The sequence below is a fragment of the Hydrogenophaga sp. genome, from assembly GCF_026125825.1.
Lineage (GTDB): Bacteria > Pseudomonadota > Gammaproteobacteria > Burkholderiales > Burkholderiaceae_C > Hydrogenophaga.
The window spans coordinates 1-42,347 of sequence record NZ_JAHCKK010000034.1 but is presented as its reverse complement, the minus strand read 5'-3'; the positions used below and the strand labels follow the sequence as shown (position 1 = coordinate 42,347).

Below are 42,347 nucleotides of genomic sequence, written 5' to 3'. Positions count from 1 at the left end.
CTGTTGCTGGTGACCAGCGGGCACGCCGGCAGCGGCGCGCTCTACCCCACGCTGCGCTACGACCCGATCAAGGCCTTTGCGCCGGTGATCAAGCTCGCCGCCACGCCGGTGGTGGTGGTGGCCCCGGCCGCCCAGCCCTGGAAGTCGCTCACCGAGTTGCTCGACGCCGCGCGCAAGGCGCCCGGCACGCTGAACTACGCGGCCGGCGGCGGCGGCGCGACCACCACCGCGCTGGCGGCCGAGTTCCTCAAGAAAGACACCGGCACCGACATGGTCCAGGTGCCCTACCGCGGCTCCGGCCCGGCGCTCACGGCGCTGCTCTCGGGCGAGGTGCAGGTCGGCTTCGAGATTCCGTCCAGTGCCCTGCCCCACATCCAGTCGGGCAAGCTGCGCGCGCTGGCGGTGACCACCCGCACCCGCAGCAGCGCGCTGCCGGATGTGCCCACCGTGATCGAACAAGGCATCCGCGACTTCGAGGTGATCGGCTGGTTCGGCGTGCTGGCGCCCGCAGGCACCCCTGCGGCCGTGATCGAGCGACTCAACCGCGAGCTCAACGCCGCGCTGCAGCAGCCCGATCTGCGCGAGCGCCTCAGCGGCCTGGGCCTGGAGTCCGGCGGCGGCACGCCCGCCGAGTTCCAGAAACTGATCGCAACGGACACGCAGCGCTACGGCGACGCCATCCGCCGCATGGGCATCAAGGTGGAATGAGCATGGCGGTGGCGGCAAGCGGTTGGAGCGCGGAAGTCGCCATCGTCGGCGGCGGTCTGGGTGGGGTCTCGGCGGCGCTGGCCGCACTGCGGCTGGGCCGGCGCGTGGTGCTGGTGGAGGCGCTGCAGTGGCTGGGCGGGCAACTCACGGCCCAGGCCGTGCCGCCCGACGAGTACCCCTGGATCGAATCGCTGCACGCCTCGCAGAGCTACGCGCAGCTGCGCCGCGCGATCCGCGAGCACTACCGCCTGCACCTGCCGCTGACCCCCGAGGCCCGGCGCGCGCTCTGCCTCAACCCGGGCCAGGGCAACGTGAGCACGCTCTGCCACGAGCCCTGGGTCGCCGCGAAGGTGATCGACGACCTGCTCGCGCCCTGGGCGCACGACGGCCAGTTGCGCATCCTGCGCCGCCACCGCGTGCTGCGCGCGCACGGCGAAGGCGACCGCCTGTTGGCACTGGAACTGCGCGATCTCGCCACCGGCCACGAGGCCGTGCTGCAGGCGCCGCTGTTCATCGACGCCACCGAAACCGGCGAGCTGCTGCAGCAGGCCGGCGTGGAGCACGTGCTGGGCGCCGAAGCGCAATCGGCCACACAGGAGCCGCACGCCCTGCCGCAGGCCGACCCCCTGGACCAGCAGGCCGTGACCTGGTGCTTCGCCATGGAGCACCGCCCGGGCGAACACCACGTGATCGACAAGCCCGAAGGGTACGACCGCTTCCGCACGCTGCAACTCGACTGCTGGCCCAACGCCCAATACAGCTGGACGCTGTCGGACTTCGTCACCCACCAGCCGCGCACCCGCGCGCTGTTCGCGGGCGACACCGACACGCCCGGCGTGTACGACCTCTGGCACGCGCGCCGCATCGCCTGGCGCGGCCACTTCCAGCCCGGTACCTACGAAAGCGACATCACGCTGGCCAACTGGCCGCAGATGGACTACTGGGAACAGCCGCTGATCGGTGTGTCCGATGCCGATGAACAGCACGCGCTGCGGCAAGCCAAGCTGTTCAGCCTGGGCTTCTTCTACTGGATGCAGACCGAGGCCCCGCGCCACGATGGGGGCGTGGGCTACCCGGGCCTGCGCCTGCGCGGCGACGTGCTGGGCACCGAAGACGGCATGGCCCAGCAGGTCTACTGGCGCGAGGGCCGTCGCATCCAGGCCGAGTTCACCGTGCTGGAGCAGCACATCGGCGTGGCCGCACGCCCGGGGCAGGACAGCGCAGAGCGCTTCTTCGACAGCGTGGGCATTGGCGCCTACCGCATCGACCTGCACCCCAGCACGCGCGGGCGCAACACGGTGGACATCGACGCGTACCCCTTCCAGATCCCGCTGGGCGCCCTGCTGCCGCAGCGGGTGGAGAACCTGCTGCCGGCCTGCAAGAACCTCGGCACCACGCGCGTGACCAACGGCGCCTACCGCGAGCACGCCACCGAGTGGAGCATCGGCGAAGCCGCCGGATCGCTCGCCGCCTTCGCGCTGCAGCGGGCCGAGCCGCCGCGCGCGGTGCGCGCCCAACCCGCGTTGCTGCAGGACTTCCAGCGGCTGCTGCAAGCGCAAGGCGTGCTGCTGGAGTGGCCGCGGTTTGGCGCACTCACCCCGCTGCTGCGCACCGGCTACCAGCACGCCGCCCGCACCTGAAGCGAAGCTCAGCCCGCTTCGGCCTCCATGGCCTGCAGCGGGCCCAGCGCTTCGCCGGGGTTGCCGTTGGCGGCGTAGCCGCCATCCACCGCCCACACGGCCGCGGTGATGAAGCCCGAAGCCGGCTCGGCCAGGAAGCCGATCACGCGCGCGATCTCTTGCGGCGTGGCCCAGCGGCCCACGGCCGAGCGCTCGGCGAACAGCGCATGGTCCAGCGTGCCCAGGCGCATCTTCTCGCGCAACACCTCGGTCAACACATAGCCGGGCGCCACCGCGTTGACCGTCACGCCATGGCGGCCGTTCTCCAGCGCCAGGCCGCGCGTGAGCCCCGCGATGGCGGCCTTGGCCGTGGAATAGGCGGTGCGCCGCTGCAGGCCCACCAGGCCAATCACCGACGACAGGTTGACGATGCGGCCGAAGCGCTGCGCGCGCATGCCCGGCAGCACGGCGGCGCACATCGCGGCCGCGCCGCCCACATGCACCGCCAGCATGCGCTGCAGGTCGCTGGCGGGCAGCGTGTGGTGGTCGGCCGACTCGCGCTGCATGATGCCGGCGTTGTTGACCAGCACGCCGATGGGCCCGAGCTCGGCCGCCACCCGCGCGCAGCCGGCCTGCACGGCCGACTCTTCGCTCACATCGGCCGCCACCGCCAGCGCGCGCACGCCGTGCGCGGCGGCGATCCCGGCGGCGGCTTCCAGGGGCGCCTGCAGATCGAACAGCGCCAGGTCGGCACCGCGCGAGGCCAGGTCTTCGGCGATCGCGCGGCCGATGCCGCGCCCCGCGCCAGTGACCACAGCCACGCGGCCGGCCAGGGTCTTCACAGCACCTTCCCGGGATTGAGGATGCCCTTGGGGTCCATCGCGTGCTTGAGCGTGCGCATCAGCGCCACCTGCTCGGGCGAGCGCGCATGGCCCAGCCAGCGGCGCTTGATGGTGCCGATGCCGTGCTCGGCCGACACGGTGCCGCCGTACTGCTGCACCAGGCTGTAGACCACCTCTTCCACCTCGTCCTTGGGCTGCACCTTGTCGCCGGCCCGGTAGGCCACGATGTGCACGTTGCCGTCGCCGATGTGGCCGTAGAACACGCTCTCCAGCCCCGGCACCTTGACGGCCAGCTCGGCCTTGCAGGCGCGCGCGTAGTCGTCCATGGCGGTCTGAGGCAGGCCGATGTCGAAGGCCAGGTGGCCCGGCCAGGTCTGGTGCAGCTCGCCACACGCGTCGCGCACGCCCCACAGCGCCTGCTCTTCGGCCAGTGACTGCGCCACCACCGCGTTGGGCACCACGCCCTCTTCCAGCAGCTTCTCCATCCACGACTCGAAGCGCGGCAGGTCGGTGGCCGGGTCGGTGCCGAGCGCTTCGATCAGCACGTAGGCACCGTAGCGCGTGTCGTCGCCGGCAAACGGGTTGCGCGCGCGCAGCTCGCCCACGGCGCGGTCCCAGTAGTCCGGCCACATCACCTCGAAGGCCGAGAGCAGCGGGCCCAGGCCCGAGCGCGCCGCGCCCAGCAGGCGCAGCACGGCGGCGTAGTCCTCGCAGGCGCACATGGCCACCACGGAGGAACCGGCCTTGGGGAACAGGCGCAGCACGATGCGGGTGATCACGCCCAGCGTGCCTTCGCTGCCGATGAACAGGTGCTTCAGGTCGAAGCCCGCGTTGTTCTTGATCATCTTGTTCAGGCTGTTGACCACCGTGCCATCGGCCAGGACGGCCTCGACACCCAGCACCATCTCGCGCGCCATGCCGTAGCGGATCACGCGGTTGCCCCCGGCGTTGGTGGACAGGTTGCCGCCGATGGCGCACGAGCCGCGCGCGCCCAGGTCCAGCGGGCAGAAGAAGCCCGCGGCCAGCGCGGCCTGCTGCACCGTCTCCAGCGGCGTGCCGGCGGCCACCGTCATGGTGGCGGCGGCGCTGTCGATCTCCTCGATGCCGACCAGGCGCTCCAGCGACAGCGCGATTTCCGCCGATCCCGCGCGGGCGCCGCCGCACAGGCCGGTCAGACCACCCTGCGGCACCACGCCGATGCCGTGGGCGTGGCAGATGCGCAGCGCCGTGGCCACGCCGGCCGTGTCGGCCGGGCGCACCACCGCCAGCGGCGTGGTGGGCGGCAGGCCGCTGTAGTCGTTGTGGTTGCGCACCGGCACGGCATCGCCCACCAGCACGGCCACGGGGCCGAGTTGGTCGAGCAGTTCCTGCAGGGCGGGATGGGAGACGGCAAGCGTGGTCATAGGCAATCGATGAAATGGAAAGGTGATCGGTCAGAAGGCCGCGGAACGGGCTTTGCCCGGCCGCTGGGTGCGCAGCGCGCAGGCTGGGGCTTGCATCTTCAAGCGCCGAAGCGGTCGTCCAGGCCCTTGTGGAAATCCAGGTCCACCAGCTCGGTGAATTCGGCGTAGCTCACCATGCCGCCGGCCGCGCCCAGGGGGGTGCCGGCGCGCCGGAGTTCGGCCAGCGCACCGGAGACGGCGCGCACGGCGGTGAACAGCGCGGTGACCGCGTAGAACACCACGGAGAAGCCCATGGCCTGCAGCTGCGCGGCAGTGAGCGCGGCGGCCGGCGTGCCGTCCACCAGCGAAACCACCTTGGGGCCTTCGACGGCGCGGGCCACGGCTTCCACTTCGGCCACGGTCTTGATGCCGTCGACGAACACCAGGTCCACCCCGGCGCCCTGGTACAGCCGGGCGCGGCGCACGGCCTCGTCGATGCCCGCGGCGGGCAGCGCGTCGGTGCGGCCGATGATGAGCAGTTCGCCGTCGCCGCGCGACTCGACCGCGCAGCGCAGGCGGCGCACGTTCTCCTCGGCGTCCATGAGGCGGATGCCGGCCATCTGGCCGCAGCGCTTGGGCGCCACCTGGTCTTCCAGGTGGATCGCGGCCACGCCCGCCTGCAGGTACTCGCGCACCGTGCGGTGGATGTTGGACGGGCCGCCGTAGCCGGTGTCGGCGTCGGCGATCACCGGGATGTCCACCGCGCGCACCATGTCGCGCGCGTGGCCGGTCATCTCGGTCTGGCTCAGCAGGCCGATGTCGGGCGTGCCCAGGCGGCTGGCGGTGGCGCCGAAGCCGGTCATGTACACGGCCGGGAATCCGGCCTTTTGCACCAGGCGGGCGGTGATGGCATCGGGCGCGCCGGGCGCCATGACGATCTCGCCTGATTGCAGCAGGCGGCGCAGTTGGGAAGCAGTGGTCATGTGGAAGCGGTGGGGTGGATGCGTTGCACCCGGGAAGACGTGGCGGGGGCGATGCGCCCGCTGTCGAGCGCGAGCCGGTAGGCGTCCACCGTGCGGTCGATGTGCACCCGCAGCAGTTCCTCCAGGCCGGCGAAGTCGCCCTGATCGACAAAGCCCACCACGGCGCGGTGCTCGGCCAGCGAGACCTCGCGCGCGTCGGCGAACTGGCGCGACATGGCCGTGCGCAGCGCCGCGATCTTGCCCGCGACCAGGTCGTAGGCGTCGTGCAGGTAGGAGTTGCCCGAGTGCAGGAACAGCGTGAGGTGGAAAGCCGAGTCGGCGTGGCCGTAGCGCACGTCGTCGTCGGCGTCGATGGCGGCCTGCATCTCGTCGATGCCGGCCTGCAAGGCGGCCACCACGCCGGCGCGGTCGTGCCGGTGGGCGCAGCGCGCGGCCTGCACTTCGAGCATCACGCGAAAGTCGCAGATGGCGCGCATGTCGGCCTCGGTGGGCTGGAAGACGAAGCTGCCGCGCTTGGGCCGGATCTCCACCAGGCCCGTGTTCTGCAGCAGCGTGAGCGCGTCGCGCACCGGTGTTCGGCTCACGCCGAATAGCGCGGCCAGCGTGTCCTCCGAGATCATTTCGCCCAACGCGAACTCGCCGTCGACGATCGCCTGCCGCAGGCGGCTGGCGACGATCTCCGTCAGGGACTTGGGCATCTCGAAGTCGAATTTGCGGGTCATGCGGGTTCCTGGTGTTGCAAAGTGCACGAACCTTAACTGAGCACCAGACCGCCGTCGATGTTGATCGACTGGCCTGTCATGTAGTCCGATGCCGGCGAAGCCAGGAACAGCGCCAGGCCCGCCACGTCCTGCGGTGTCTGTGCGCGGCCCATGGGCACGTTGGCCACGCGGCTGGCGAACACATCGCCCTCGCGGCCGTTGTTGAGCTGGGCCAGGTCGCGGTCCATGCGCGTCCACATGTCGGTGGCCACGATGCCGGGGCACAGCGCGTTGACCGTGATGTCCGGCGAGAGCGTGTAGGCCGCTGTCTGCGTGAGGCTGACCACGGCGGCCTTGCTCGCGCGGTAGGGGCCCTGGTACGGCGCCATCACGCCCGCGCCATAGCGCGCGGCAATGGATGCCATGGTGATGACCTTGCCGCGCGGGCGGCCCGGGGCCAGCGGCTCCTGCGCCTTCATGCGGCGCGCGGCGGCCTGCAGGCTGAGGAACGCGCCCTTGACGTTGACCGCCATGTGCAGGTCCCAGTCGGCGCCCTGCAGCTCCATGAAGGGTTTGACCTGCGCGACGCCCGCGTTGCACACCATCACGTCGAGCCGGCCGAAGGCGCGCACGGCGGCATCGACCATGCGCTCGCAGGCCGCCGCGTCCGTCACATCGGCGGCGGCGGCCTCGACCTCGAGGCCCTCGGCGCGCAGCGCATCGCGCGCGGCGGCGCAGGCGTCGGCGTTCACGTCCGACAGCAGCACGCGCGCACCGGCCTGCGCGAAATGCCGCGCCAGGCCCAGGCCAATGCCCTGGGCCGCGCCGGTGATGGCCACGACCAGGCCGGCGGGCGGCTGGGTCGCGATGGCGTTGGCGGCAGCGCTCACGGTCACTTCGCAGCGGCGCGGATGCGTTGCAGCTCGGCGTTCACGGCGGCCATCACGTCCTCACCGACCACCTTGGCCTGCGAGGCGTACACGTCTTTCACCTTGTCGCGCATGCGCTGCAGTTCGGCCGGCGAGACCTCGTTGACCTGCATGCCGTTCTTCTTGAGCTTGGCAATGACCTCGGCATCCGCCGCGCGGCCCACGCGGCGCGACTCTTCCTGTCCGGCCACGGCGCATTCCTGCATCACGGCCTGTTCCTGCGGCGAGAGGGTGTCGTACTTCTTCTTGGAAATCAGCACCGCCAGCGGGCTGTAGGCATGGCGCGTGAGCGAGAGGTACTTCTGCACCTCGTAGAACTTCATGTTCTCGATCAGTGCGATCGGGTTTTCCTGGCCGTCCACGGTGCGGGTCTCCAGGGCCGAATAGACCTCGGAGAAGGCCAGCGGCGTGGGGTTGCTGCCCAGGGCGCTGAAGGTGTCGAGGAACACCTTGTTCTGCATCACGCGCATCTTCACGCCCTGCAGGTCTTCCCACTTGGCCACGGCGCGCTTGGAGTTGGTCACGTTGCGAAAGCCATTCTCCCAGTAGGCCAGGTTCACCAGGCCGGCGGCCTCGTACTTGGGCGCGAAGGACTTGCCCACCGGGCCGTCGAGCAACTGGTCGGCCTCGCGTTCGTTGGTGAACAGGAACGGCAGGTCGAACACCGCAAGCTGCGGGATCGCGCCCACCAGGGGCGCGGTGGAGGTCAGCACCATGTCCAGCGAACCGGTGCGCACCTGCTGCGAGGCGGTGGTGTCGTTGCCCAGCGCGCCGTCGTAGTACGTGACCAGCTTGAGCTTGCCGCCGGACTTGTCGGCCGCGCACTGCGTCATCTTGGTGATGCCAAAGCTGATGGGGTGGCCCTTGGCCACGCCGGAGGACACGCGCAGCGAGCGCGCCTCGAATTGCGCGTGCGCGGGCAAGGTGACCGCGGCGGCGGCGATGGCGAGGGCGGCAAGGCGGAACATCATGGGAAAAGTCTCCTGGTTGGAATGGGGAAAGGAAAGGGACGCGGGCCGGCCGTCAGCCCGTGAGCCAGCGCAACGGCACCAGCACGATGGAGGGGAAGAGCACCAGCAGGAACAGCACGGCCACCTCGGCCAGCAGGAAGGGCATGATTCCCTTCATGAGCTCGCCCATGCTCAGCTTGGCGGTGCCGCAGACCACGTTGAGCACGATGCCCACCGGCGGCGTGATCAGGCCGATGGCGTTGTTCATGATGAACAGCACGCCGAAGTACACCGGGTCGATGCCGGCCTCGCGCACCAGCGGCATGAGCACCGGCGTGAGGATCAGCAGCGTGGGCGCGAAGTCCAGCGCGGTGCCCACGATCACCACCAGCAGCATCATGATCGCCATCAGCAGGATCGGGCTGTCCACGAAGGGCTGCAGCAGCTCGCTCACCTGCTGCGGGATGTCCGAAGCCGTGATCAGCCAGCCCGAGACCAGCGCGCAGGCGATCAGGAACACCACCACCGCCGTGGTCTTGGCCGCGCTCACGATCAGCGGATAGATCGCGTTCCACCTGAGCTCGCGGTAGACGAACATGCCGACCAGGAAGGCATACACCGCCGCCACCACGGCGGCTTCGGTCGGCGTGAACACGCCGAACTTCATGCCGCCCACGATACCCACCGGCATCACCAGCGCCCAGGTGCTGTTCACCGCCACCTTGGCGCGCTCGCGCATCGGCATGCGCGGCAGCACCGCCACATCGTCCTTGCGCGCCACGATCATCCAGGCCACCAGCAGCGAAGCGCCCATCAGCAGGCCCGGCACGATGGCGGCCATGAACAGCTTGCCGATGGACACGTTGGCCACCACGCCGAAGATGATCATGCCGATCGAGGGCGGCAGCACCGGTGCGATCACGCCACCGGCCGAGATCAGGCCGGCCGAGCGCGGGATGTTGTAGCCGGCCTGGCGCATCATCGGAATCAGCATGGTGGCCAGCGCGGCGGCATCGGCCGCGGCCGAGCCCGAGATGGCGGCCATGATGACCGCGGCCACGATGGCGACGATGCCCAAGCCGCCACGGATGTGCCCCACGAAGGCCAGCGCGAAATTCACGATGCGCTTGGAGATGCCGCCTGCGTTCATCAATTCGCCGGCCAGCATGAAGAAAGGAATCGCCAGCAGCGGGAAGCTGTCGGCGCCTTCGATGATCTTCTGCGACAGGATGGTGGTGTCCACCGAACCCTGCAGCAGCATCAGCGCCACCGCGCACACCAGCAGCGCGAACGCGATCGGCATGCCCAGCGCCATGGCGCCAAGCAGCGAGAAGACAAAGACGCCGGCGGTCATGCGCGCTCCCCGGCCGGTGGGGCGGCCACCTCTTCTTCGCTCTCGTGCACGGTGATCAGCTCGTCGTCGCTCAGCCGGCCCGTGGCCAGGCGCCAGAGCTTGTGCAGCGAGACCAGCGCGATGCCCACGCTGGTGAAGTAGCCCATGCCGAAGATCCAGATCATCGACATGCCGGTGACCTGCGCCATCGTGGTCGCATTCACCTCATGCTGGCGCCAGGTGCCCCAGAAGAACATCGCGCAGCACGCCAGGATCAGCAGCTCGCTGGCCACCAGGCAGGCGATCTTGCCGCCGCGCGGCAAGGCCTTGACCATCGAGTCCACCCCGATGTGCGAGCCCTCGTGCATCGTCACCACCGCGCCCACAAACACCAGCCAGATGAAGGCAAAGCGCGAGAGCTCTTCGGACATCACGATGCCCGAGTCGAAGCCGTAACGCAGCACCACATTGCCAAACACCATGGCGACCATGGCGATGAGGCAGAAGGCGAGGAAGGCTTCGAGCACGCGCACGACGGGCCCGCTTCGGTTCGAGGCCGCGCTCATGGCACCGCCAGAAAAAACACCGACCGCGCAGGGAGCGCGGAGCGGCCGGGAAGGCGGCAAGGCATGGCTGTCTCCGGAGAAAAACTGGGAATGCGCTTATTGTTGTATGTAAGGTACCGTACACATATAAGGGTAATCCCTAGACTCCGTCGCGCAGGTGACGCGCGGCGCGGCGCGCTCAGTACGACAGCTGCGCGCTCGCGCGCAAGGCCTCGGCCGTCGTCGTCGGCAGGCCAAAGAACGCCAGGTACGCCGGGATCTGCTCGAACAGCATGTCGGTGCCGATCTGCACCGGGCAGCCGCGGGCCCGTGCGGCCTGGAGCAGCGGCGTCATCTCGGCCTTCATCACCACCTCGCCCACCAGGGTGTGCGGCGAGAGCCGCTCCACATCGAGCGGCAGGGGGTCCCCCGCGTTCATGCCCAGCGGCGTGGCGTTGACCACGAGATCGAAGCCCTGCGGGTCCCTGTGGCCCACGCTCACGCGCAGCGCCGGGTGATGCTGGCGCAGGCGCTCGGCCAGGGCCTGGGCCGAGGCGGCATTCGCATCAAACAGCGCCAGCGTGGCCACGCCAGCGCCGGCCAGCGAGGCCGCGATGGCGCAGCCCACGCCGCCGCTGCCCACCACCAGCGCGCTCGCGCCGGCCAATGGCAGGCCCTTGCGCCGCACGCCGCGCACGAAGCCTTCGCCATCGAACATGTCGCCCACCAGGCGGCCGTCGCCGGTGCGCCTGACCGCGTTGCAGGCGCCGGCCACCTTCACCGCCACGCTGGCCTCGTCCAGCAGCGCCAGGGTGGCCACCTTGTGCGGCATGGTGATGAGCGCGCCGCGCAGGTTCTCCAGCGCGAACAGGCTGCGCATCAACGCCGCGAAGTGTTCGGGCCGGCAGCCCATGGGCATCACCAGGGCGTTGATGCCGGCCGACTCGAAATACGGGTTGTAGATCATCGGGGACTTGACCGTGTGGGTCGGGTGGCCGATGAGGGCGATCAGCTCGGTGCGACCATCGACGCGCACGCTCATTCGCCCACCAGCGAGCCTTGCGCAACCAGGCTGGCGCGCAGCGCCGCCGCGTCCACACGGCGCACGTCCGGCGCGCCCCCGGCCTGGCTGGCCATGGCCGCGGCGGTGCCAGCGGCCTGGCCGACCGCCATCGAAATCGTCATCACGCGGATCGCGGCCAGCGCCGCGTGCGTGGCCGAGATGCCCCGCCCCGCCACCAGCGCGTTGCACAGGCCGCTGGGGATCAGGCTGCGGTAGGGAATCTGGTAGGCGTGGTCCGCGCCCAGGCCCGAATAGATCAGCTCGCCACCGGCGGCGGGGTGGATGTCGATCGGGTAGGCGCCGCAGGCGATGCCATCGGCGAAGCGCTCGGGCCTGAGGAGTTCCTCGGCCGTGAGCACATGGTCGCCCCGCACGCGCCGCGTCTCGCGGATGCCCACCTGCGTGGCAAAGGCCTGCAGGCGGCCCCCCTCGCAGCCGGGCACGGCGCGGCGCAGGTAGGCCGCGGCCTTCCAGGCCTGGCGGCGGCCCTCGATCTCGGCGCGGCTGAGCGCGCTGGCGTCGGTGGCGTCGATGCCCAGGCGGCTGATGTTGAACCAGCCGTCGGTGGAATACGGGTCGCGCGACGAATGCAGCGCGGCGCGCGCCAGCTCGCCGCTCTCGTACCCCTGACGCGCCAGGGCCTGCATCTCGGCCGGCGCCAGCGCGTCAAAGCGCGCGAAGTCGATCGGGCCGAAGCGAAACATCATGGTGGCCGGCTGCAAAGCATCGCCCGCGTCCAGCTCCAGGAAATCCGCGCCCGCGCGGTGCAGCACGTCGATGTCGCCCGAGGTGTCGATCACCACGCGCGGATTCACCTCGATCACCCCGCTCTTGGTGAGCAGGTGCACCGCCTGGATGCGCTCACCCTCGCGCACCACGCCGCACACCTGGGCGTGCAGCATGGGCTGCACGCCGGCTTGCGTCACCAGGTCATCGAGCACCAGCTTGAGCACCTCCGGCGCGTAGCCCACCCGGTCCATGCGGTGGCCGGTGGACATCACGAACACCTCGTGCTCGCCCGCCGCCTGGTAGGCGCGCAGGCGCTCCACCACCTCGCTGGCCAGCCCGGCGATCACGCGGCGGCCGTTCTCGGTCTGCCAGCTGTTGAACTGGGCCACCGCCCCGCCGGTGGCGTTGCCCCCCAGGAAGCCATACCGCTCGACCAGCAGCACCGAGGCGCCCTGGCGCGCCGCCGCCACGGCGGCCATGGTGCCGGCCACGCCGCCGCCGCACACCAGCACATCGACCGTCATCGCAGCGCGTCCGTTGGCCTGGCTCACGTGCCTCACTCCGCCTTGATGCCGCGCGCCTTGATCACGGCGGCGTAGCGCTCGGTCTCGGCCTTCATGAACTTCACGGTCTCGGCGCGGCTCTGGCTCACCGGCGACACCGCCAGCGTGGCAAAGCGGCTCTTCACCGCGTCCGAAGCCAGGGCCTGCGCCAGCAGCTTCTCCAGCCGGGCCAGGCCGTCGGCGGGAATCGTGTCCTTGGGCGCGAACAGCGCGGCCCAGCCCTGCACTTCCAGGCTGGGCTGGTTGAGCGAGCGCAACGTGGGCACGCCGGGCAGCTCCGGCACTTCCCTGGGCGAGGACACGGCCAGCGCGCGCAGGCGGCCCGAGCGGATGTTCGCGATCACGCTGGGCAGGTTCAGGAAGCCCATCGAGACCAGGCCACCCATCAGGTCGGGCATGAGCGCGCTCTCGCCCTTGTAGGGCACAGGGGTGATGGTGGTGCCGGTCTGGCTGGCGAAGATTTCCGAGGCCAGGTGCGCCAGCGTGCCGTTGCCGCTGTTGCCCGCCATGAGCTGGCCGGGCTTGGCCTTGGCTTCGGCCACCACGTCGGCAAAGCTCTTGAGCGGCGAGCTGGCCGGCACCACCAGCACCAGCGGCTGGGCCGAGACCATGCCCACGGCGTCGAAATCGCGCGCCACGTCGTAACCAATGTTGGGGATCAGCGAGGGGTTGATCACCATGCTGTTGCTGCCCATCAGCAGGGTGTGGCCATCCTTGCTCTGTGCGGCCGCGTTCACGCCGACGGCACTGCCCGCGCCCGGCTTGTTCTCCACGATCACGCCCTGGCCCAGCTGGGCCGCGAACAGCTCGGCGAGCACGCGCGCGGAGCTGTCGGCACCGCCACCGGGGGCGAAGGGCACGATGATGCGCACGGGACGCGAGGGCCAGGCCGACTGTGCGAGCGCGCTCTGAGGCCACACGGCCGCACAGCCCAGGGCGGCAGCGCCCGAGAGCAGCATGCGGCGGCGAACCAGGGGGGAGGAAGCGGAGGAAGGCGAAGTCATGTGTTGTCTCCAGGATCGGTGTCGGAAGCCGGCATCGTAGAAACGACACCCCTAACAGGCAAATACCAAATCGATGCCATGCAATAACATGCTGTTATCGATGGGAAAGAAGGCCATGAACCTGAGACAGATTGAAGTGTTCCGCGCCACCATGCTGACCGGATCGACCGCCGACGCCGCGCGGCTGCTGCACGTCTCGCAACCCGGCATCAGCCGCATGATCGGGCACATCGAGCTGCAACTGGGCGTGAGCCTGTTCGAGCGCGGCAAGGGCCGGCTCAAACCCACGCCCGAGGCCCATGCGCTGTATGCCGAGGTGGAGCAGGTCTACCGGGGCGTGCAGCGCATCGACGCGCGCGCGCACGCCCTCAAGTCCGGCGGCGGGCTGGCCGTGCGCGTGCTGGCCACGCCCAGCCTGCTGCTGGAGATCGTTCCCGAAGCGGTGGCCTCGCTCTCGGCCGACTACCCGGACTCGCGCTTCTATGTGGAATCGCAGCTCGTGCGCGAGATGGTGCGCCTGCTCTCCATCGGCGAGGCCGACGTGGGCTTCAGCAGCCTGCCCATCGACCACCCGCCCCTGGTCACCGAGCCCATCGGCTCGTGGTCGCTGAGCTGCGTGTTCCAGAAAGGCCACCGCTTCGAAGCAGACAGCGCGGTCTCGCTGCGCGAGATCGTGAAAGAGCCGCTGATCGCCTTCAGCCCCGACACGCCGCAGGGCCGCATGGTGGCCCAGGCCTACCCGCGCGCCATCGACCCGGGCCGCCAGCGCATCGAGGTGCGCTCGGGCCAGGTGGCCTGCGCCCTGGCAGCCGCCGGCGCGGGCGTGGCGGTGGTCGACAGCCTCACCGCGCGCGCCTGGCCCCACGACCGGCTGGCCTTCCGACCGGTGCGCAAAGCCCCGTCGACCCAGGTCTACATGGTGCGCAACCCCCACTTCCCGGCCTCCACGCTGGAGCGGGCCCTGGTCGAGCGTGTGCGCCAGGGGTTTCGCGCCATCCGGCGCGGCACGGCGGAGCATCCCGTTCGCTCAGATGTTTAAGTAATAAACAACCAAAAAACCATTCGTTCCCTATCTGTGCCGTTGAAAGGATCATCCGTCATCTCTTCAACGCATCCCCACAAGGAACGACATGACCACCCGCCGCCAACTGATCCAGGCCTTCGCCGCCACCGCCCTCACCGCCAGCGCGCTTGCCGCCGTGGCCCAGCCCGCGCCGGTGACGCTGCTCAACGTGTCGTACGACCCGACGCGCGAGCTCTACGTCGAATACAACGCCGCGTTCACCAAATTCTGGAAGGCCAAGACCGGCCAGGACGTGACCATCAAACAAAGCCACGGCGGCTCGGGCAAACAGGCCCGCTCCATCATCGACGGCCTGGACGCCGACGTCGCCACCCTGGCCCTGGCCGGTGACACCGACGCCCTGCACGACAACGGCAACTGGATTCCCAAAGACTGGCAAAAGCGCCTGCCACTCAACAGCACGCCCTACGCCTCCACCATCGTGCTGGTGACGCGCGCGGGCAACCCCAAGAACATCAAAGACTGGGACGACCTCATCCGCCCCGACGTCAAGGTCATCACCCCCAACCCCAAGACCTCCGGCGGCGCGCGCTGGAACTACCTCGCCGCCTGGGAATTCGCCAAGCGCAAATACGGCGGCGACGACAAGGCCAAGGAGTTCGTGGGCAAGCTCTACAACAACGTGCCCGTGCTCGACACCGGCGCGCGCGGCTCCACCATCACCTTCTCGCAGCGCAACCAGGGCGACGTGCTGATCGCCTGGGAAAACGAGGCCTACCTGCTGGAGAAGGAATTCGGCAACAAGGTCGACTTCGTCTACCCCTCGCTGTCCATCCTGGCCGAGCCGGCCGTGACCATCGTCGACAAGAACGTCGACAAGAAGGGCACGCGCGCCGTGGCCCAGGCCTACCTGGAATTCCTCTACACCGAAGAGGCGCAGGACATCATCGGCAAGCACTTCTACCGACCGACCTCGGCCAAGGCCCAGGCCAAGTACGCCAAGCAGTTGCCCAAGATCAACCTCTTCAAGATCGAGGACACCTTCGGCGGCTGGGAAAAGGCGGCCAAGGTGCATTTCTCTGACGGCGGCAGCTTCGACCAGATCTACACCCGCAAGTAACCACGCAGCGCGCTGTCACGCACCCCGACGATCGACCTTTCAGGGAAACCGCACCGTGTCCATTCTCCTGATCGCTGGCAGCCCGTCCGAGCACTCGCGCTCGGCCGCGCTGCTCGACGCGGTGTCTCAACGCCTGGGCCTGCGCCACGCGCTGATCGAACGCCTGCACATCCGCGACCTCTCTCCCCAGGCTCTGCTGCTGGCCGACGTGGGCCACAAGTCCATCCGCGCCGCACTGAGCCAGGTGGAAACCGCGCGCGCCGTGGTGGTGGCCACACCGGTCTACAAAGCCGCCTACAGCGGCGTGCTCAAGGTCTTCCTCGACCTGCTGCCGCAATCCGCCCTCAAGGGCAAGGTGGTGCTGCCGCTGGCCACCGGCGGCAGCCCGCACCACATGCTCGCGCTCGACTACGCGCTGCGCCCCGTGCTGCAGTCGCTCGCCGCGCGGCACATCCTTCCCGGGGTCTACGCCACCGATGCGCAGATCCCCAAGGACACCGAAGGCCAATACCACGTTGGCGCCGACATCGGCGACCGACTGGACGACGCCGTGCACACCCTCCTCCACGAAGGCCTGCGAATGCCGGCCACGGCCGGCTTCGCGCCCGTGCCGTTCGCCCAGGTGCGATGTAGCGTCTGAACCGCTGCGATCCGGGTCCGCCCGGCCGCTCTCGCCTGCATCCCCATTCGATTTTTTCAGCCACCGCGCAGGTGGCCTGGACGGCTGTTGCCTGCGCCTTCGTCACCGACAAAGGAATTCACCATGAGCGAACTTTTTCAACACCACCCCGAGGCGGGCGCGCCGGTCGAGCCCACGCGCTTGAGCCGCCTGAAGCGATGGGCCATCGGCCTGCTGGTCTTCGTCATCGCCGCCTTCGGCCTGGCACTGCTCCTGTTGCCAGTGCCCGAGGCGAAGGCCCAAACCAAGGGCGAGCTGCGCATCGGCTACCAGAAGTCGGCCAGCCTGTTCGTGCTGCAGAAAGCGCAAGGCACGCTGGAAAAAAAGCTCGCCCCGCTGGGCTTCGGCGTGAAGTGGGTCGAGTTTCCGGCCGGCCCGCAACTGCTCGAAGGCCTCAACGTCGGCGCGGTGGACGTGGGCTACGTGGGCGAAGCCCCGCCCATCTTCGCGCAGGCCGCCGGCGCCCAGTTCGTGTACTTCGGTGTCGACCCGGCCGCGCCGCGCGCCGAGGCCATCCTCGTCACCAAAGACTCGCCCATCAAGTCGGTCGCCGACCTCAAGGGCAAGAAGGTCGCGCTCAACAAGGGCAGCAACGTGCATTACCTGCTGGTGAAACAGCTGGAGAAGCACGGCCTGAAGATCACCGACATCACCCCCGTCTACCTGGCCCCGGCCGACGGGCGCGCCGCCTTTGAAAGCAAGAACGTGGACGCCTGGGTGATCTGGGACCCCTTCCAGGCCGCTGCTGAAAAAGCCACCGGCGCCCGCGTGCTGGCCGACGGCACGGGCGGCGTGGTCAACAACTACCAGTACTACCTCGGCGCGCGCCCATTCGTGAGCAAGAACCCCAAGGTGATCGAAGCCCTGTTCGCCGACTCGGTGGAGCAAGGCATCTGGCTCAAGAAGAACCTGCGCCAGGCAGCCGAACTCATCGCCCCGCTGCAAGGCCTGCCGGTGGACGTGGTCGAACTCGCGCTTCAGCGCTACGAGTTCAACGTCAAGCCGATCACGCCCGCCGTGGCCGCCGACCAGCAAAAGATCGCCGACACCTTCTTCGAGCTCAAGCTGATCCCCAGGGCGATCAAGGTCAACGAAGCCGTTGTCGTGGGCCAGCCCTGACACCCGCGCCATGTCCAAGCCCTTCAGTGCGGCCGACCTGCGCCGCCACATCGCCCAGCTGCTGGCCGTCACCGCGGCCTCCTGGAGCATCGCTGCCGCGAAAGCGCGCAGCGTCCTGACCACCACCCAGCACACCACCACCATGAGCAACGATTTTTCCAGCCGCCGCCGCTTTGTCTTCTCAGGCGTGGGCGCCGCCGCCCTCGCCTCGTTGCCCGGCCTGCCTGCGCAGGCCCAGCAGACCAGCCGCGTGTTCCGCATCGGCCACCAGAAAGGCCTCCTGAGCCTGCTCAAGGGCCGGGGCACGCTGGAACAGCGCCTCGCCCCGTTGGGCGTGAAGATCACCTGGACCGAGTTCACCGCCGGCCCGGTGCAGCTCGAAGCGCTCAACGTCGGCTCGATCGACTTCGGCGATGTGGGCGAAGCCCCACCCATCTTCGCGCAGGCCGCTGGCGCGCCGCTGGCCTACGTGGCCGCCACCGTGCCGCGCCCCGCCGCCGAAGCCGTGCTCGTGCCCAAGGACTCGGCCATCCGCAGCGTGGCCGACCTCAAAGGCAGGAAGGTCGCCTACAACAAAGGCTCGAACGTGCACTACTTCCTGGTCAGGCTGCTGGAGAAGAGCGGCCTGAAGTACGACGACGTGCAGTCCGTCTTCCTGCCGCCGGCCGATGCGCGCGCCGCCTTCGAAAAGGGCGCCGTGGACGCCTGGGTGATCTGGGACCCGTTTCTCGCCGCCGCCGAAGTGGGCCTGGGCGGCCGCATCCTGGCCGATGCCACGGGCGTGGTGAACAACCGTGCCTACTACTTCTCCACGCTCGACTACGCGGCAAAAAACGCCGACGTGGTCAGGATCGTGATCGAAGAGATCAACAAGCTCGACCAATGGGGCAGCGCCAACCGCGATGCACTGGCCGCCGAATTCGCACCACTGTGGGGCCTGCCCAAGCCGGTGGTGGACCGCTCGGTGACCCGCGCCGTCTACGGCACCGGCCCGATCACCAAGGCCATCCTGCAGGAACAACAGGTCATCGCCGACACCTTCTTCAACCTCAGGCTGATCCCGAAAAAGATCAGCGTTTTCGACGCTGCGGTCAACGCGGGTTGAGGAGCACGGCCATGGGTCTCCACATCTTCTGGTTCATTCCCACCCACGGCGACAGCCGCTACCTTGGCACGGCGCAGGGTGGGCGGCAGCTCAACCACGACTACCTCAAGCAGGTGGCGCAAGCCGCCGACAGCCTGGGCTATGAAGGCGTGCTGATTCCCACCGGCCGCTCCTGCGAAGACCCCTGGGTCGTCGCGGCCAGCCTGCTGCCGGTGACGCAGCGGCTGAAGTTCCTGGTGGCCGTGCGCCCCGGCCTGCACCAGCCAGCGCTGGCCGCGCGCATGGCCGCCAGCTTCGACCGCCTCTCCAATGGCCGCCTGCTCATCAACCTCGTCACCGGCGGCGACCGCGCCGAACTCGAAGGCGATGGCGTGTTCCTGGACCACGCCCAGCGCTACGAGCAATCGGCGGAGTTCATCCGCATCTGGCGCGAGATCCTCACCCGCAGCCACGAAGGCGACACCTTCGACTTCGATGGCCAGCACCTGCGGGTCAAGGGCGCCAGGCTGTTCTTCCCGCCGCTGCAGCAACCGCACCCGCCGGTGTACTTCGGTGGTTCTTCGCCAGCCGCGCACGAGCTGGCGGCGGAGCAGGCGGACACCTACCTCACCTGGGGCGAGCCCCCAGCCGAGGTGGCGAAGAAAGTGGCCGACGTGAAGGCCCGTGCTGCCCGGCATGGGCGCACGGTGAAGTTCGGCATTCGCCTGCATGTGATCGTGCGCGAGACGGACGCCGAAGCCTGGGCCGCTGCCGATTCGCTCATCAGCAAACTCGACGACGACGTGGTCAATCGCGCGCAGGCCGCGTTCGCCAGGATGGATTCCGAAGGCCAGCGCCGCATGGCTGCCTTGCATGCGGGGGCGAGAAACAAAGCCCCCACGCTCGGCGCAGACGCTTCCTCGCTGCCCCCCGAGGGGGCTCCAACGTCTTCGGGCGGCCGTGCGACGTTTGGACGCACCCGCGCCGACCTGGAGATCAGCCCCAACCTGTGGGCCGGCGTGGGCCTGGTGCGCGGCGGTGCCGGCACCGCCCTGGTGGGCGACCCCGAGACCGTGGCCACGCGCATCCAGGAATACGCCGAACTGGGCCTGGAGAACTTCATCTTCTCCGGCTACCCGCACCTCGAAGAGGCCTACCGCTTCGCCGAGCTCGTGTTCCCGCTGCTGCCGCGCAAGCTGCGCGAGAAGCTGCCTGGCCCATCGCTCACCGGCCCCTTCGGCGAGACCGTGGCCAATGTGTTCGTGCCCCGCGCCGCCCAGAGCTGAGGAGCCCCGCCTTGAGCATCCATTCCATCCACCACGTGCAGCTCGGCTTCCCGGCCGGCCAGCAATCCCTGGTGCGGCACTTCTACGGCGAGCTCCTGGGCCTCAAGGAATTCCGCCTGGGCGCTGGCAACGCGCTGCGCTTCTACGCCGCCTCTCAGCGCGTGGACCTCGTGCCCGTGCCGAACTGGGCACCACCGCCCTCGCCGCAGCACCTGGCCTTCGAGGTGCAGAACCTGCCCGGCTTTCGCGCCAGGCTGCTCGACGCCGGGCTGGCGCTGGACGAGACCCGCCCGTTGCCCGGCCACCTGCGCTTCTTCGTCAACGACCCCGCCGGCAACCCGCTGGAATTCCTCGAACCCGACCCCACCGAAGGGAGCACCCCATGACGCAAGCCCAGGCCCAGACCCTGCGCGAAGCCCCGGTGACCCCGGTGCCCGACACCATCGACGCCCCGGGCTGGGGCCTGCTGCCCGGCCGGGGCGCCGGCGCCTTCTTCGGCCCCTTGTTGCGCGGCCTCTGGCAACGCTTCCTGCCCTGGCTGGTGCCGGTGCTGCTGGTGGTGTTGTGGCAACTCTCGTCTTCGCTGGGCTGGCTGTCCACCCGCGTGTTGCCCGCGCCGCTGGACGTGGTCGCCGCGTTCTGGACGCTCGCCGTCTCGGGTGAACTCTGGACACACGTGAAGGTGAGCGCCGGCCGCGCGCTGATCGGCTTGGCCATCGGCGGCGGCCTGGGCCTCGCGCTCGGCCTGCTCACCGGCTCGGTGCGCTTCTTCGAGACGCTGCTGGACTCCAGCATCCAGATGGTGCGCAACATCCCCGCCCTCGCGCTGATCCCCCTGGTGATCCTGTGGTTCGGCATCGACGAGGTGGCCAAGCTGTTCCTCATTGCCGTGGCGGTGTTCTTCCCGATCTACCTCAACACCTTCCACGGCATCCGCAACGTGGACCCGGGACTGATCGAGATGGGCCGCACCTACGGCCTCTCGCGCTGGGGCCTGTACACGCAGGTCATCCTGCCCGGCGCGCTGTCCTCCATCCTGGTCGGCCTGCGCTTCTCGCTTGGCCTGATGTGGGTGATCCTGATCGTGGCCGAAACCATCTCCGCGCAGGCCGGCATCGGCTACCTCACGATGAACGCGCGCGAGTTCCTCCAGACCGACATCGTGCTCGTCGGCATCCTGCTTTACGCCGCGCTGGGCAAGCTGGCCGACGTGTTCGCCCGCAGCCTGGAGCGCTACTGGCTGCGCTGGCACCCCGGCTACCAGGCCTGAAACCCCTCCACCCCCACCCACTTTCAGAACCCATGGCAAGCGAGAACCCCTCCGGCTCCGGCCTGCGCATCCAGCTGCGCGCCCTCTCCAAGCGCTACGGCGCGCGCGAGGTGCTGCGCAACAACCAGCTCACCATCGAACCCGGCGAATTCGTCGCCATCGTGGGCCGCAGCGGCTGCGGCAAGAGCACCCTGCTGCGCCTCATCGCCGGCCTTGAACCCGCCAGCAGCGGCGACTTGCTGCTCGACGGCCGGCAGGTCCAGGGCCTGCACGGCGACACCCGCATCATGTTCCAGGACGCGCGCCTGCTGCCCTGGAAGCGCGTGGTCGACAACGTGGCCCTGGGCCTGTCCAAAGACCGCCAGGCCGACGCCGAAGCCGTGCTTGGCCAGGTGGGCCTGGGCGACCGCCTCAACGACTGGCCGGCCAAGCTCTCGGGCGGCCAGCGCCAGCGCGTCTCGCTGGCCCGCGCGCTGGTGCACCAGCCACAGCTGCTGCTGCTCGACGAGCCCCTGGGCGCACTCGACGCGCTCACCCGCATCGAGATGCACGAACTCATTGAAGGCCTGTGGAAGCGCCACGGCTTCACCGCCCTGCTCGTCACGCACGACGTGCAGGAAGCCGTGGCACTGGCCGACCGGGTCATCCTGATCGAAGACGGCTCCATCGCGCTCGACGAGCGCGTGCCGCTGGCCCGCCCGCGCTCGCGCGGCGACGCCACCTTCGCCGCGATCGAAAAACGCATCCTCGACCGCGTGCTGCAGGTGCCCGACAGCGCTCCACCCTCCATCGACCCCGCCTGGCCCGGCACCCCCGCGCATGGCCTGCGCTGGGCCGTCTAGATGAATACCCACCGCGTCGCCCACAGCGCGACCCCGCAAGGGGCAACGCCAGCGGCCCGGCAAAGCCGGCTGCCAGGCATGTCTTGACCGAGCCACCTCTTTCTCCACCGCCTCTTTTCACCACCAAGGAAAACACCATGTCCATCCAAGCCATCAACGTGCGCAACCAGTTCAAGGGCAAAGTCAAGGAAATCATCAAGGGCGACGTCGTCTCCGAGGTCGACGTCGAAACGCCCTGGGGCATCGTCACCTCCGTCATCACCACCCGCTCGGTGAACGACCTGGACCTCAAGGTCGGCTCCGAAGTCGTGGCCCTGGTGAAGTCGACCGAAGTCTCGATCGCGAAGTTGTGACGTGATCGTTCTCGACGACATCCACCAGACCTACCGCGGCCCGAAAGGGCCGGTTCACGCCCTGCGCGGCGTGAACCTGCACATCCGCGCCGGCGAGGTCTTCGGCGTGATCGGGCGCAGCGGCGCGGGCAAGAGCTCGCTCGTGCGCACCATCAACCTGCTCAACAGGCCCAGCCAGGGCACGGTGACGGTCGCCGGCCGCTCTCTCACCACGCTGGACGCCGCCGGCCTGCGCCAGGCCCGGCGCGACATCGGCATGGTCTTCCAACACTTCAACCTGCTCACTTCACGCACCGTGTTCGACAACGTGGCGCTGCCGCTTGAACTCGCCGGCCTCTCGCGCCCCCAGATCAGGGCGCGCGTGAACCCACTGCTCGAACTCGTGGGCCTGGGCGCACTGGCCGACCGCTACCCCGCACAGATCAGCGGCGGGCAAAAGCAGCGCGTGGGCATCGCCCGGGCCCTGGCCAGCCAACCCAAAGTGCTGCTCTCGGACGAAGCCACCTCCGCACTCGACCCCGAGACCACCCGCTCCATCCTCGCGCTGCTGCGGCAGATCAACCGCGAGCTGGGCCTGACCATCGTGCTCATCACGCACCAGATGCAAGTCATCAAACAGGTCGCTGACCGCCTCGCGGTGATGGAGGCCGGCCAGATCGTCGAGCAGGGCGAGGCCCTTCACGTCTTCAGCCACCCCGCCCACGAAGTCACGCGCAGCCTGCTCGACGACGTCGTGCCGCGCGAGCTGCCGGCCAACGTGCTGGAGCGCGTGCGCGCCCTGCTCGGCGTGCCGGGCCAGCCTCCTGCCAGCCTGCTGCGGCTGGTCTTCGCCGGCGTCGAATCCGACCAGCCCCTGCTGTCCGACCTGGTGCGCCGTTTCGGCCTGGACCTGAACATCGTGCACGGCCAGATCGACGAGGTGCAAGGCCACCCCTTCGGCACGCTCGCCGTGCTCGCCAGCGGCGCGCACGATCAGCTCACCGCCGCCGTCGGCCACTTGCGCGGTGCCGGTGTGCAAGTGCAGGAGGTGGCCTGTGCTTGAACGTTTGCAAACCTGGTTCCCGCCGGCCCTGCTCGACCTCTTCGCGCTCTCGTTCTGGGAAACGCTGGTGATGGTGGGCGTCTCCGGTGCCGTGGGCGCGCTCATCGGCGTGCCGCTGGGCGTGCTGCTGCGCCTCACCGACCGCGGCGGCGTGCTGCAGAACGCAGCCTTCAACCGCACCGTGGGCGGCATCGTCAACGCGGTGCGCTCCACGCCCTTCATCATCCTGCTGGTCGCGATCATCCCGTTCACCCGCCTCATCACCGGCTCGTCCATCGGCACGGCCGCCGCCGTGGTGCCGCTGACCATCGCCGCCGCGCCCTTCATCGCGCGCCTGGTGGAAACCTCGCTGCGCGAGGTGGACAGCGGGCTGGTCGAAGCCGCGCAGGCCATGGGCGCCACCACCCCGCAGATCGTCTTCAAGGTGCTGCTCCCCGAAGCCATTCCCGGCATCGTGGCCGGATTCACCATCACCCTCGTCAGCCTCACCGGCTACTCGGCCATGGCCGGCGCCATCGGCGGCGGTGGCCTGGGCGACCTCGGCATCCGCTACGGCTACCAGCGCTTCCTGCCCGAGGTGATGCTGGCCGTGGTGCTGTTGCTCATCGTGTTCGTGCAGGCCGTGCAAAGCCTGGGCGACTGGCTGGTGCGCCGCCTGAGCCACAGATGAATACCCCCTTCGCCGCTGCGCGGCTGGGCCGGCGCAGCCGTCCCCTGATGCCGCTGGATCGAGACACGCGCTCCGGCACGGTCAACACTTTTATCAACCACAAGGAAACCTGAAATGATCAAACGGCAACTGCTGCAATCCACCCTGGCCCTCTCTCTGGCCGCCGCCTTCTCGCTGCCTGCGCTCGCGCAGGACAAGCCGCTCAAGATCGGCGTCACCGCTGGCCCGCACGCGCAGATCTTCGAGCAGGTGAAAAAGATCGCCGAGAAAGACGGCTTGAAGATCCAGATCGTCGAGTTCAGCGACTACGTGCAACCCAACGCCGCGCTCGCCGCCGGCGACCTCGACGCCAACAGCTACCAGCACAAGCCCTACCTGGACAACCAGATCAAGGACCGGGGCTACAAATTCGCCGCCGTCGGCTACACGGTGAACTTCCCCATCGGCATCTACAGCAAAAAGGTCAAGAGCCTGAAAGACCTGCCCGAGGGCGGCAAGGTCGGCATTCCGAACGACCCCACCAACGGCGGGCGCGTGCTGCTGGTGCTGCAGGACCAGGGCCTCATCAAGCTCAAGCCCGAAGCCGGCCTCAAGGCCACGCCGCTGGACGTGGTGAGCAACCCCAAAAAGCTCAAGTTCGTGGAACTCGACGCCGCGCAACTGCCGCGCTCGCTCGACGACCTCGACGCCTCGGCCATCAACACCAACTACGCACTCTCCGCCGGCCTGAACCCGGGCAAGGACGCCATCGCCCAGGAAAACGCCAAGAGCCCCTACGTCAACCTCATCGCCGTGCGCGAAGCCGACAAGGACAAGCCCTGGGTGGCCAAACTGGTGAAGGCCTACCAGTCGGCCGAAGTCAAGGCCTTCATCCAGACCGAGTTCAAGGGCTCCGTCCTGGCGGGATTTTGACCCACCCCTGCCGCGCTTTGCGCGACCCCATCCAGGAGGCGACACCAGCGGCCTGGCAAAGCCAGTTCCGCGGCGTCTCTGGAACCGAAGAACCTCACCGCCTTCATTGAAATGACAACCACTCGCCAGATGCACCTCGGTGCCTTTTTCTTTGGCGCCGGCCACCACCTGGCCGCCTGGCGGCACCCCGACGTGGTGCCCTCGGCGGGCGGGCAGATTGCCGCGCTCACCGAGTGGACCCAGCTGGCCGAGGCGGCGAAGTTCGACGCCATCTTCTTCGCCGACAACGTGGGCCTGCCCGGCCCGCCCGACGAAGCGGTGGCGAAGAACGCCCTCTGGTACCCGCTGGACCCGCTGCTCACCCTCGCCGCCCTCTCTCAAAGCACCACGCACATCGGCCTGGTGGCCACCGTCTCCAGCACCTACCTGCCCCCCTACCACCTGGCCCGCAAATTCGCCACGCTCGATCAGTTGAGCGGCGGCCGCGCGGGCTGGAACCTCGTCACCTCCGGCAGCGACTTCGAGGCCCGCAGCTTCGGGCTGGATCAACAGATCGGTCACGCCCTGCGCTACGAGCGCGCGCGGGAGTACCTCCAGGTCGTCAAGGGCCTGTGGAACACCTGGGAAGACGACGCCTTCATCGAAGACAAGGCCCGCAACCGCTTCTTCGACCCCGCCAAGCTGCACCGCGTGGCGCACGACGGCGCGCACTACAAGGTGCACGGCGGCCTGCAGACCCGCCGCTCGCCGCAGGGTCACCCGGTGCTGGTGCAGGCCGGCTCCTCCGGCGACGGGCAGGACCTCGCCGCCGCCAGCGCCGAGGTGGTGTTCACCGCGCAGCAGACCGCCGACGACGCGCGCAGGTTCTACAACAGCCTCAAGGGCCGGCTGGGCGCACACGGCCGCGCCCCCGATGCCCTGAAGATCCTGCCCGGCATCTCGCCCTTCGTGGGCCGCAGCGAAGCCGAGGCGCGCGAGAAGTTCGACCAGCTGCAGTCCCTTATTGACCCGGTGCTTGGCGTCGGTTTGCTCTCCACCTTCCTGGGCAACGTGGACCTCTCGAAGTACCCCGTGGACGGCCCCTTCCCGCAAGACCTGCCGGTGACCCAAGGCTGGCAAAGCCGCCAGGAACTGTTTGCCGGCCTCGCGCGCCGCGAAGGCCTGACGATCCGCCAGCTCTACGAGCGCGTGGCCGGCGCGCGTGGCCACTGGACGGTGGTGGGCACGCCCGAGTCCATCGCCGACCAGCTCGAACACTGGTTCAACACCGGCGCGGCCGACGGCTTCAACGTGCTCGCGCCCACGCTGCCCCACGGCCTGAAAGACTTTGCCCGGCTCGTCGTGCCCGAGCTGCAGCGGCGCGGCCTCTTCCGCACCGAATACACGGGCCGCACCCTGCGCGACCACCTGGGGCTGCCGCGTCCCACCCACCCCGCCGCCGCGCACGCCACGGGCGAGCCCGCCACCGCCTGAACAAACCACCACCCCAAGGAGAAGACCCTCATGTCCGCAGACTGGAAATTCGAAACCCGCTCGGTACACGCCGGCTACCAACCCGACCCCACCACCAAAGCCGTGGCCGTGCCCATCTACCAGACGGCCGCCTACGCCTTCGACAACGCCCAGCACGGCGCCGACCTGTTCGACCTCAAGGTGCCGGGCAACATCTACACGCGCATCATGAACCCCACGCAGGACGTGCTGGAACAGCGCATCGCCTCGCTCGAAGGCGGCATCGCCGCACTCGCGCTGGCCTCGGGACAGGCGGCCGTGACGTACGCCATCCAGACCATCGCGCAAGCCGGCGACAACATCGTCTCCAGCACGGCGCTCTACGGCGGCACCTACAACCTCTTCGCGCACACGCTGCCGCAGTTCGGCATCACCACGCGCTTTGCCGACCACCGCGACCCGGCCAGCTTCGAGCCGCTGATCGACGCGCGCACCAAAGCCATCTTCGTCGAGTCCATCGGCAACCCGCAGGGCAACATCACCGACATCGCGGCGGTCGCCGCCATCGCCCACCGGCACGGCGTGCCGCTGATCGTGGACAACACCGTCGCCTCGCCCTACCTGCTGCGCCCCATCGAACACGGGGCCGACATCGTCGTGCAGTCGCTCACCAAATACCTCGGCGGCCACGGCACCAGCATCGGCGGCGCCATCATCGACAGCGGCAAGTTCCCCTGGAGCGAGCACAAAGCCCGCTTCAACCTCCTCAACGAACCCGACCCCAGCTACCACGGCGTGGTCTACACCGAGGCCCTGGGCCCGGCGGCCTACATCGGGCGCGCGCGCGTCGTGCCGCTGCGCAACACCGGCGCGGCCATCTCGCCCTTCAACGCCTTCCTGATCCTGCAAGGCATCGAAACCCTCGCGCTGCGCATGGACCGTATCAACGCCAACACCCTGCGTGTGGCCAGGCACCTGGAGCTGCACGCCAAGGTGGGCTGGGTGAACTACGCCGGCCTGCCCAGCCACCCCGACCACGCGCTCGCCCTCAGGTACCTGGGCGGCCACGCCTCGGGCCTGCTCACCTTTGGCGTGAAAGCCACCGCCGGCGAGGGCCGCGCGGCCGGCGCGCGCTTCCTCGACGCGCTGCAACTCTTCACCCGACTGGTGAACATTGGCGACGCCAAATCGCTCGCCACCCACCCCGCCTCCACCACCCACCGCCAGCTCTCGCCCGAAGAACTGGCCAAGTCCGGCGTGCCCGAAGACGCGGTGCGACTGTCCATCGGTATCGAACACATCGACGACCTCCTGGCCGACCTGAACCAGGCCCTGGCCGCCGTCTAAGCCCCCTCACCCCCCGAGACCCCCCATGAAACCCAGCCTCATCGGCATCGCCGCCCTGCTGCTCTGTGGCGCGGCAGCGGCTCAAACCTCTCCCGACCTCCAGGCCCGCGCCTGGGCCGCCTCCTGCGCCGCCTGCCACGGCACCGACGGCAGAAGCCGCAGCGCCATCCCCGCCATCGCCGGGCAGGACAAGGCCGTGCTGCTGCAGAAGCTGCTGGCCTACAAGCAAGGCACGCTGCCCGCCACCGTGATGCACCAGCACGCCAAGGGCTACACCGACGCCGAGCTCGAACGCCTCGCCGCCCATTTCTCGCGCCAAGCCCAATAACAACGAGGAGCACCCACCATGAAGCAACTGCTGCAACGCCGCCACTTCCTTGCCGCCGCCGGCGGCACCGCGGCCGCCCTGGCCCTGCCGGGCTGCGCCTCGGTCTCATCCGCGCCCAAGGCCCGCGTCGTCGTCATCGGCGGCGGCTTTGGCGGCGCCACCGCCGCCAAGTGCATCCGCCAGTGGGCGCCCGAGATCGAGGTGGTGCTGGTCGAACGCGAAGCCGCCTTCGTCTCCTGCCCGCTGAGCAACCTCGTGCTCGGCGGCACCGAGAAGATCGAGAACCTCACCACCGGCTACGGCGCCCTGCAGACCAGGCACGGCGTGCGCGTGGTGCGCGACGAAGCCACCGCCATCGACGCCGCCCGCAAAGAAGTGCGCCTGGCGCGCGGCGACACCCTGAAATACGACCGCCTCATCGTCTCGCCGGGCGTGGACTTCCAGTTCGACCAGGTGCCCGGCCTGCAAAGCGCCCAGGCGCAAAGCCAGGTGCTGCACGCCTGGAAAGCCGGCCCGCAGACCGTGGCCCTGCGCCAGCAGCTCCAAGCCCTGCCCGACGGCGGCGTGTACGCCCTGCACATCCCCAAGGCACCGTACCGCTGCCCGCCCGGCCCCTACGAACGCGCCGCGCAAGTGGCCTTCTATTTCAAGCAACACAAGCCGCGCAGCAAGGTGCTCGTGCTCGACGCCAACCCCGACATCACCTCCAAAAAAGCCCTCTTCCTCAAGGCCTGGAACGAGCTCTACCCCGGCATCGTCGAGTACAAGCCCAACAGCGAGATCGTGCGCGTGGACGCCGCCAGCCGCACGGTGGAACTCCAGTTCGAGACCGTGCGCGCGGGCGTGCTCAACGTCGTGCCGCCGCAGCAGGCCGGGCGCATCGCGCAGACCGCCGGGCTCATCAACGCCAACAACAAATGGTGTGGCGTCAACTTCCAGACCTTCGAGTCCGCCGTGGCCCCCGGCATCCACGTGCTGGGCGACGCCACCCTCTCAGCCCCGGGCATGCCCAAGTCCGGCTTCATGGCCAACAACCACGCCAAGGTCGCGGCCGACGCGGTGATCGCGCTCATCCAGGGCCGGCCGGTGAACCCCGAACCCATCATCGCCAACACCTGCTACAGCTTTGTGAGCGACACCGACGTGGTGCACGTGGCCTCGGTCCACAAATGGAACGCCGAACAGAAAACCCTGGTCGCCGTCAACGGCGCGGGCGGCCTGTCACCGCAGTCCAACGCCCTGGAAGGCACCTACGCCCGATCGTGGGCCCGCAACATCTGGGCCGACGCGCTCCTATGACGCACCCCGCCGCGTCTTGCGCCGCCCCTGGATGGGGCTGCCCCGTTCGCGGCGGGCCGACTGACTACAAGGTCCGGCCATGAACTTCCAGCAACTCCGATCGGTGCGAGAAACAGCGCGCAACGGCTTCAACCTCACCGAAGTGGCCGCCATGCTCTACACCTCGCAACCCGGCGTGAGCCGCCAGATCCGCGAACTCGAAGACGAGCTGGGCGTGACCATCTTCGCCCGCGCGGGCAAGCGCCTCACCGGCCTCACCGTGCCAGGGCAGACGCTGCTGCCCATCGTGGAACGCCTGCTGCAGGAAGCCGACAACCTGCGCTCGGCCGGCAAGGAATTCGTCTCGCGCCTCGAAGGAGGCCTCTCCATTGCGGCCACGCACTCGCAGGCCCGCTATGCCCTGCCTCACGCCGTGCGCGACTTTCGTGCGCTGTTCCCGCAGGTCACGCTCAACCTGCACCAGGGCTCGCCCAAACAGGTGGCCGAGATGCTCATCGCCGGCGAAGCCGACATCGGCATCGCCACCGAAGCCCTGGCCAGCTACCCGCAACTCCTCACACTGCCTTGCTACCGCTGGACGCACAGCATCGTGGTGCCGCACGGCCATCCGCTGCTGCGGGTGGAAAGCCCGCTGTCGCTGCGCGAACTGGCCCAGCACCCCATCATCACCTACGACCAGGGCTACACCGGCCGTTCGCACATCGACGACGCCTTCGACAAGGAAGGCGTGCGCCCCAACGTCGTCATCACCGCCATGGACGCGGACGTCATCAAGACCTACGTCGAGCTGGGCATGGGCGTGGGCATCGTCGCCAGCATCGCGGTGGACCCCGACCGCGACCACCACCTGCACGCGCTGGACGCGAGGCACCTTTTTGAGATCAACGTCACCCGCCTGGCCGTGCGGCGCGGCACCTGGCTGCGCGGCTACGCCTACAGCTTCATCGAGAACTTCGCGCCCAGCCTCACGCGGCAGACCGTGGAGGAGGCGCTGAACGATGAGATCGTGACCGTGTAAGAGGGCACACCGCGCGAGCCGCGCCTCCAACTGCTATATATTGATCGCCGTAACACCGCACTCGAGAGGACCGCATGCGCATCCCATCCCTTCTGAAATCCACCGTGGTGGCACTGACGATCGCCACCGGTGGGTCGCTCTTCGCACAGGGCACACCCATCGACGCCGCAGCGTTCGACGCGCTCGTGGCGCAGGGCCCCGTCGCCAGCGCCTCGACCATCGCCGCCAGCACCTGGGCCACCAAGATCAAACAGGCCGGCACGCTGCGCCTGGGCGGCACGCAAACCTCCAACCTCTTCTCGCTGCTCAACGAGAAAGACGGCAAGATGCGCGGCTTCGACGCCGGGCTGGCCCAGCTCCTGACCCGCTACATCCTGGGCGACGCGGCCAAGATCCAGTTCACGCAAGTGACCTCGTCCACGCGCGAGCAAGTGCTCATCAACGACCAGGTGGACCTGGTGCTCGCCACCTACTCCATCACCCCCGCCCGCGCCGAAAAAATCTCGTTCGCCGGCCCTTACTACACCTCGCAGGCCGGGGTGCTGGTCAAGGCCAACAACAAGACCATCCAGTCGCACAACGACCTGGCCGGCAAGAAGGTCGCCACGCAGGCCGGCTCCACGGGGCCCGCCATCCTGGCGCAGTACGCGCCCAAGGCCGTCGTGCAGGAATTCCAGACGCACCAGGAAGCCCTTGACGCCCTGCGCCAGGGGCGCGTGGACGCCTACGTGACCGACCACACCCTGCTGCTCAACGCCCTGAGCCTGGGCACCGGCGACGCCAAGCTGGCCGGCGCGCCCTTCGGCGCGCAAGATCCCTACGGCATCGGGCTCGCCAAAGGCTCCGATGGCGTGGCCTTCGTCAACGCCTTCCTGAAAAAAGTGCAAGCCGACGGCACCTGGACCAAACTCTGGACCATCTCCATCGGCCAGCGCACCGGCAGCACCACCGCCCCCACGCCGCCCGCCCTTCCCTGAACGATGGGCGAGGTCTCCAGGCTCCTGGCCGACTATGGGCCTGCCTTCGGGCAGGCCCTTTTTCTGACATGGAAGCTCACCCTCCTGTCGTTCGTGCCCGGCTTCCTGCTGGGCATGCTCGTGACCGTGCTCCGGCTCCTGCCACTGCCGCCACTGCGCTTCGTGCTGACCGTCTACGTCGAGATCTTCCGCAACATCCCCAGCGTGGCGCTGCTCATCTTCATCGTCTTCGCGCTGCCCGATCTCAACGTGCTGATCGACTATGAGCCTGCCGTGATCCTGACCTTGACGCTGGTCTGCTCCGCCTTCACGGCCGATTACCTGCGCACCGGCATCAACACCGTGCCGGGCGGCCAGGCCGAGGCCGCGCTCAGCCTGGGCATGCGGCCGACGCGCATCATCACCGCCGTGGTCTTGCCGCAGGCCCTGCGCGCCGTGGTGCAACCCATGACCTCGCTGCTCATCGCGCTCATGCTCTCCACCTCGCTGGCGTCGCAGGTGCCGTTTCCGGGCCGCGAGCTCACCACGCTCGTCTCCAAGATCGCCAACGACTCCGCCGCCGGCATGGCCGCCTTCGCCGTGGCCGCCGCCCTGTACGTGGCAACCGGCCTGCTCATCGCCTGGGCCGGCGCCGCCCTGGAAAAGAAGGTGCGGATACTGCGATGAGCCGACCGCTGGAAGACACCCTCTTTGGCGCGCCAAGCCCCCAGGCCCGAGCCCTCACCCGCCTGATGAGCGCGGTCTCGGCGGCGCTGCTGCTCCTGCTGGCGGCGGGCGTGGTGTACCAGTTCCATACCGCCGGGCAGCTCGAAGCCCGGTTTTGGAGCTTCTTTGCCTGGCCGACGACCTGGGCCTTTCTCGCCAAAGGCCTGCTCGGCACGCTCGCGTCTGCCGCCATGGCCGCCCTCATCGCACTGAGCCTGGGGCTCGTGCTGCTGCTGGGCCGCCAGGCGCGCACGCGCCTCGTGCGCTGGCCGAGCGTGGCGGTCATTGAATTCCTGCGCGGCACGCCAACGCTGCTGCTCATCTACGTGTGCTTCCTGGTGCTGCCCTCGGCCGGGGTGAAGCTCAGCACCTACTGGATGATCACCCTGCCCATCGGCCTGAGCACCGCTGCCGTGGTGGCCGAGGTGTACCGCGCCGGCGTGCTCGCCGTGCCGCGCGGCCAGACCGACGCGGCACGCAGCCTGGGACTGACCGAAGCCCAGGTCTTCTTTTCCGTTGTCTTTCCGCAGGCGCTTCGCTACATCGTCCCGGCGCTCGTGGCGCAACTCGTCATCGTCGTGAAGGACACCACCTTCGGCTACGTCGTCACCTACGGCGAGCTGATGCAGAACGCCAAGGTGCTCATCGCCAACTACCACTCGCTGGTGCCCGTGTACCTTGTGGTGGCGGCGCTTTACTGCCTGGTGAACTACGCGATTTCCGTGGCAAGCAAACGGCTCGGCCGACCGATGCACTGAGCGCCCATGCGGGAAGCGGCCAAGGCCCAGCGCCTCCTCTTCTTCACGCGCACGCCAGAACCCTCCGTCGCGCAAGGAGCGCCTCACGGCGCCCAGCAGGGCCGAGCCTGGAAAGCTTCGCCCCATCGGCACCGGCCAGGCCGCGCTGATCAAGCGGCCGAAGGCTTCTTCTCGATGGGGTTGGCCGTGAGCCCCTCGGCCGGATACGCCCGCATGAATTCGCGCGCTTTCTCCGGCTGGGCCGCGCTCAGCCAGGCGCCATACGAACCCTCGTTCAAGATGGCCAACATGCGCTTTTCGCTGCCCGGTTGCCCGTAACGGTGCATCAGCGCGTGGCTGTTGGCGTTCACCGTGAGCAGGCAGAAACTGACGATCACCTCGCCCTGCGCACCGCTCCAGCGCTCCCAGAGGCCAGCCACGCCCATGGGCTTGCCGTCCACCCGCGCGACACGCGTGGGCACGGCCTTGCCGCTGCGCAAGTCGTCTTCCTGAAACGCCATCATGGGCACGATGCAACGCTGCGCACCCAGCCAGGCGCCGCGAAAATTGTTGGACGTGCTCGCGGTCTCCGACCGTGCGTTGACCAGCTTGGTCGAACGCAGTTTGGCATCGGAAGCGGATTTGACCCATGGCGGGACCAAGCCAAACTGCCCCACGACGAGCTCGCGCTCGACCGCGCCTGGGTGCGGGTGTTCGGCGCCTTCGACCGAAGGCGGTGCCGGTTGGTTGCGGATGAACAGGCCGGGGCGCCGGGGCCAGACCTGGCGCCCCACCGTGATGCCGCTGGGCACGTCGACGTCAAAAATGTCCCGGTACAGGTGGTCGGGGCGCAGGCATTCGTATTGGGAACTCATGGCGAGGATGGTAGGCCCAACCAATGCCTGCAGCGAACGGTTTCGCCGCTCGCTGCGCAGTTTCACGGTTTGGCCCGGGGCTTCATGCGGAAGCTTATGCCCATGCGATTGATGGCATTCATGGCGGCAATCGTGAGTGTCAGATCAACCAAGTCCTTCTCGCCAAACGCGGCCAATGCGGCCGAGTAGGCCTCATCCGAAGCGTGAGTCTCGCTCACCAGCGTCACCTCCTCGCACCACGCCAGCGCAGCGCGCTCCTGCTCAGAGAACAGGTACTCGGCCTCGTGCCAGACAGGAATGAGCACCAACTTTTCCACCGACATCCCTTCGGCAAGCAGATCACGTGTGTGAATGTCGATGCAGTGCGCACAGCCGTTGATCTGCGAAACGCGCAAGAAGACCAGATGAGTCAGCAAGCTCGGCAGGCCCGTGTCTTTGGTGACGAAGTGATGCAGCGTTCCGACAGCCTTGGCGCCTTCGGGAGAGGCTTGAAACCATACAGCGCGATTCATAGATCAGAGTCCTTCCATATCAAATGATGGGCGGAGGCCGAAGCCGGCCTCCTGCTCACAAGACGTTTGACAAGAAGGCGCTGTGACACGAGATGGAGGAAATGGCTGCGATCGTCGGTGTGCAGCAAGCGTTGTGACGGCCTGCAGCGGTGTCGGACGGAAAGCCGCTGGTTGGCCCCCAAGGCGAGGGTATGGCTGTCGTGACGATGAACGAGGCGTTCGGTGATCTACCCGATGCCGTGTGGTTGAGACGCACCCTGCCCGATGCCCGCCTCGCACGGATGTCTGGCTGGGATACCACCGCGACGCCAAAGGATCGTCACGTTGGAAGGCCTTGCTGGACATCAGACTGGCGCGACTGTCTGGGCGGACATGAACGCCCCCCAAGTCAGTGATTTGCCAAGGTGGGGAGGTTGCCGTGGTGAGCGCTTGATGCGGACAAGCGAATGGTCCTTGTGGGCCCGAAACGGGCCCGGAAACGATCTCTAACGCAGACAAACGCCTTTCAGATCACGCGGAAATGCATGTGGACTTTGGCGTACGGGTTCCCGTCCACCACGATGGCACGTGGTTCGGTGCCGAAAGCGGTGAAGCCAGCCTCCCGATAGAGCCGGAGGGCGGATGCATTGCCTTCCGTGACGGTGAGCACCAAGTCGGTCAGTCCGATGGCCGCCGCATGAAGCATCAGCGCGCGCAGCAGATCACGCCCTGTGCCACGGCCTGCCGCTTCCCGTGAGACGTACATCGCGACCACCCTTCCCTTATGCCGCTGCTTGACGCCCGACGCGCACTCAAGGCCGACCATGCCTGTCAGCACACCGCCTTCGTCGAACGCGCCCCAGAATGGCACCCCCACTGACGCCAAGCGTTGCCGCGACTCTTCGGGTGGCCGTGCGCTCGCCTCTTCCCAGTCGGAGGTGAACGCATGGGGATGTTCACGCAGCGCACGCAACCGCAACTCGCGGAAAGCGGGTGCGTCGTCTGGCGTCAGGCGTCGGATGGACATACACGACTGGCAGGGGGGCATGGGTTACAAGCTTCCAATATCTGCTCACTGGCCGATGTGCGTCATGGCGGCTGCGGCAGTGGCGGGCCAAAGGCGGACATCATTCACACCGATTGCCGGGGGGCAGACAAACGGTACACGGAATGTTCACTCAGCCAGTGGTCGTGCGGTACGGATGGATGAGCGAACGTCCTCTCGTCCCGCTTCATGCCGAGTCGTTGCATCACTGCCGCCGACTTGAGATTGTGTATCGATGTGAATGACACCACCTCAGCCAGATTCAGCGTCTGGAAGGCGAAGTTCAGCGAGGCTGTCGCGCCTTCGGTCGCCAGGCCCATTCCCCAGCGAGACCTCAAGAGCCGCCATCCCACCTCCACACAAGGGGAGAACGGTAGTTCTGCTGCAGGCGTGTGCAAACCGATAAAACCGACAAACTCGCCTGTGGCCAATTCTTCCGCGGCCCAGAAACCCCAGCCCCGTTGCGCAATCAAGGCCTTGCACCGGTCGGCCATGTCATCGCTTGCCTCCCGGCTCAACGGCGCAGGGAAGTAGCGCATGACCTCAGGGTCAGCATTGAGTTGGGCGAATGCTTCGAGGTCGCCCGGCCTCCATTGACGAAGCAAGAGCCGGGCTGTGCGCAGTTCTTTCATTCGAGCCACCAAGTTCAAAGTTCAGGCATCGCGAACATCTCCCGCATCCGCCGGTTCCGCGAGGACTTCTCGGTACGCCAACCCGTTCGGGCCGCCGCCCCTCCACGCAGGTGCAGCGCAAGGCGCCTTCAGGGCCGCAGCTCCACGGCGGGATCGACGGCGTCTTGCGGCAGGCGGGTGGCCAGCACCTTGTCGATGGAGCGGCCGTCCATGTCGACGATTTCAAGCCGCCAGCCTTCCCAGGTGACCATGTCGGTCACCTTGGGCAGGCGCCCGGTGAGCAGCATCATCAGGCCGCTGAGGGTATGGTAGCGCCCGCGCTCTTCGTCGGGCACGGCGTTGAGGCCCAGGCGGTCTTTGAGTTCGGGCACGGGGATGTGGCCGTCGAGCAGCCAGCTGCCGTCTTCGCGCTGCACGGCCCAGGAGGTCTCGGGGTCGCGCGGGCTGAACTCGCCGGTGATCGCTTCGATGAGGTCTTGCAGGGTGACGATGCCCTGCACTTCGCCGTATTCGTCGATCACGAAGGCCATCTGCACGCCGGACTGGCGGAAGTTGTCGAGCAGTTCCATGCCGGTGATGGTTTCAGGCACGTACAGCGGCTCTTGCAGGGGCTGGCTGCTGAGTTCGCGCGAGTCGCCGCGCAGGGCCTGGGTGAGCCACTGGCGGGCGTTGACCACGCCCACCACGTTGCTCAGGTTGCCGCGCACCACTGGAAACCGCGCGTGGTCGGAGGTTTCGACGCGGGCCATGTTCACGTCGAAGCCCTGGTCGAGGTCGAGCACCACCACATCGCTGCGGGGGAGCATGAGCGAGCCGATCTGCCGGTCGTCGAGCCGGAAGACGTTGCGCACCATGGTGTGTTCGTGCGATTCGATCACGCCAGCGGTGGTGCCTTCGGCGAGCATGGCGTGGATCTCTTCTTCGGTCACGGCACTGGCGGTGGACTCTTTCACGCCAAGCACGCGCAGCAGCGCGCGGGTGGAGACGGAGAGCAGCAACACGAAGGGTTTGGTGGCGATGGCGAGCCAGTCGATGGGCCGGGCCACGAGGCGGGCGAGGGTTTCGGGGTGCGACTGCCCGATGCGTTTGGGCACGAGTTCGCCCACCACGATGGAGAAGTAGGTGATGAGCACCACCACGAGGCCGGTGGCGGCGTACTGGCTGTAGGGCGCGGGCACGCCCATGGCGCCGAGCCACTGCGCCAGCGGGCCGGCAAGCGCGGCCTCGCCAACGATGCCGTTGAGCACGCCGATGGAGGTGATGCCGATCTGGATGGTGGAGAGGAATCGGGTGGGGTCTTCCCCGAGCTTGACGGCGGCGGCGGCCGATTTGTCGCCCTCGTCGATGAGTTTTTGCAGCCGCACTTTGCGGGCGGAGACCAGCGCCAACTCCGACATGGCGAACAGGCCATTGAGCAGAATCAGCGCGAACAGTAAGACGATTTCCATCAGGTTTTTCTTGAATGTGAAAGGGATGCGCCAGCGATGGCCGGGCCTTCGCGGGGCTGCGATGCGATGAGGAAAACCACGGGCAGCGCGCGGCGGCCCGTGCCTGCGTCAGGCTGTGGCGGCGTCTGGCCTGGGCGGGCGCCTGGGGCCTTCGATGCAGGGGAAGATGAGCTTGACGGCGAGCGGCGGCGCGGGGTGGAGCGTGGCGGCCGCGCTGCTGGCCAGGGCGATGGTCACGGCAAGCACTTCGGGCAGGTCGGCCTGCGCGTCGGTGAGGGCGTGGTCGGGGGCCGCGCCCATGAGGCCGTCGCTTTGCGCGGGGTGGCCGTTGCCGGCGAGCTGGGCGATGGTGGCGGCGCTGTCGGCCTGGTCGGCACCGTGGGTGTCCATTTTCCCGATCGCGAAGAGGCCCACATTCAGGAAGAAGTGGATGGCAAAAATTGCGATCAGCCAGCGGCGCATTGTTGGTTGATTCTATCGGAGGGGCCGCCACCTACAATCCAGCCGCCATGTCGATGAACCGTGCGCTCACCGCCGCGCTGCTGTCTTTGCTGGTTCTCCTGGGTGTTGCCCTGGGGAACCCGGCGGCGCGCCTGAACGGGCACGCACCCCATGCCCAGGCCCACACGCAGGGTGAAGGCACGCCGCTGCGCCAGGCGGTGATGACGGCAGCGGGTCAATCGGCGATGGCGGCCTTGCGCCCTGCGCTCAAGAAGATGGGGCCCAAGGGGACGGCTGGCGCGTTGCCGCTGGCGGGTGTGGTGTTCACCACGCTCGACACACCCGGGGGCCTGGCCCCCGAGCGCCGCAGCCCGAGGTGGCCTGAGCCCGCGCCCCACGGCTACCTGGCCCGCGCACCGCCTGCCCAGGCGTGACGCCCGGCGCACGCGCTGCGCCACCCCTCCTCTGACGACACCGCTTCAGCGATGCCTGGCCGCACCGCTGCGCGGTGCCGTCCCCATGCCTTCTATCGGACCCATCTTCATGACTTCGTATCACTACGCCTTGACCATTGGCGCTTTCGCCGCTCTTTTGCTGTGGCTGGCCTGGAACGAGCGCAAGGCGGACAACGCGCGCGATGCCGGGCTGTTGCTCGTCCTGGGCGGCTTCGCCGGTGTGGCAGCCGGCGTGGTGGCGCTGCTGGCGCCGGCTTGAGCGGCAAGGGTTTCAGCGCTCCGCGGGGACTTCGGCCTCGCGCAGCACCGCCAGCAGGTTCTCGCTCGCGGCCACGCCCATCTTGACGTAGGCGTCGGCCGTGACGCCGCCAATGTGCGGGCTGAGGATGATGCGGTCTTCGTCGCGGAAGGGATGGTCGCTCACCATGGGTTCCATGGCGAAGCTGTCCAGGCCGGCCGAGGCCACGTGGCCGGCGCGCACGGCCTGCAGCAGCGCGGCCTCGTCGATGAGGCCGCCGCGCGCGGTGTTGACGACGATGACCCCAGGCTTGCAGCGCGCCAGCGTGTCGCGGTTGAGCAGGCCGCGGTTGTCGTCGGTGAGCGGGCAGTGCAGCGAGATGGCATCGGACTCCCGCCAGAGCGTCTCGAGGTCCACCACCTCGATGTCGCCTGGCACCTTGCTCGCATAGGGGTCGAAGCCGATGACGCGCATGTCCAGCGCCTTGGCCATGCGGGCAAAGCGCTGGCCGATGGCGCCCAGGCCGATGAGGCCGATGGTGCGGCCGGCCAGTTCCACGCTCTTGTGCGTGGCCTTGTCCCAGTGGCCCGAGTGCATGCGGGCGTTGAGTGCCGGCACGGACTTGGCGCAGGCCAGCAGCAGCGCCATGGCCTGCTCGGCCACGGCGGCCGCATTGGCGCCCACGGCGGCGCGCACTTCCACGTGGCGGGCCTGGGCGGCCACCTTGTCGATGGTGTCGGTGCCGCTGCCGTGCTTGGAGATCACGCGCAGCGAGGGCGCGGCGTGGATCGCGTCGGCGCTGACCTTGCCGTAGCGCACGATGATGGCGACGGGGTCGTGCTGTCGGCACAGCGCCACGATGTCCTGCTCGCTGGGCGTCTTGCCGGCGTAGACGATGTCGAAATCGGTCAGCAGCGTGAGCGCCTGCGGGGCGAGGTCGGCGGCGGTGACGAGGATGGCGGGCTTGCCCGTGCTCACAGCCGCTCTCCCTCTTTGAGCACGCCGGCGGCGCGCAGCGCGGCGTCGAGCCACTTGGCGGCGGTGTCGCCCTGCTGGATGGCGGCGATGCGGGCGGCTTCGTCCTTCACCTTCTTCTCGGCCAGGGGCAGCAGCGATTCGATCTTGTGGCGCTCGACGATGACCACGCCGTCGGCATCGCCGAGCACCAGGTCGCCGGGGTTCACGGTGACGCCGCCGATGCAGATGGGATGGCCAATGCGACCGGGCACGAGTTTGGTGGGCCCGTTGGGGTTGGTGCCCACGCTGAACACGGGGAAGCCCATCTCCTCCAGTTCGAGCGAGTCGCGCACGGCGCCATCGATCACCACGCCGGCGATGCCGAGCTTCTGGCAGGCCGTCATCATGATGGTGCCCATGAGCGCGGCGGTCTGGTCGCCCTTGCCATCCACGACCAGCACATCACCCGGCCTGGCGAGCGACATGGCGGCGTGGATCATGAGGTTGTCGCCCGGGCGCACCTCGACGGTGAAGGCGGTGCCCACCACTTTCATGCTGGGGCGCAGGGCGGTGATGCGGCCGTGCAGGGCGCCGCGCCGGCCGGCCACGTCGGCCAGGATGGCCGCCTGGTAGGCGCCGGCCTGCTGCACGATGTGCGGGGGAACGCGCTCGAAGTCGCGAAGGATGTCGGGAGTGGTCACGATGGGGTCCTGGAGGAGATGAATCAGTCGAGCTTGGCGCCAGAGTCCTTGACGACCTTGCCCCAGCGCACGATGTCCTCGCTGATGAGCTTGGCAAAGGCTTCGGGCGTGCTGCCGGCCACGTCGGCGCCCTGGTCGTTGAGCTGTTTCTGCAGGGCGGGCAGTTGCAGGGCCTTGTTGATCTCGGTGTTGAGGCGGGCCGTGACGTCTTTGGGCAGGTTGGCCGGGCCGAGGATGCCGAACCAGGTGACCGCCTCGAAGCCCTTGTAGCCGGACTCCGCGATGGTGGGCGTCTGCGGCAGGTCGTCCACGCGCTTGAGCGAGGTGACGGCCAGGGCGCGCATCTTGCCGTTCTTGATGTGGCCGATGAGCGTGGGGATGGAGGAGACGTAGACCTCCACGCGCTCGCTGATCACGTCGTTGATGCCCTGTGCCGCGCCCTTGTAGGGCACATGCATGAGCTTGACGCCGGCTTCCTTCTGGAACATCTCCATGGCCAGGTGGGCCACGGTGCCGTTGCCCGAGGTGGCGAAGTTGAGCGCGCCGGGCTTGGCCTTGGCCGCCGCGACGAGGTCGTTGAAGCTGCGGTAGGGCGAGGTGGCCGAAACCACGAGGGCCAGCGGCGCGCTGGCCACCATGGAGATGGGCGTGAGGTCCTTGACCGGGTCGTAGGGCAGCTTGCTGTACAGGCTGGGGTTGATGGCGAGGTTGCTGGTCTGGCCCAGCACCAGGCTGTAGCCATCGGCGGGCGACTTGGCCACGTTGTCGATGCCGATGTTGCCGCCCGAGCCGGGCTTGTTGTCGATGATGAAGGACCACTTGGTGGCCTCGCTGATCTTCTGCGTGACTTCGCGCCCGATCAGGTCGGTGCCGCCACCGGCGGGAAAGGGCACGACCAGGCGCACGGGCTTGTTGGGCCACGCCTGGGCATGGGCGGTGGCCACGACGGCGGATGCGAGCGCGAGGCCAGCGAGGATGCGACGGGAAATGATCACGGTGCTTGTCTCCAGTTATTCGGCCAACCACGCAGGCCGTGGGAGCAGACTGTAGGGAGGAGTTGCATTCAGTACAATGCCGTTTCACGGTACGCAACGAGGTGCATGGTGCGCAATCCTTCCAAAGACGATGATGAGCCGGCTGCCGGCGGTGTCAATGCGGTCACGCGGGCGCTCGCGCTGATGGAGACTTTTCAGGCTGGCGAGGCCACGCTGTCGCTCGCCGAGATGAGCCGGCGCGCGGGCATGCACAAGACCACGGCGCTTCGGCTGGCGCGCACGCTGGCGCTTTCCAACTACATGGTGCAAGCCGAGGACGGCCAGTGGCGCCTGGGGCCGGCCACGGGCTGGCTGGGCGCGCGCTACCAGCGCGGCTTCGATGTGAACTTCGCGGTGGAGCCGGTGCTGCGCGAGCTGGTGCAGCTCACCGGCGAGAGCGCGACGTTCTACGTGCGCGAGGGCAACATCCGCGCCTGCATCGCCCGCGTGGAAGGCGCGCAGGCGGTGCGCCACCATGTGCGCATCGGCGAGCGCCTGCCGCTGGACAAGGGTTCGCCGGGCCGCGTGATCCTCGCCTTCAGCGGGCAGCGGGGAGAGCCTTACGAAGAGATCCGCAAGCGCGGCTACCACCTCTCGCTGGGCGAGCGCGAGCCGGAGGTGTCGAGCGTGTCGGCGCCGGTGTTCGGGCTGAACTGGCGGCTGCTGGGTTCCATGTGCATCTCGGGGCCGGGTTCGCGGCTCACCAAGCCCAGGCTGGAGAAGTACGCCAAGCATGTGATCCGCGCGGCCAACGAGCTGTCGTACGCGTTGGCGGGCGGCCGCTCCGCGAACACGCCGCCGGTGGTGTCAAACTGGCACCCATGACGCACACCGAAGTTGCCACGAACAACCGATTCGACCGCATGGAGTGGGCCGGCGCCTTTGGCGACCTGGGCACCCTCATTCCGTTTCTGGCGGCCTACATCGGCGTGCTCAAGATGGACCCGACGGGCGTGCTCTTCGCCTTCGGCGTGGCAATGCTGGTCTGCGGCCTGCACTACCGCACGCCGTTCCCGGTGCAGCCCATGAAGGCCATCGGCGCGGTGGCGGTGGCGCAGGCAGCGCAGACCGCGGTGATCACGCCCGGTGCCGTGGTGGCCGCGGCGCTGGTGACGGGCGTGGTCTGGCTCGTGCTCGGGCTCACTGGCGCGGCCCGCTACCTCGCGCGCCTGGTGCCGCCCACCGTGGTGGCGGGCATCGTGCTCGGGCTGGGCCTGGGCTTCATGCTCGAAGGGGTGCGGATGATGCAGACGGCCTGGGCGCTGGCGGCGGTTGCGGGCGCCGTCACCCTGGCGCTGATGTGCACCCGGGCGGTGCCTGCGATGTTCGTGCTGCTCGCCCTGGGCGCGGTGGTGGGCCTGTACCAGAACCCGGCCCTGGGCCCGGCGCTGGCGAATGCGAACGTGCAACTCACC

General features: G+C 68.4%; 47 protein-coding genes. 27 read left to right on the top strand and 20 right to left on the bottom strand.

What is annotated here, in order from left to right; genetic code table 11:
• Both KIT86_RS12975 and KIT86_RS12970 read left to right on the top strand, forming a co-directional pair.
• A partial coding sequence (locus tag KIT86_RS12975) for a tripartite tricarboxylate transporter substrate-binding protein (RefSeq protein ID WP_297398962.1) occupies positions 1–708 on the top strand: 708 nt, incomplete at its 5' end.
• A 2-nt stretch (positions 709–710) separates the two neighbouring features.
• Complete coding sequence (locus KIT86_RS12970) at positions 711–2,348, top strand: FAD-dependent oxidoreductase (protein ID WP_297398960.1); 1,638 nt, start codon at positions 711–713, stop codon at positions 2,346–2,348.
• An 8-nt stretch (positions 2,349–2,356) separates the two neighbouring features.
• Here the strand turns inward: KIT86_RS12970 and KIT86_RS12965 are convergent, their stop codons facing one another.
• From KIT86_RS12965 to KIT86_RS12915, 11 genes are all read right to left on the bottom strand, one after another.
• Positions 2,357–3,169, bottom strand: a complete 813-nt coding sequence (locus KIT86_RS12965) for an SDR family oxidoreductase (RefSeq protein WP_297398958.1) — start codon at positions 3,167–3,169, stop codon at positions 2,357–2,359.
• The gene (locus KIT86_RS12960; protein WP_297398956.1) at positions 3,166–4,572 is read right to left on the bottom strand and encodes an FAD-binding oxidoreductase; all 1,407 of its coding nucleotides are present in this window, start codon (positions 4,570–4,572) and stop codon (positions 3,166–3,168) included. Before KIT86_RS12960 ends, KIT86_RS12965 begins: the two co-directional genes overlap by 4 nt.
• 98 nt (positions 4,573–4,670) lie before the next feature.
• On the bottom strand, positions 4,671–5,534 hold the full coding sequence (locus KIT86_RS12955) for an isocitrate lyase/PEP mutase family protein (protein ID WP_297398954.1): 864 nt from the start codon (positions 5,532–5,534) through the stop codon (positions 4,671–4,673).
• A complete protein-coding gene (locus KIT86_RS12950) occupies positions 5,531–6,256 on the bottom strand; it encodes a GntR family transcriptional regulator (protein ID WP_297398952.1) in 726 nt (241 codons plus the stop codon). Before KIT86_RS12950 ends, KIT86_RS12955 begins: the two co-directional genes overlap by 4 nt.
• Positions 6,257–6,288: 32 nt before the next feature.
• Entirely contained in the window at positions 6,289–7,125 is an 837-nt protein-coding gene (locus KIT86_RS12945) for an SDR family oxidoreductase (protein ID WP_297398950.1), read from the bottom strand.
• Positions 7,126–7,127: 2 nt separating this feature from the next.
• Entirely contained in the window at positions 7,128–8,135 is a 1,008-nt protein-coding gene (locus KIT86_RS12940; RefSeq protein ID WP_297398948.1) for a TRAP transporter substrate-binding protein, read from the bottom strand.
• A gap of 52 nt (positions 8,136–8,187) precedes the next feature.
• A complete protein-coding gene (locus KIT86_RS12935; RefSeq protein ID WP_297398946.1) occupies positions 8,188–9,468 on the bottom strand; it encodes a TRAP transporter large permease subunit in 1,281 nt (426 codons plus the stop codon).
• Positions 9,465–10,013 (bottom strand): TRAP transporter small permease, encoded by a 549-nt coding sequence (locus KIT86_RS12930; RefSeq protein WP_297398944.1) that lies wholly within the window; start codon positions 10,011–10,013, stop codon positions 9,465–9,467. Before KIT86_RS12930 ends, KIT86_RS12935 begins: the two co-directional genes overlap by 4 nt.
• Positions 10,014–10,191: 178 nt before the next feature.
• The gene (locus KIT86_RS12925) at positions 10,192–11,034 is read right to left on the bottom strand and encodes a shikimate dehydrogenase (RefSeq protein ID WP_297398942.1); all 843 of its coding nucleotides are present in this window, start codon (positions 11,032–11,034) and stop codon (positions 10,192–10,194) included.
• Positions 11,031–12,335 carry an FAD-dependent oxidoreductase gene (locus KIT86_RS12920; RefSeq protein ID WP_297398940.1) on the bottom strand — a complete coding sequence of 435 codons (1,305 nt, stop codon included), beginning with the start codon at positions 12,333–12,335 and terminating at the stop codon, positions 11,031–11,033. The genes KIT86_RS12925 and KIT86_RS12920 overlap by 4 nt, the downstream gene beginning before the upstream one ends.
• Positions 12,336–12,340: 5 nt before the next feature.
• Positions 12,341–13,351 carry a tripartite tricarboxylate transporter substrate binding protein gene (locus KIT86_RS12915; RefSeq protein WP_297398938.1) on the bottom strand — a complete coding sequence of 337 codons (1,011 nt, stop codon included), beginning with the start codon at positions 13,349–13,351 and terminating at the stop codon, positions 12,341–12,343.
• A gap of 115 nt (positions 13,352–13,466) precedes the next feature.
• Here KIT86_RS12915 and KIT86_RS12910 point away from each other — a divergent pair, with 115 nt between their 5' ends.
• The 21 genes from KIT86_RS12910 to KIT86_RS12810 all read left to right on the top strand — a co-directional run bounded on the left by KIT86_RS12910 (position 13,467) and on the right by KIT86_RS12810 (position 32,636).
• Positions 13,467–14,390, top strand: coding sequence for a LysR family transcriptional regulator (locus KIT86_RS12910; protein WP_297398936.1), 924 nt, complete (start codon positions 13,467–13,469; stop codon positions 14,388–14,390).
• A 91-nt stretch (positions 14,391–14,481) separates the two neighbouring features.
• Positions 14,482–15,495, top strand: a complete 1,014-nt coding sequence (locus KIT86_RS12905) for a sulfate ABC transporter substrate-binding protein (RefSeq protein ID WP_297398935.1) — start codon at positions 14,482–14,484, stop codon at positions 15,493–15,495.
• Between the two features lie 55 nt (positions 15,496–15,550).
• Positions 15,551–16,135 (top strand): NADPH-dependent FMN reductase, encoded by a 585-nt coding sequence (ssuE, locus tag KIT86_RS12900; RefSeq protein WP_297398934.1) that lies wholly within the window; start codon positions 15,551–15,553, stop codon positions 16,133–16,135.
• Positions 16,136–16,258: 123 nt separating this feature from the next.
• Positions 16,259–17,293, top strand: coding sequence for a sulfonate ABC transporter substrate-binding protein (locus KIT86_RS12895; protein WP_297398933.1), 1,035 nt, complete (start codon positions 16,259–16,261; stop codon positions 17,291–17,293).
• Between the two features lie 142 nt (positions 17,294–17,435).
• The gene (locus KIT86_RS12890) at positions 17,436–18,398 is read left to right on the top strand and encodes a sulfonate ABC transporter substrate-binding protein (protein ID WP_297398968.1); all 963 of its coding nucleotides are present in this window, start codon (positions 17,436–17,438) and stop codon (positions 18,396–18,398) included.
• A gap of 11 nt (positions 18,399–18,409) precedes the next feature.
• A complete protein-coding gene (locus KIT86_RS12885) occupies positions 18,410–19,663 on the top strand; it encodes an FMNH2-dependent alkanesulfonate monooxygenase (protein ID WP_297398932.1) in 1,254 nt (417 codons plus the stop codon).
• A gap of 11 nt (positions 19,664–19,674) precedes the next feature.
• The gene (locus tag KIT86_RS12880; RefSeq protein ID WP_297398931.1) at positions 19,675–20,049 is read left to right on the top strand and encodes a VOC family protein; all 375 of its coding nucleotides are present in this window, start codon (positions 19,675–19,677) and stop codon (positions 20,047–20,049) included.
• Entirely contained in the window at positions 20,046–20,933 is an 888-nt protein-coding gene (ssuC, locus tag KIT86_RS12875; RefSeq protein WP_297398930.1) for an aliphatic sulfonate ABC transporter permease SsuC, read from the top strand. The genes KIT86_RS12880 and ssuC overlap by 4 nt, the downstream gene beginning before the upstream one ends.
• A 32-nt stretch (positions 20,934–20,965) precedes the next feature.
• A complete protein-coding gene (locus KIT86_RS12870) occupies positions 20,966–21,775 on the top strand; it encodes an ATP-binding cassette domain-containing protein (protein ID WP_297398929.1) in 810 nt (269 codons plus the stop codon).
• Between the two features lie 137 nt (positions 21,776–21,912).
• Positions 21,913–22,128: a molybdopterin-binding protein gene (locus KIT86_RS12865; RefSeq protein WP_291115344.1), complete on the top strand. Its 216-nt coding sequence runs from the start codon at positions 21,913–21,915 to the stop codon at positions 22,126–22,128.
• 1 nt (position 22,129) lies between these two features.
• A complete protein-coding gene (locus KIT86_RS12860) occupies positions 22,130–23,170 on the top strand; it encodes a methionine ABC transporter ATP-binding protein (protein WP_297398928.1) in 1,041 nt (346 codons plus the stop codon).
• Positions 23,171–23,240: 70 nt separating this feature from the next.
• Complete coding sequence (locus tag KIT86_RS12855; RefSeq protein ID WP_297398966.1) at positions 23,241–23,840, top strand: methionine ABC transporter permease; 600 nt, start codon at positions 23,241–23,243, stop codon at positions 23,838–23,840.
• Positions 23,841–23,954: 114 nt separating this feature from the next.
• Positions 23,955–24,752, top strand: a complete 798-nt coding sequence (locus KIT86_RS12850; RefSeq protein ID WP_297398926.1) for a MetQ/NlpA family ABC transporter substrate-binding protein — start codon at positions 23,955–23,957, stop codon at positions 24,750–24,752.
• A 111-nt stretch (positions 24,753–24,863) separates the two neighbouring features.
• Entirely contained in the window at positions 24,864–26,225 is a 1,362-nt protein-coding gene (locus tag KIT86_RS12845) for an LLM class flavin-dependent oxidoreductase (protein WP_297398924.1), read from the top strand.
• A 30-nt stretch (positions 26,226–26,255) separates the two neighbouring features.
• Entirely contained in the window at positions 26,256–27,551 is a 1,296-nt protein-coding gene (locus KIT86_RS12840) for an aminotransferase class I/II-fold pyridoxal phosphate-dependent enzyme (RefSeq protein ID WP_297398922.1), read from the top strand.
• A 25-nt stretch (positions 27,552–27,576) separates the two neighbouring features.
• Positions 27,577–27,879, top strand: a complete 303-nt coding sequence (locus tag KIT86_RS12835; RefSeq protein ID WP_297398920.1) for a c-type cytochrome — start codon at positions 27,577–27,579, stop codon at positions 27,877–27,879.
• A gap of 30 nt (positions 27,880–27,909) precedes the next feature.
• Positions 27,910–29,178 (top strand): NAD(P)/FAD-dependent oxidoreductase, encoded by a 1,269-nt coding sequence (locus KIT86_RS12830; RefSeq protein WP_297398964.1) that lies wholly within the window; start codon positions 27,910–27,912, stop codon positions 29,176–29,178.
• Positions 29,179–29,257: 79 nt separating this feature from the next.
• Positions 29,258–30,196: a CysB family HTH-type transcriptional regulator gene (locus tag KIT86_RS12825; protein WP_297398918.1), complete on the top strand. Its 939-nt coding sequence runs from the start codon at positions 29,258–29,260 to the stop codon at positions 30,194–30,196.
• A gap of 74 nt (positions 30,197–30,270) precedes the next feature.
• Positions 30,271–31,173: a glutamate ABC transporter substrate-binding protein gene (locus tag KIT86_RS12820; RefSeq protein WP_297398916.1), complete on the top strand. Its 903-nt coding sequence runs from the start codon at positions 30,271–30,273 to the stop codon at positions 31,171–31,173.
• A gap of 3 nt (positions 31,174–31,176) precedes the next feature.
• A complete protein-coding gene (locus KIT86_RS12815; protein WP_297398914.1) occupies positions 31,177–31,839 on the top strand; it encodes an ABC transporter permease subunit in 663 nt (220 codons plus the stop codon).
• Entirely contained in the window at positions 31,836–32,636 is an 801-nt protein-coding gene (locus KIT86_RS12810; protein ID WP_297398912.1) for an amino acid ABC transporter permease, read from the top strand. Before KIT86_RS12815 ends, KIT86_RS12810 begins: the two co-directional genes overlap by 4 nt.
• A 149-nt stretch (positions 32,637–32,785) precedes the next feature.
• On the opposite strand, the gene KIT86_RS12805 is transcribed toward KIT86_RS12810, so the two are convergent.
• The 6 genes from KIT86_RS12805 to KIT86_RS12780 all read right to left on the bottom strand — a co-directional run bounded on the left by KIT86_RS12805 (position 32,786) and on the right by KIT86_RS12780 (position 37,568).
• Complete coding sequence (locus KIT86_RS12805; RefSeq protein ID WP_297398910.1) at positions 32,786–33,490, bottom strand: SOS response-associated peptidase; 705 nt, start codon at positions 33,488–33,490, stop codon at positions 32,786–32,788.
• 62 nt (positions 33,491–33,552) lie between these two features.
• Positions 33,553–34,002 carry a carboxymuconolactone decarboxylase family protein gene (locus KIT86_RS12800; protein ID WP_297398908.1) on the bottom strand — a complete coding sequence of 150 codons (450 nt, stop codon included), beginning with the start codon at positions 34,000–34,002 and terminating at the stop codon, positions 33,553–33,555.
• Between the two features lie 505 nt (positions 34,003–34,507).
• Positions 34,508–35,008 carry a GNAT family N-acetyltransferase gene (locus tag KIT86_RS12795; protein WP_297398906.1) on the bottom strand — a complete coding sequence of 167 codons (501 nt, stop codon included), beginning with the start codon at positions 35,006–35,008 and terminating at the stop codon, positions 34,508–34,510.
• 104 nt (positions 35,009–35,112) lie between these two features.
• The gene (locus KIT86_RS12790) at positions 35,113–35,658 is read right to left on the bottom strand and encodes a GNAT family N-acetyltransferase (protein ID WP_297398904.1); all 546 of its coding nucleotides are present in this window, start codon (positions 35,656–35,658) and stop codon (positions 35,113–35,115) included.
• 128 nt (positions 35,659–35,786) lie between these two features.
• On the bottom strand, positions 35,787–37,106 hold the full coding sequence (locus tag KIT86_RS12785) for a hemolysin family protein (protein WP_297398902.1): 1,320 nt from the start codon (positions 37,104–37,106) through the stop codon (positions 35,787–35,789).
• A gap of 108 nt (positions 37,107–37,214) precedes the next feature.
• Complete coding sequence (locus KIT86_RS12780) at positions 37,215–37,568, bottom strand: hypothetical protein (RefSeq protein WP_297398900.1); 354 nt, start codon at positions 37,566–37,568, stop codon at positions 37,215–37,217.
• Between the two features lie 47 nt (positions 37,569–37,615).
• On the opposite strand from KIT86_RS12780, the gene KIT86_RS12775 reads away from it, so the two are divergent.
• Positions 37,616–37,981 carry a hypothetical protein gene (locus KIT86_RS12775; protein WP_297398898.1) on the top strand — a complete coding sequence of 122 codons (366 nt, stop codon included), beginning with the start codon at positions 37,616–37,618 and terminating at the stop codon, positions 37,979–37,981.
• Positions 37,982–38,090: 109 nt separating this feature from the next.
• On the top strand, positions 38,091–38,261 hold the full coding sequence (locus tag KIT86_RS12770; protein WP_297398896.1) for a hypothetical protein: 171 nt from the start codon (positions 38,091–38,093) through the stop codon (positions 38,259–38,261).
• A 12-nt stretch (positions 38,262–38,273) separates the two neighbouring features.
• Here KIT86_RS12770 and KIT86_RS12765 read toward each other — a convergent pair whose 3' ends face one another.
• Genes KIT86_RS12765 through KIT86_RS12755 form a run of 3 tightly spaced genes read right to left on the bottom strand, consistent with a single transcriptional unit; the run spans position 38,274 to position 40,893 of the window.
• Entirely contained in the window at positions 38,274–39,218 is a 945-nt protein-coding gene (locus KIT86_RS12765) for an NAD(P)-dependent oxidoreductase (RefSeq protein ID WP_297398893.1), read from the bottom strand.
• Positions 39,215–39,898, bottom strand: a complete 684-nt coding sequence (locus KIT86_RS12760) for an RraA family protein (RefSeq protein ID WP_297398891.1) — start codon at positions 39,896–39,898, stop codon at positions 39,215–39,217. Before KIT86_RS12760 ends, KIT86_RS12765 begins: the two co-directional genes overlap by 4 nt.
• A gap of 23 nt (positions 39,899–39,921) precedes the next feature.
• Entirely contained in the window at positions 39,922–40,893 is a 972-nt protein-coding gene (locus tag KIT86_RS12755) for a tripartite tricarboxylate transporter substrate binding protein (protein WP_297398889.1), read from the bottom strand.
• 105 nt (positions 40,894–40,998) lie between these two features.
• On the opposite strand from KIT86_RS12755, the gene KIT86_RS12750 reads away from it, so the two are divergent.
• Positions 40,999–41,757, top strand: coding sequence for an IclR family transcriptional regulator (locus KIT86_RS12750; RefSeq protein ID WP_297398886.1), 759 nt, complete (start codon positions 40,999–41,001; stop codon positions 41,755–41,757).
• Positions 41,754–42,347 (top strand): putative sulfate/molybdate transporter (locus KIT86_RS12745; protein WP_297398884.1); only part of this gene is annotated, 594 nt, incomplete at its 3' end. The genes KIT86_RS12750 and KIT86_RS12745, both read left to right, overlap by 4 nt.

What these genes read in the sequence shown, in the direction of transcription:
- KIT86_RS12915 (WP_297398938.1), bottom strand. Translation starts at nt 13,351, where the DNA reads ATGACTTCGCCTTCCTCCGCTTCCTCCCCCCTGGTTCGCCGCCGCATG.
- KIT86_RS12840 (WP_297398922.1), top strand. Translation starts at nt 26,256, where the DNA reads ATGTCCGCAGACTGGAAATTCGAAACCCGCTCGGTACACGCCGGCTAC.
- KIT86_RS12910 (WP_297398936.1), top strand. Translation starts at nt 13,467, where the DNA reads ATGAACCTGAGACAGATTGAAGTGTTCCGCGCCACCATGCTGACCGGA.
- KIT86_RS12895 (WP_297398933.1), top strand. Translation starts at nt 16,259, where the DNA reads ATGAGCGAACTTTTTCAACACCACCCCGAGGCGGGCGCGCCGGTCGAG.
- KIT86_RS12825 (WP_297398918.1), top strand. Translation starts at nt 29,258, where the DNA reads ATGAACTTCCAGCAACTCCGATCGGTGCGAGAAACAGCGCGCAACGGC.
- KIT86_RS12905 (WP_297398935.1), top strand. Translation starts at nt 14,482, where the DNA reads ATGACCACCCGCCGCCAACTGATCCAGGCCTTCGCCGCCACCGCCCTC.
- KIT86_RS12850 (WP_297398926.1), top strand. Translation starts at nt 23,955, where the DNA reads ATGATCAAACGGCAACTGCTGCAATCCACCCTGGCCCTCTCTCTGGCC.
- KIT86_RS12770 (WP_297398896.1), top strand. Translation starts at nt 38,091, where the DNA reads ATGACTTCGTATCACTACGCCTTGACCATTGGCGCTTTCGCCGCTCTT.
- ssuC (WP_297398930.1), top strand. Translation starts at nt 20,046, where the DNA reads ATGACGCAAGCCCAGGCCCAGACCCTGCGCGAAGCCCCGGTGACCCCG.
- KIT86_RS12800 (WP_297398908.1), bottom strand. Translation starts at nt 34,002, where the DNA reads ATGAATCGCGCTGTATGGTTTCAAGCCTCTCCCGAAGGCGCCAAGGCT.
- KIT86_RS12925 (WP_297398942.1), bottom strand. Translation starts at nt 11,034, where the DNA reads ATGAGCGTGCGCGTCGATGGTCGCACCGAGCTGATCGCCCTCATCGGC.
- KIT86_RS12795 (WP_297398906.1), bottom strand. Translation starts at nt 35,008, where the DNA reads ATGTCCATCCGACGCCTGACGCCAGACGACGCACCCGCTTTCCGCGAG.
- KIT86_RS12885 (WP_297398932.1), top strand. Translation starts at nt 18,410, where the DNA reads ATGGGTCTCCACATCTTCTGGTTCATTCCCACCCACGGCGACAGCCGC.
- KIT86_RS12950 (WP_297398952.1), bottom strand. Translation starts at nt 6,256, where the DNA reads ATGACCCGCAAATTCGACTTCGAGATGCCCAAGTCCCTGACGGAGATC.
- KIT86_RS12940 (WP_297398948.1), bottom strand. Translation starts at nt 8,135, where the DNA reads ATGATGTTCCGCCTTGCCGCCCTCGCCATCGCCGCCGCCGCGGTCACC.
- KIT86_RS12750 (WP_297398886.1), top strand. Translation starts at nt 40,999, where the DNA reads ATGGTGCGCAATCCTTCCAAAGACGATGATGAGCCGGCTGCCGGCGGT.
- KIT86_RS12935 (WP_297398946.1), bottom strand. Translation starts at nt 9,468, where the DNA reads ATGACCGCCGGCGTCTTTGTCTTCTCGCTGCTTGGCGCCATGGCGCTG.
- KIT86_RS12810 (WP_297398912.1), top strand. Translation starts at nt 31,836, where the DNA reads ATGAGCCGACCGCTGGAAGACACCCTCTTTGGCGCGCCAAGCCCCCAG.
- KIT86_RS12805 (WP_297398910.1), bottom strand. Translation starts at nt 33,490, where the DNA reads ATGAGTTCCCAATACGAATGCCTGCGCCCCGACCACCTGTACCGGGAC.
- KIT86_RS12865 (WP_291115344.1), top strand. Translation starts at nt 21,913, where the DNA reads ATGTCCATCCAAGCCATCAACGTGCGCAACCAGTTCAAGGGCAAAGTC.
- KIT86_RS12960 (WP_297398956.1), bottom strand. Translation starts at nt 4,572, where the DNA reads ATGACCACGCTTGCCGTCTCCCATCCCGCCCTGCAGGAACTGCTCGAC.
- KIT86_RS12790 (WP_297398904.1), bottom strand. Translation starts at nt 35,658, where the DNA reads ATGAAAGAACTGCGCACAGCCCGGCTCTTGCTTCGTCAATGGAGGCCG.
- KIT86_RS12815 (WP_297398914.1), top strand. Translation starts at nt 31,177, where the DNA reads ATGGGCGAGGTCTCCAGGCTCCTGGCCGACTATGGGCCTGCCTTCGGG.
- KIT86_RS12955 (WP_297398954.1), bottom strand. Translation starts at nt 5,534, where the DNA reads ATGACCACTGCTTCCCAACTGCGCCGCCTGCTGCAATCAGGCGAGATC.
- KIT86_RS12930 (WP_297398944.1), bottom strand. Translation starts at nt 10,013, where the DNA reads ATGAGCGCGGCCTCGAACCGAAGCGGGCCCGTCGTGCGCGTGCTCGAA.
- KIT86_RS12775 (WP_297398898.1), top strand. Translation starts at nt 37,616, where the DNA reads ATGTCGATGAACCGTGCGCTCACCGCCGCGCTGCTGTCTTTGCTGGTT.
- KIT86_RS12780 (WP_297398900.1), bottom strand. Translation starts at nt 37,568, where the DNA reads ATGCGCCGCTGGCTGATCGCAATTTTTGCCATCCACTTCTTCCTGAAT.
- KIT86_RS12970 (WP_297398960.1), top strand. Translation starts at nt 711, where the DNA reads ATGGCGGTGGCGGCAAGCGGTTGGAGCGCGGAAGTCGCCATCGTCGGC.
- KIT86_RS12835 (WP_297398920.1), top strand. Translation starts at nt 27,577, where the DNA reads ATGAAACCCAGCCTCATCGGCATCGCCGCCCTGCTGCTCTGTGGCGCG.
- KIT86_RS12870 (WP_297398929.1), top strand. Translation starts at nt 20,966, where the DNA reads ATGGCAAGCGAGAACCCCTCCGGCTCCGGCCTGCGCATCCAGCTGCGC.
- KIT86_RS12845 (WP_297398924.1), top strand. Translation starts at nt 24,864, where the DNA reads ATGACAACCACTCGCCAGATGCACCTCGGTGCCTTTTTCTTTGGCGCC.
- KIT86_RS12890 (WP_297398968.1), top strand. Translation starts at nt 17,436, where the DNA reads ATGAGCAACGATTTTTCCAGCCGCCGCCGCTTTGTCTTCTCAGGCGTG.
- KIT86_RS12820 (WP_297398916.1), top strand. Translation starts at nt 30,271, where the DNA reads ATGCGCATCCCATCCCTTCTGAAATCCACCGTGGTGGCACTGACGATC.
- KIT86_RS12855 (WP_297398966.1), top strand. Translation starts at nt 23,241, where the DNA reads ATGGTGGGCGTCTCCGGTGCCGTGGGCGCGCTCATCGGCGTGCCGCTG.
- KIT86_RS12785 (WP_297398902.1), bottom strand. Translation starts at nt 37,106, where the DNA reads ATGGAAATCGTCTTACTGTTCGCGCTGATTCTGCTCAATGGCCTGTTC.